This is a genomic window from Curtobacterium sp. SORGH_AS_0776, assembly GCF_031453355.1.
Lineage (GTDB): Bacteria > Actinomycetota > Actinomycetes > Actinomycetales > Microbacteriaceae > Curtobacterium.
The window spans coordinates 2,549,461-2,605,470 of record NZ_JAVIYU010000001.1 but is presented as its reverse complement, the minus strand read 5'-3'; the positions used below and the strand labels follow the sequence as shown (position 1 = coordinate 2,605,470).

At 72.3% G+C, this 56,010-nt stretch carries 56 protein-coding genes and 1 pseudogene (2 of these 57 cut by a window edge); 19 read left to right on the top strand and 38 right to left on the bottom strand.

Going from position 1 to position 56,010, the window contains the following annotated elements:
- Positions 1-86: the 5' end (the start) of an LLM class flavin-dependent oxidoreductase gene (locus tag QE359_RS12845; RefSeq protein WP_309779497.1), read on the bottom strand. Its footprint begins 976 nt before the window's first position; 86 of the gene's 1,062 nt are visible here — the first part of the coding sequence; the start codon lies at positions 84-86; the stop codon falls past the left edge of the window.
- Positions 87-222: 136 nt separating this feature from the next.
- Here QE359_RS12845 and QE359_RS12840 point away from each other — a divergent pair, with 136 nt between their 5' ends.
- Both QE359_RS12840 and QE359_RS12835 read left to right on the top strand, forming a co-directional pair.
- A complete protein-coding gene (locus tag QE359_RS12840) occupies positions 223-1,032 on the top strand; it encodes a DUF427 domain-containing protein (protein ID WP_309779496.1) in 810 nt (269 codons plus the stop codon).
- A gap of 131 nt (positions 1,033-1,163) precedes the next feature.
- A complete protein-coding gene (locus tag QE359_RS12835) occupies positions 1,164-2,744 on the top strand; it encodes a Na+/H+ antiporter (protein WP_309779495.1) in 1,581 nt (526 codons plus the stop codon).
- 71 nt (positions 2,745-2,815) lie between these two features.
- Here the strand turns inward: QE359_RS12835 and QE359_RS12830 are convergent, their stop codons facing one another.
- The 6 genes from QE359_RS12830 to QE359_RS12805 all read right to left on the bottom strand — a co-directional run bounded on the left by QE359_RS12830 (position 2,816) and on the right by QE359_RS12805 (position 8,256).
- Positions 2,816-3,355 carry a DoxX family protein gene (locus QE359_RS12830; RefSeq protein WP_261647243.1) on the bottom strand — a complete coding sequence of 180 codons (540 nt, stop codon included), beginning with the start codon at positions 3,353-3,355 and terminating at the stop codon, positions 2,816-2,818.
- Positions 3,356-3,412: 57 nt separating this feature from the next.
- Complete coding sequence (locus QE359_RS12825) at positions 3,413-4,168, bottom strand: FAD:protein FMN transferase (RefSeq protein ID WP_309779494.1); 756 nt, start codon at positions 4,166-4,168, stop codon at positions 3,413-3,415.
- The gene (locus QE359_RS12820) at positions 4,165-4,614 is read right to left on the bottom strand and encodes an FMN-binding protein (protein ID WP_309779492.1); all 450 of its coding nucleotides are present in this window, start codon (positions 4,612-4,614) and stop codon (positions 4,165-4,167) included. The genes QE359_RS12825 and QE359_RS12820 overlap by 4 nt, the downstream gene beginning before the upstream one ends.
- Positions 4,611-6,074 (bottom strand): ferredoxin reductase family protein, encoded by a 1,464-nt coding sequence (locus QE359_RS12815; RefSeq protein WP_309779490.1) that lies wholly within the window; start codon positions 6,072-6,074, stop codon positions 4,611-4,613. Before QE359_RS12815 ends, QE359_RS12820 begins: the two co-directional genes overlap by 4 nt.
- 128 nt (positions 6,075-6,202) lie before the next feature.
- A complete protein-coding gene (locus QE359_RS12810) occupies positions 6,203-7,576 on the bottom strand; it encodes an ATP-binding protein (protein WP_309779487.1) in 1,374 nt (457 codons plus the stop codon).
- The gene (locus QE359_RS12805; RefSeq protein WP_309779486.1) at positions 7,573-8,256 is read right to left on the bottom strand and encodes a response regulator transcription factor; all 684 of its coding nucleotides are present in this window, start codon (positions 8,254-8,256) and stop codon (positions 7,573-7,575) included. The genes QE359_RS12810 and QE359_RS12805 overlap by 4 nt, the downstream gene beginning before the upstream one ends.
- 185 nt (positions 8,257-8,441) lie before the next feature.
- On the opposite strand from QE359_RS12805, the gene QE359_RS12800 reads away from it, so the two are divergent.
- Positions 8,442-8,906, top strand: a complete 465-nt coding sequence (locus QE359_RS12800) for a DUF2231 domain-containing protein (protein WP_309779485.1) — start codon at positions 8,442-8,444, stop codon at positions 8,904-8,906.
- Positions 8,907-8,976: 70 nt separating this feature from the next.
- Here the strand turns inward: QE359_RS12800 and QE359_RS12795 are convergent, their stop codons facing one another.
- Both QE359_RS12795 and QE359_RS12790 read right to left on the bottom strand, forming a co-directional pair.
- Positions 8,977-9,990: a cation diffusion facilitator family transporter gene (locus QE359_RS12795; RefSeq protein WP_309779484.1), complete on the bottom strand. Its 1,014-nt coding sequence runs from the start codon at positions 9,988-9,990 to the stop codon at positions 8,977-8,979.
- Positions 9,987-10,349: a metalloregulator ArsR/SmtB family transcription factor gene (locus QE359_RS12790; RefSeq protein ID WP_309779483.1), complete on the bottom strand. Its 363-nt coding sequence runs from the start codon at positions 10,347-10,349 to the stop codon at positions 9,987-9,989. Before QE359_RS12790 ends, QE359_RS12795 begins: the two co-directional genes overlap by 4 nt.
- A 91-nt stretch (positions 10,350-10,440) precedes the next feature.
- Here QE359_RS12790 and QE359_RS12785 point away from each other — a divergent pair, with 91 nt between their 5' ends.
- Positions 10,441-11,775 carry an MFS transporter gene (locus tag QE359_RS12785; protein WP_309779482.1) on the top strand — a complete coding sequence of 445 codons (1,335 nt, stop codon included), beginning with the start codon at positions 10,441-10,443 and terminating at the stop codon, positions 11,773-11,775.
- 118 nt (positions 11,776-11,893) lie between these two features.
- On the opposite strand, the gene QE359_RS12780 is transcribed toward QE359_RS12785, so the two are convergent.
- The 3 genes from QE359_RS12780 to QE359_RS12770 are packed head-to-tail and all read right to left on the bottom strand — an operon-like array spanning position 11,894 to position 13,582.
- Positions 11,894-12,799 (bottom strand): helix-turn-helix transcriptional regulator, encoded by a 906-nt coding sequence (locus QE359_RS12780; protein WP_309779481.1) that lies wholly within the window; start codon positions 12,797-12,799, stop codon positions 11,894-11,896.
- Positions 12,796-13,170, bottom strand: a complete 375-nt coding sequence (locus tag QE359_RS12775; RefSeq protein ID WP_309779480.1) for a DUF2255 family protein — start codon at positions 13,168-13,170, stop codon at positions 12,796-12,798. Before QE359_RS12775 ends, QE359_RS12780 begins: the two co-directional genes overlap by 4 nt.
- 4 nt (positions 13,171-13,174) lie before the next feature.
- The gene (locus QE359_RS12770; RefSeq protein ID WP_309779479.1) at positions 13,175-13,582 is read right to left on the bottom strand and encodes a cupin domain-containing protein; all 408 of its coding nucleotides are present in this window, start codon (positions 13,580-13,582) and stop codon (positions 13,175-13,177) included.
- A gap of 113 nt (positions 13,583-13,695) precedes the next feature.
- Here QE359_RS12770 and QE359_RS12765 point away from each other — a divergent pair, with 113 nt between their 5' ends.
- A complete protein-coding gene (locus QE359_RS12765; RefSeq protein WP_309779478.1) occupies positions 13,696-15,750 on the top strand; it encodes a GMC oxidoreductase in 2,055 nt (684 codons plus the stop codon).
- Positions 15,751-15,768: 18 nt separating this feature from the next.
- On the opposite strand, the gene QE359_RS12760 is transcribed toward QE359_RS12765, so the two are convergent.
- The 18 genes from QE359_RS12760 to QE359_RS12675 form a co-directional block, all read right to left on the bottom strand.
- The gene (locus QE359_RS12760) at positions 15,769-16,560 is read right to left on the bottom strand and encodes a GAF and ANTAR domain-containing protein (RefSeq protein WP_309779477.1); all 792 of its coding nucleotides are present in this window, start codon (positions 16,558-16,560) and stop codon (positions 15,769-15,771) included.
- A 264-nt stretch (positions 16,561-16,824) separates the two neighbouring features.
- Positions 16,825-18,000 (bottom strand): flagellar hook protein FlgE, encoded by a 1,176-nt coding sequence (locus QE359_RS12755; protein ID WP_070418840.1) that lies wholly within the window; start codon positions 17,998-18,000, stop codon positions 16,825-16,827.
- Positions 18,001-18,043: 43 nt separating this feature from the next.
- The gene (locus tag QE359_RS12750; protein WP_092387374.1) at positions 18,044-18,478 is read right to left on the bottom strand and encodes a flagellar hook assembly protein FlgD; all 435 of its coding nucleotides are present in this window, start codon (positions 18,476-18,478) and stop codon (positions 18,044-18,046) included.
- Positions 18,479-18,518: 40 nt separating this feature from the next.
- Positions 18,519-20,201 (bottom strand): flagellar hook-length control protein FliK, encoded by a 1,683-nt coding sequence (locus tag QE359_RS12745; protein ID WP_309779476.1) that lies wholly within the window; start codon positions 20,199-20,201, stop codon positions 18,519-18,521.
- Positions 20,198-20,911, bottom strand: a complete 714-nt coding sequence (locus QE359_RS12740; RefSeq protein WP_309779475.1) for a C40 family peptidase — start codon at positions 20,909-20,911, stop codon at positions 20,198-20,200. The genes QE359_RS12745 and QE359_RS12740 overlap by 4 nt, the downstream gene beginning before the upstream one ends.
- A complete protein-coding gene (locus QE359_RS12735) occupies positions 20,908-21,339 on the bottom strand; it encodes a hypothetical protein (RefSeq protein ID WP_070418836.1) in 432 nt (143 codons plus the stop codon). Before QE359_RS12735 ends, QE359_RS12740 begins: the two co-directional genes overlap by 4 nt.
- Positions 21,339-22,691 carry a FliI/YscN family ATPase gene (locus QE359_RS12730; protein WP_309779473.1) on the bottom strand — a complete coding sequence of 451 codons (1,353 nt, stop codon included), beginning with the start codon at positions 22,689-22,691 and terminating at the stop codon, positions 21,339-21,341. The genes QE359_RS12735 and QE359_RS12730 overlap by 1 nt, the downstream gene beginning before the upstream one ends.
- The gene (locus QE359_RS12725; protein ID WP_309779472.1) at positions 22,688-23,323 is read right to left on the bottom strand and encodes a hypothetical protein; all 636 of its coding nucleotides are present in this window, start codon (positions 23,321-23,323) and stop codon (positions 22,688-22,690) included. Before QE359_RS12725 ends, QE359_RS12730 begins: the two co-directional genes overlap by 4 nt.
- Positions 23,316-24,365, bottom strand: a complete 1,050-nt coding sequence (gene fliG / locus QE359_RS12720) for a flagellar motor switch protein FliG (RefSeq protein ID WP_309779471.1) — start codon at positions 24,363-24,365, stop codon at positions 23,316-23,318. The genes QE359_RS12725 and fliG overlap by 8 nt, the downstream gene beginning before the upstream one ends.
- Entirely contained in the window at positions 24,362-26,032 is a 1,671-nt protein-coding gene (gene fliF / locus QE359_RS12715) for a flagellar basal-body MS-ring/collar protein FliF (RefSeq protein WP_309779470.1), read from the bottom strand. The genes fliG and fliF overlap by 4 nt, the downstream gene beginning before the upstream one ends.
- Positions 26,032-26,385: a flagellar hook-basal body complex protein FliE gene (gene fliE, locus QE359_RS12710; RefSeq protein ID WP_309779468.1), complete on the bottom strand. Its 354-nt coding sequence runs from the start codon at positions 26,383-26,385 to the stop codon at positions 26,032-26,034. Before fliE ends, fliF begins: the two co-directional genes overlap by 1 nt.
- Positions 26,385-26,780: a flagellar basal body rod protein FlgC gene (locus QE359_RS12705; RefSeq protein WP_070418832.1), complete on the bottom strand. Its 396-nt coding sequence runs from the start codon at positions 26,778-26,780 to the stop codon at positions 26,385-26,387. Before QE359_RS12705 ends, fliE begins: the two co-directional genes overlap by 1 nt.
- Positions 26,777-27,121 (bottom strand): flagellar basal body protein, encoded by a 345-nt coding sequence (locus QE359_RS12700; protein ID WP_070418831.1) that lies wholly within the window; start codon positions 27,119-27,121, stop codon positions 26,777-26,779. The genes QE359_RS12705 and QE359_RS12700 overlap by 4 nt, the downstream gene beginning before the upstream one ends.
- Before the next feature lie 349 nt (positions 27,122-27,470).
- Complete coding sequence (locus QE359_RS12695) at positions 27,471-27,755, bottom strand: hypothetical protein (RefSeq protein WP_309779466.1); 285 nt, start codon at positions 27,753-27,755, stop codon at positions 27,471-27,473.
- Positions 27,745-28,221 (bottom strand): flagellar export chaperone FliS, encoded by a 477-nt coding sequence (fliS, locus tag QE359_RS12690; RefSeq protein ID WP_083295338.1) that lies wholly within the window; start codon positions 28,219-28,221, stop codon positions 27,745-27,747. The genes QE359_RS12695 and fliS overlap by 11 nt, the downstream gene beginning before the upstream one ends.
- 11 nt (positions 28,222-28,232) lie before the next feature.
- Complete coding sequence (fliD, locus tag QE359_RS12685; protein WP_309779465.1) at positions 28,233-29,630, bottom strand: flagellar filament capping protein FliD; 1,398 nt, start codon at positions 29,628-29,630, stop codon at positions 28,233-28,235.
- Positions 29,631-29,720: 90 nt separating this feature from the next.
- Positions 29,721-30,560, bottom strand: coding sequence for a flagellin (locus tag QE359_RS12680; RefSeq protein ID WP_071295373.1), 840 nt, complete (start codon positions 30,558-30,560; stop codon positions 29,721-29,723).
- 129 nt (positions 30,561-30,689) lie between these two features.
- A complete protein-coding gene (locus tag QE359_RS12675; RefSeq protein ID WP_309779464.1) occupies positions 30,690-31,541 on the bottom strand; it encodes a sigma-70 family RNA polymerase sigma factor in 852 nt (283 codons plus the stop codon).
- A 395-nt stretch (positions 31,542-31,936) separates the two neighbouring features.
- Between QE359_RS12675 and QE359_RS12670 the strand changes: the two genes are divergently transcribed.
- From QE359_RS12670 to QE359_RS12650, 5 genes are all read left to right on the top strand, one after another.
- Entirely contained in the window at positions 31,937-32,422 is a 486-nt protein-coding gene (locus QE359_RS12670; RefSeq protein ID WP_070419569.1) for a flagellar protein FlgN, read from the top strand.
- Positions 32,423-32,426: 4 nt separating this feature from the next.
- Positions 32,427-33,848 (top strand): flagellar hook-associated protein FlgK, encoded by a 1,422-nt coding sequence (gene flgK, locus QE359_RS12665; protein WP_309779463.1) that lies wholly within the window; start codon positions 32,427-32,429, stop codon positions 33,846-33,848.
- A 2-nt stretch (positions 33,849-33,850) separates the two neighbouring features.
- Complete coding sequence (flgL, locus tag QE359_RS12660; RefSeq protein ID WP_309779462.1) at positions 33,851-34,732, top strand: flagellar hook-associated protein FlgL; 882 nt, start codon at positions 33,851-33,853, stop codon at positions 34,730-34,732.
- A complete protein-coding gene (gene fliW / locus QE359_RS12655) occupies positions 34,729-35,103 on the top strand; it encodes a flagellar assembly protein FliW (protein ID WP_309779461.1) in 375 nt (124 codons plus the stop codon). The genes flgL and fliW overlap by 4 nt, the downstream gene beginning before the upstream one ends.
- Before the next feature lie 259 nt (positions 35,104-35,362).
- Positions 35,363-36,286 carry a hypothetical protein gene (locus QE359_RS12650; RefSeq protein WP_309779460.1) on the top strand — a complete coding sequence of 308 codons (924 nt, stop codon included), beginning with the start codon at positions 35,363-35,365 and terminating at the stop codon, positions 36,284-36,286.
- On the opposite strand, the gene QE359_RS12645 is transcribed toward QE359_RS12650, so the two are convergent.
- Positions 36,273-36,914 carry a hypothetical protein gene (locus QE359_RS12645; protein ID WP_309779459.1) on the bottom strand — a complete coding sequence of 214 codons (642 nt, stop codon included), beginning with the start codon at positions 36,912-36,914 and terminating at the stop codon, positions 36,273-36,275. The genes QE359_RS12650 and QE359_RS12645 overlap by 14 nt on opposite strands.
- 39 nt (positions 36,915-36,953) lie before the next feature.
- On the opposite strand from QE359_RS12645, the gene QE359_RS12640 reads away from it, so the two are divergent.
- A complete protein-coding gene (locus tag QE359_RS12640; RefSeq protein ID WP_309779458.1) occupies positions 36,954-37,874 on the top strand; it encodes a hypothetical protein in 921 nt (306 codons plus the stop codon).
- Between the two features lie 96 nt (positions 37,875-37,970).
- Here QE359_RS12640 and QE359_RS12635 read toward each other — a convergent pair whose 3' ends face one another.
- The gene (locus QE359_RS12635; RefSeq protein WP_083413986.1) at positions 37,971-38,939 is read right to left on the bottom strand and encodes a beta-ketoacyl-ACP synthase 3; all 969 of its coding nucleotides are present in this window, start codon (positions 38,937-38,939) and stop codon (positions 37,971-37,973) included.
- A 120-nt stretch (positions 38,940-39,059) separates the two neighbouring features.
- Here QE359_RS12635 and QE359_RS12630 point away from each other — a divergent pair, with 120 nt between their 5' ends.
- Positions 39,060-40,031: an aldo/keto reductase gene (locus tag QE359_RS12630; RefSeq protein ID WP_071295380.1), complete on the top strand. Its 972-nt coding sequence runs from the start codon at positions 39,060-39,062 to the stop codon at positions 40,029-40,031.
- A 127-nt stretch (positions 40,032-40,158) separates the two neighbouring features.
- Here QE359_RS12630 and QE359_RS12625 read toward each other — a convergent pair.
- From QE359_RS12625 to zapE, 3 genes and pseudogenes are all read right to left on the bottom strand, one after another.
- A pseudogene (locus QE359_RS12625) lies at positions 40,159-40,506 on the bottom strand (tyrosine-protein phosphatase); the annotation flags it as partial.
- Between the two features lie 633 nt (positions 40,507-41,139).
- Complete coding sequence (locus tag QE359_RS12620) at positions 41,140-42,414, bottom strand: ammonium transporter (protein ID WP_022908048.1); 1,275 nt, start codon at positions 42,412-42,414, stop codon at positions 41,140-41,142.
- 271 nt (positions 42,415-42,685) lie between these two features.
- On the bottom strand, positions 42,686-43,729 hold the full coding sequence (gene zapE / locus QE359_RS12615; RefSeq protein WP_396127738.1) for a cell division protein ZapE: 1,044 nt from the start codon (positions 43,727-43,729) through the stop codon (positions 42,686-42,688).
- Between the two features lie 113 nt (positions 43,730-43,842).
- On the opposite strand from zapE, the gene QE359_RS12610 reads away from it, so the two are divergent.
- Both QE359_RS12610 and QE359_RS12605 read left to right on the top strand, forming a co-directional pair.
- Positions 43,843-44,748 carry a sulfurtransferase gene (locus tag QE359_RS12610; protein WP_309779454.1) on the top strand — a complete coding sequence of 302 codons (906 nt, stop codon included), beginning with the start codon at positions 43,843-43,845 and terminating at the stop codon, positions 44,746-44,748.
- A complete protein-coding gene (locus tag QE359_RS12605; protein ID WP_071295259.1) occupies positions 44,745-45,197 on the top strand; it encodes a SufE family protein in 453 nt (150 codons plus the stop codon). Before QE359_RS12610 ends, QE359_RS12605 begins: the two co-directional genes overlap by 4 nt.
- Positions 45,198-45,267: 70 nt before the next feature.
- On the opposite strand, the gene QE359_RS12600 is transcribed toward QE359_RS12605, so the two are convergent.
- Entirely contained in the window at positions 45,268-46,491 is a 1,224-nt protein-coding gene (locus tag QE359_RS12600; protein WP_309779453.1) for an alpha/beta fold hydrolase, read from the bottom strand.
- 23 nt (positions 46,492-46,514) lie between these two features.
- Between QE359_RS12600 and QE359_RS12595 the strand changes: the two genes are divergently transcribed.
- The 5 genes from QE359_RS12595 to QE359_RS12575 all read left to right on the top strand — a co-directional run bounded on the left by QE359_RS12595 (position 46,515) and on the right by QE359_RS12575 (position 52,345).
- Positions 46,515-47,099, top strand: coding sequence for a DUF3000 domain-containing protein (locus tag QE359_RS12595; protein ID WP_396127737.1), 585 nt, complete (start codon positions 46,515-46,517; stop codon positions 47,097-47,099).
- Complete coding sequence (locus tag QE359_RS12590; protein ID WP_396127736.1) at positions 47,092-48,417, top strand: HRDC domain-containing protein; 1,326 nt, start codon at positions 47,092-47,094, stop codon at positions 48,415-48,417. Before QE359_RS12595 ends, QE359_RS12590 begins: the two co-directional genes overlap by 8 nt.
- Positions 48,418-48,543: 126 nt before the next feature.
- Entirely contained in the window at positions 48,544-49,755 is a 1,212-nt protein-coding gene (locus QE359_RS12585) for a thiolase family protein (protein ID WP_309779452.1), read from the top strand.
- A 2-nt stretch (positions 49,756-49,757) separates the two neighbouring features.
- Entirely contained in the window at positions 49,758-51,896 is a 2,139-nt protein-coding gene (locus QE359_RS12580) for a 3-hydroxyacyl-CoA dehydrogenase NAD-binding domain-containing protein (RefSeq protein WP_309780428.1), read from the top strand.
- A gap of 92 nt (positions 51,897-51,988) precedes the next feature.
- Positions 51,989-52,345: a hypothetical protein gene (locus QE359_RS12575; RefSeq protein ID WP_309779451.1), complete on the top strand. Its 357-nt coding sequence runs from the start codon at positions 51,989-51,991 to the stop codon at positions 52,343-52,345.
- Positions 52,346-52,529: 184 nt separating this feature from the next.
- On the opposite strand, the gene dxs is transcribed toward QE359_RS12575, so the two are convergent.
- Complete coding sequence (gene dxs, locus QE359_RS12570; protein ID WP_092387420.1) at positions 52,530-54,476, bottom strand: 1-deoxy-D-xylulose-5-phosphate synthase; 1,947 nt, start codon at positions 54,474-54,476, stop codon at positions 52,530-52,532.
- A gap of 109 nt (positions 54,477-54,585) precedes the next feature.
- Positions 54,586-56,010, bottom strand: the 3' portion of a protein-coding gene (gene acnA, locus QE359_RS12565; protein ID WP_309779450.1) for an aconitate hydratase AcnA. The gene runs 1,392 nt beyond the window's last position; only the last 1,425 of its 2,817 coding nucleotides appear in the window; its start codon lies beyond the right edge, outside the window; the stop codon is at positions 54,586-54,588.

Sequence of the window (56,010 nt, the reverse complement as noted above, 5' to 3'; positions counted from 1 at the left end):
GCCGGCGGCGCTTCCGTCCCGTGCGAGAACACCGCGATCCGCAGTGGCACCGAGGCCACTCGGGCGGCCCGTTCGACGTGCGTCATGGAACACTCCCTCGTCAGTGGAGTGATGCAAACACGCACCACCGACGGTCCACGAGCGGCGACGTAACGGAGCGTTGCACGACGTCACACAACGTAGGAGTGCGCACGGACCGCGTCCGAGGGGCATGATCGCCCCGTGCCGCAGCCCGCCGAATCCGACACCCTCCGCCGTCGTCACCCCGCCCTTCCGGACCACCTCACGTGGGAGCCGAGCAGCCGCTGGGTCCGCGCGGTCGTCGACGGCCTGACGGTCGTGGACACCCGTGCGCCGATCCTCGTGTGGGAGGCCGGCCACAAGGTCCCCGAGTACGGGATCCCACGAGCCGACGTCCGCACCGACCTCCTGTCGCCGGCGGACGACGCACCCGCACCGGGTCGGTCCTGGCGCCCGGTCCGACCGGCTCGACGCTGGTACCACCTCCGGCTCCCCGACCGGGTCGTCCCGCACGTCGCCTGGTCGTGGGACGACGACGGCCTCGACGGGTGGCTCGGCGTCACGTGGACCCCCGGGGTCCTGGACGCCTGGTACGAGGAGGACGAGCGCGTCATCACCCACCCCCGTGACCCGCACAACCGGGTGGACGCACTGCCGAGCAGCCGGCACGTGGTGGTCCGCGACGGCGACCGGGTGCTCGCCGACTCCCGTTCGCCCGTCGCCGTGTACGAGACCGGCCTGCCCACGCGCTGGTACCTGCCCCGCGAGGACGTCCGGTTCGACGAGCTCGTCGCCACCGACACCGTCAGCGAGTGCCCGTACAAGGGCCACGCCACCGCGTACTGGGGAGTCCGGCGCGCGGACGGCATCGTCGAGGACGTCGCGTGGTCCTACCCGGACCCCTTCCCCGCGGTCGCCGCCGTGCGCGACCGCGTCGCGTTCTGGGGTGAGCGGGTGGTCGTCGAGGTGGACGGCGTCCGCGCGTCGTCCGCGGTGGACCTGCGCGTCTGACGGACGGGAGGCACGGGTCGGGCCCGACCCGCGCCTCCCGTCCGGCACTGGTCGCGACCACCGCCCGGCGCGCGTGTGCGCTGTCAGCGCCCACCGCGTTGACTGGGGTGTCGGTCGATCGAGGAGTGCGTGTGCTGGGACCTGAACTGGTGGTCGTGCTCGGCCTCGCCATCGCCCTGACGGCGGGCATCGCCGACCGCATCCGGGTCGCCCCGCCGGTGCTGCTGCTCGTCTTCGGCGCGCTGCTCGCCCTCGTGCCCGAGTTCGCCGACGTGCAGCTCCCCGCCGACGCCGTCCTCCTGCTCTTCCTGCCGGCGCTGCTGTACTGGGAGAGCCTGACGACGTCCCTGCGCGAGATCCGGAAGAACCTGCGCGGCATCGTCCTGATGGGCACGCTGCTCGTCGTGGTCACGGCCGGGGCGATCGCCGTCCTGCTCCACCTGCTCGGCATGCCGTGGGGTCCGGCCTGGGTGCTCGGTGCCGCCGTGGCCCCGACGGACGCCACGGCCGTCGGGGTGCTCACGAAGATGCTGCCGCGACGGAACGTCACGGTGCTGCGTGCCGAGAGCCTCGTCAACGACGGCACCACGCTCGTGGTCTACGGCATCGCCGTCGCGGTCACGGTCGGCACGCAGGAGCTCACGTTCTGGGGTGTCTCGGGCATGCTCGCGCTGTCCTACCTCGGCGGCGTGGCAGCCGGGCTGGTCGCGGCGTGGCTCGGCACGCAGGTGCTCCGGCGCGTCGACACGGTCGTCCTCGAGAACCTGGTGACGCTCCTCGTGCCGTTCGTCGCGTTCCTCGGTGCCGAGGCGATCGGGGCCTCCGGCGTCCTCGCGGTCGTGGCCGCCGGCATCGTGGTGAGCCAGGTCGGTCCGAAGCTCGACCGCGCCGAGACCCGTCAGCAGGTCCGCGCGTTCTGGTCCTTCCTGACGTTCCTGCTGAACGGCGCGCTGTTCGTGCTCGTCGGCATCGAGGCGATGGTCGCCGCCCGTGCGCTGGAGCCCGCCGAGCTCCTGCGCGCCACCGGCGTGATCGCCGCGGTGTCGATCGCCCTCGTGCTCGTGCGGTTCGCGTTCCTCAACGCTGCCGGCGGCACGGTGTGGCTCGTCACCCGACGGTCCGGCGGAGCACCGCGCGAGGGCCACCGGGACCGGCTCGTCAGCGGTTTCGCCGGGTTCCGCGGGGCGGTGTCGCTCGCGATGGCCGTCGCAGTGCCCCGGACCTTCGAGTCCGGCGCGGCCTTCCCCGACCGGGACCTCATCGTCTTCGTCACCGCCGGGGTCGTCGTCGTCACGATCGTCGGGCAGGCCCTGGTGCTGCCGGCCGTCCTCCGCCGGGCCGCGCTGCCCGAGGACGAGTCGGTCGGTGAGGAGCGCCGCTACGCCGAGCGCACCGCGATCGAGGAGGCGCTCGACGCACTCCCCCGCCTGGCCCGCTCGACCGGCGCCGACCGTGCGACCGTGGAGCGGGTGCGGAAGGACTACGAGGCGCACCTCGACGTCATCCAGGCTCGCGAGGAAGAGGACGACGACCACCCGGCGCTGCAACGGCACGACACCGCGGTCGCCCTCGAGCTCGCCCTGGTCCGGCACAAGGCCGCGACGCTCCTGCGGTTGCGGGACGCCGACGAGATCGACGACCTCGTGCTGCGGCAGGTGCGGTCGGGGTACGACGCGGAGGAGGCGCGGCTGAACGGGGTCACCACGACGTGACGGTGCGGCTCGCGGATGTCCGGACGGGAGGCGCGGTGCCGGCTGGCACCGCGCCTCCCGTCCGTCACGTCCTACGACTCGTCGGCAGCCGCCGGTTCCGAGGCGAGCGCCTTCCGACGCTGCGCGACCTGGACCGCGATCGCCACCGGGACCGCCGCGAGGGCGAGTCCCCGCAGCCACGGACGGTCGAAGACGTGGCCGGACGCGTGGTCGAGGGACACCGGACCGGGGCCGCCGAGGGCGAACATCGCCGCCGAGAAACCGAGGAACGCCGGGAACTCGAACCCACCGTCGGCGTTGAAGAAGCCGTTCGGGGTGTGCACGCTCGAGGCGACACCCATGGTCGTCGCGGCGCCCGCACCGGCGATCGGGGTGGCCAGGCCGAGCGCGAGGGCGGCACCGGAGCCGGCCTCGCCGATCCCGGCCAGGACGGCGTTGCGGCGGCCGGGTCGGAAGCCCATCTGGTGCATGCCCTGGGCGGTTCCATCGATGCCGCCGCCGCCGAACGCACCGAAGAGCTTCTGGGAGCCGTGCGACACGAGGACGGCGCCGAGGGCGATGCGGAGCAGGGTCTTGGCGGTGACGGAAGCGGTCGTGGTGCGTGAGCTCATGCGTTCTCCCGGTGCGTGGTCGGTGGTGTGGTGCGCCAGACGGTACGCCGCGCGCCGTCACGCCGGTGACGGGTTCGCCACCGAGCGGACGAACGTGGACGCGCCGGGGGTGGCCCAGACCGTCCCGTCGGCGGCGAACGCGAGCACGTCCACGCCCGCGTCGCTCGTGAGTCGGCGCAGGTCGTCCTCGTCGCCGGCGACGACCGCGGTCGCGAGGACGTCCGCCGTGACGATGTCGTCGGCGATGACCGTCGCCTGGACGAACGTCGGGGTCGCCCGGCGCCAGATGTGCTCGCCGCGCTCGGCGGTGCCGGAGGTGGCGACCGCACGACGAGGTGCCGCGAGCCGGACGACGCCGACGACGGTGTCCCGGTGGGCCGGGTCGACGACGCCGACGCTCCAGGGGTCGTCGCCGCGGTGGTGTCCGCGGACGAGCACGTCGCCGCCGGCGTTGACCATCCAGTCGCCGCCGCCGCTCGCGGCGTCGAGGACGGCTCCGGCGTCGCGGATCGCGAGCGCCTTCACGACGCCGGAGAGGTCGATCACGCCGTCCGGGCGGTGCGGGGTGAACGCTCCCCCGGTGCGCTCCCGCCAGTCGAGCGCGAGCGCGTACACGTCCCGCACCTCGGACGGGGTGTCCGCGAGCCGGACCGAACCGTCGGCGACGCGGCTGAGGACCGACGACGGGTCGTACAGGCTGTAGCGGTGGTCGTAGCCGGCGAAGACGGCGCGCACCTCGGATGCGGCCTCCGGGGTGGCACCCCGGAGGCTCACGACGGTGCCCATCGTCTCGAAGGTGGTGACGCCCCTCACAGCCCGGCCTTGTCGATCGCGGACTGGAGGGACGTCGTGTAGCCCTCACTGGTGAAGGTCGCGCCGCTGACGGACTGGATCTGCGCGGACTGCGCCTGCAGCGCCTCCTGGCGGAGGATCGGGGCCGCCTGCTGACTGATCTGCACCGACCGCCCGTCGCTGTTCGTCAGCTGCAGCGCGGTGACGTCGGTGATCGTCCCCTTCGCGACGGTGATCTGGACCTGCACCGGGCCGTACCGGGTCTGCGTCGTGTCGCCGGTGAAGGTGCCGGTGGCGGAGGACCCGCCGGTGGTGCCGGTGCCGGTGCTGCTGCCCGTGGTGCCGGAACCCGACGTCGTGCTCTGCTGTGCCGGTGCGGTGACCGCGGGCTGGCCGCCGAGCTGCCACCCGACGACCAGGACCGCGATGGACGAGACGACCCCGCCGGCGATGACGCGTGCTCTCATGACTCGAACCGTTCCTGGTGGATCTGGTGCTCGGGGACGCCCGCGAGCCGTGCTTCGCGGACGACCAGGTCGGACCAGGCACGCGGCCCGCAGACGTACAGGTCGGACTGGAGCAGGTTCGGGAACACGGACCGGAGGGAGACCCCGCGCCGGACGTCCTCCTCGGTCATCCAGCTCTCGCGGGAGCGGGACCGGTGGCCCACCATCGTGTAGAGACGGCTTCCCGTCGCCTCGGCGAGATCGGCGGTCTCGTGCCACAGGTACTGCTGGTCGGCGTCGGTCCCGCGGAGCAGCACGGTGGCCTCACCCGGACGGAGGTCGGTGTCCTCCAGCAGCGACCGCACGGGGGTGATGCCGATCCCGGAGGCGACGAGCGCGAGGTACGGCGCGGTCCGAGCTCGGCTGGTGAACAGGCCGTAGGGGCCCTCGAGCGAGACGAACGCACCCGGGGTGATCCGGCCGAGTCGCGCGGAGCCGGCGCCGAGGTCGCGCACCGTGATCCGGGCACGATCGCGGCCGGGGACGGCGGAGAACGACACCGGGTGGGCGTGCCACCACGTCCGGGCGGTCCAGAAGCGCCACACCCCGTACTGCCCGCCCTCGGTCCCGAGGCGGTCGAGATCCCGTCCGGCGAGGTGGATCGACACGACACCCGGTGCGATGGGCTCGACGCCGACGACACGGATGCGGTGGCGGAAGGTCACGACGAGGGGCAGCGCGAACCGGTACAGGGCGATCAGGCCGAGGGCGAGGACGTAGAGCGCGATCCAGTAGACCCGCTGCCACGTGCCCTGCGCGAGGACGCTGCCGACGCTGAGCATGTGCGGCAGCGCGACGAGCACCGCGGCGTAGCTGAGGAGGTGGATGACGTGCCAGGCCTCGTACGGCAGGCGGCGGCGGACCGCGACGAGGGAGGACACCACCACGGCGACGAAGAGTCCGAGTCCGAGGTAGGCCAGCGGCATGTCCGGCGTGGAGAAGAGCGCGATCGTCTCGGCGATCGGCCCGGTGCCCGCCGAGGCGCCGTACCCCAGGGTCAGGAGCGCTCCGTGCGCGAGCAGCAGGTACAGCACGGGCTTCCCGAGCGACCGGTGCACCGCGATGGCGTTGTCCTGGCCGAAGGTCCGGTCGATGAGCGGCACGCGCGCGGCGAGCACGAGCATGACGAGCACGAGGTCGGTCGCGACGAGGCCCGCGACGATCCCGGCGTCGGTGAGCCAGCCGCCGATGCCGACGACCGTGTGCGATCCGGGCGACACGAGCCAGAGCATGACGGCCACCGCTGCTGAGACCCAGGCGAGGATCCCGAGCAGGTCGGTGACGGCGTTGCGGCGGCGTCCGGCTCGGCGGCGACGACGGGCCGCGACCTCGAGGGGTTCGGCCGGTGGCAGCGTGCCACGGACGGCGCCGTCGCCGGAGTGTCTCGGCGTCGGGCGGGTGGGGCGAGCGGTGTCGATCATCGGCTCGTTCCTCTCCAGCGTGTGATCGGGTGGCTCACAGCATCGGCATCGGAGCTATGGAGGAACCCGGAACGGGACGTGCGCTTCGTTCGAGACTTCGAGTGATCGACGGCGGCGTCGGATCGGCGTCAGGCCGCGGGCAGCCGGACGGTCGCGACCGCGCCGCGGTGATCGGGGTGCTCGCCGTTCCGGAGCGACGCCGACCCGCCGGCGCGCTCGGCGATCCCACGGACGAGCGCCAGACCGAGTCCGCTGCCGCCGAGCACCGCGCGCCGCGCACTGTCCGCCCGGGCGAACCGCTCGAAGGCCTGGGGCAGGAAGTCCTCGGGGACACCGCGACCGTCGTCGACGACGCTCAGTTCGAGCGCGTGCGAGGCGTCCTGGGCGAGCGTCACCCGGATCACGCCGCCGTCGTCCCCGGCGGCGATCGCGTTCGCGACCAGGTTGTCCACGATCCGGGCGAACGCGGCGGGCTCGAGGGCGTACCGCTCGTCGGGAGCGTCGAGTGCCGCCGTGAAGTCGATGTCCCGGTCGACGGCACCGCCGAGTGCTCGCGCGCGGTCGATCGAGCCCATCAGCTCCGTCACGAGCGCGGCCGCCGGGGTCGACGGTGCGGGACCGGACTCGTCGAGCCGGCTGAGCTCGAGCATCGTGTTCGCGAGTGCCACGAGCCGTGCGGCGTCGCCCTCGGCAGCGCGCAGCTCCCGTTCGAGGGCCTCGGCATCGCCCGACGAGCGGTGTGCGAGCTCGAGCCGAGCGGTCAGGGCGGCGAGCGGTGTCCGGAGTTCGTGACTGGCGTCGGACACCATCCGCCGCTCCCGCTCGGCGTTCTCACGCTGCCGGTCGATGAATGCGTTGAGCGTCCGGGCGAGGGCGGCGAGCTCGTCGTCCGAGGTCCCGACCGGCAGGTGGCCGCCCGCGATCCCGGCGCTCAGGTCCTCGGCGGTCCGCCGCATCCGCCCCACGGGTCGGAGTGCCAGCGTCGAGAGCAACCAGGCCGTCGCCGCGAACGCCACGAGCGCCAGGACCGTCCCGACGACGAGCGAGCGGTCCACGCGCTCGAGTGTCTCCTGCCCAGCACGGCCGTCGTGGGCCGCCCACACGACCGCGGAGCCGTCGTCGTTCGTGACCGGCACCCCGACGACGGTGACGAGCCGGTGCCCGGTGTGCAGGCGGAGCGTGACCTCGTCCTCGGGGACACCGGACGGCAGCGACGCCCGGACGTCGCGCGGCAGCGAGTCGACGAGCCAGGTGCCGGAAGCGGTCCGGATCCCGACCAGGACGTCCTCGGCGGGGCGGTCCGGCGCCTCGTCCGGGTTGTGACGCAGGTCGGAGACGAACGGCGCGGCGTCCCCGGCGGCGAGCGACTCGTCGGTCGCGATCGTCGCCCGCTCGATCTGCACGTGCAGCACGACCGCGATCCCGGAGAGGACCACGGCGCCCACGACGAGGCTGCCGAGCGTGATGCGCGCGCTGATCGAGAGTCGGCGGAGGACCCTCATACCGTCGGCACGACCTCGAGCGCGTAGCCGACGCCGCGCACGGTGCGGATCGCGACGTCGGCATCCGCCGCCTGCAGCTTCTTGCGGACGTAGCTCACGTACTGGTCGACGATCGTCGGGTCGAAGTGCTCGGCGCTCCCCCAGACCTCCTCGAGGACCTCGGCGCGGGTCCGCGCTGCCGGCGAGCCCTGGATGAGGAACCGCAGCAGCGAGAACTCCTTGACGCTCAGCGGCAGGTCGCGGCCGCGCACGGCGGCACGGACAGCGACGGTGTCGAGTCGGACCGAGCCGGCCTCGACGACCGTCGCGGTCCCCGCCGCGCGACGGCGCAGGTGGGCTCGGATGCGGGCGTTGAGCTCGGCGATCGCGAACGGCTTCGTGAGGTAGTCGTCGGCTCCGGAGTCGAGCCCGAAGACCCGGTCGTCCACCGCGTCGCGCGCCGTGACGAGCACGACCGGGAAGTCCTCGCCCATCTCGCGCAGCCGACGGCAGACCTCGAACCCGGACATCTCCGGGAGCATGACGTCGATCGCGGCCGCGTCGAACAACTGCGCCCGCGCCTGGACGAGCGCGGCGACCCCGTCGGACACGACCGTCACGGCGTGCCCCTCGCCGACGAGCCCGCGTTCGACGAGTGCGCCCATCTCGGGATCGTCCTCGACCACCAGGATGTTCGCCACGTCACACCACCCCGCTCGTCCCGAGGAGCGATTCGAAGACGAACGTCGCCGTGCTGGTCATGCCCCCAGCGAACCAGGTCCGGGCGCTTCCGTTCGTGTGAGGTTTCGAACGATGCCGGCGCCCGGAACCGCTTGGCTGGAGCCACAGTGCCGGCGCCGATCGGCGCACGATGTGGAAGGCCGACATGGACTGGCAGTTCGGCGGGTTACCGCTCCACCCCCTCTTCGTCCACCTCACCTCCGTCGCGGTCCCGGTCGCGGCCCTGACCGCGATCGCCGTCGCCGTGTGGCCGAGAGCACGACGGTGGCTCGCGGTCGGAGCGCCGATCATCGGGCTCGTCGCGCTGGTGTCCGTCCCGCTCGCGACGTCCTCCGGCGAGTGGCTGGAGCACCACGAGCAGGAGACCGCGTTGCTCGAACGGCACACCGAGCTCGCCGACGGGATGCTCCCGTGGTCGATCGCGGTGTTCGCGCTCCTGACGCTCTGGTGGGGCTGGCACCGGTTCGGGACCGCCCGGGTGACGAACAGCGGCGTGGTGCGGGCCGTCGGGATCATCGGGCCGGTGCTGCTCGTGGTGGTCGCCGTCGTCTCGATCGTCGAGGTCGTCGTCATCGGCCACGCCGGAGCAGAGTCCGTCTGGAAGGGGTAGGCGCCACCCCGCGTCGGACGGGAGGCGCGGCGCGGGCCCGCACCGCGCCTCCCGTCCGACCGTGCGCCGGTCAGTACGTGTGGTCGCCGGTGCCGGTGGCCGCCGCGGGGGTCACCGTGAACCGGTCGACGTTGCGCATCGCGTCGCGGAGGTGCTCCTCGGCGTGCTCCGCGAGGTGCGTGGCGGCGTGCAGGTCGGTGGCCGCGACCTCGACCGTCGCGGATCCCGTGAGCCGGTGCCCGGTCCAGCGGATCCGGACGTCACGAACGGCGAGCACCCCGTCGGCGTGCTCGAGCGCGTGTTCCGCCCGGCCGACCAGCGCGGGATCGACCGCGTCCATGAGTCGCGCCCCGATCGACCGCACCGTTCCCCAGAGCAGCAGCAGGATCGAGATCGAGATGAGGAGACCGATGATCGGATCGGCGAGCGGGAAGCCGAGCATCACGCCGATAGCACCGAGGACCACCGACAGCGACGTGAAGCCGTCGAGCCGGGCGTGCACGCCGTCGGCCACGAGCGCCGCCGAACCGATGCGCTGACCGACGCGGATGCGGTAGATCGCCACGATCTCGTTGCCGGCGAACCCGATGAGCCCGGCGGCGACGAGCAGCCAGGGCGCCTCCACCGGCTGCGGGTGGACGAATCGGTCGATCGCCTGCCACCCCGCGACGACGGCGGAGAGCGCGACGACGAAGACGATGAACATGCCGGCGAGGTCCTCGGCGCGACCGTACCCGTAGGTCATCCGGCGGGTCGCGAGGCGGCGGCCGAGGACGAAGGCGATCCACAGCGGCACGGCGGTCAGCGCGTCCGCGAAGTTGTGGATGGTGTCCGCGAGCAGGGCGATCGAGCCGGTGAACGCGACGATCACGGCCTGCAGGACCGTCGTGGCGAGCAGGACGAACAGGCTGATCTTGAGCGCGCGGACGCCGGCGGCACTGGCTTCCATCGCGTCGTCGATCGAGTCGGCGCTGTCGTGCGTGTGCGGGACGAAGAGGTGCTGGAGGAAGCTCCGCACCCCACCGTGCGGATGCGAGTGGTCGTGCCCGTGGTCGTGCGGGTGCGTGTGGTCGTGGCCGCTCATGCCCGTCCCGGCTCCCCGCGGTGGTGCGGTGGCGCGCCGACCACGTGTTCCGCCTGCTTGACCGCGTCGATGACGAGCTCGGACGCGTGCTCGTCCGTGAGCCGGTAGAACACCGTCGTGCCCTCGCGCCGCGTCGAGACCATCCGGGCGAGCCGCAGCTTCGCGAGGTGTTGCGAGACCGCTGCCGGAGTCTTGTCCACGACGTCCGCCAGGTGGTTCACGGACATCTCCTCGGCGCTCCGCAGCGCGAGGATGATCTTCACCCGGGTCGCGTCCGCGAGCATCGCGAACACCTCGACCGCGAGCCCGACGTACTCCGACTCCGGATCGAGTCCGCATGGTTGCTTGTCTACGTGCACACGCAGATACTAATGCACTGGTGCGTCACCGTCACCCGGGGTACCCGCTCAGGGCATCCCACCCGGCCGCCCGGCGCGCGACCATCGAACCGTGACCACCTCGGCGCCCCGTGTCGCGCTCCTCCTGGCCTCCCTCGGGTTCTTCCTCATCACGCTCGACATCCTGATCGTGAACGTCGCGCTGACGTCGATCGGCCGGGAGCTCGGCGGCAGCACCTCGGGCCGGCAGTGGGTCATCGACTCGTACACGCTGCTCTTCGCGTCCCTGCTGCTGTTCGCCGGCAACCTGTCCGACCGCATCGGTGCGAAGCGTGCCATCGGGTGGGGCATCGCCGGGTTCCTGCTTGCCTCCGTCGCCTGCGCGATCGCTCCGACGCTCGGCACCCTGATCGGAGCGCGCGCCGTCCAGGGCGCTGCGGCAGCGGTCATGCTGCCGGCGTCGATGGCGCTCGTCCGCGAGGGGTTCCCGGACGCCCGCGAACGCGCCCACGCCCTCGGCATCTGGGCGGTCGGCGGCGCGGTGGCCGGAGCGGTCGGGCCGGTCCTCGGCGGCGCCCTGACCACGGTCGACTGGCGGCTCGTGTTCGCGATCAACCTCCCGGTCTGCTCGGTCATGCTCGGCATGCTGCTGCGGGTGGCGCCCTCGCCCCGTCGCCCGAGCCGGTTCGACCCCGTGGGCCAGGTGCTGGCGCTGCTCACCCTCGCCGGACTCGTCTTCGGCCTCATCGAGGGCGGCGCGTACGGCTTCGGCACCGGGTACGTCGTCGCCGCACTCGTGGCCGCCGCTGCATCGCTCGTCGGGTTCCTCGTCGTCCAGGCCCGGGGTCGCTCCCCGATGATGCCGCTCGACCTGTTCCGGTCGAGCGGCATGCGGATCGCGCTCGGAGTCGGGTTCGCGTTCATGGTCGGCAACTTCGGCAGCGTCTTCGTGCTGAGCCTGTACCTGCAGCAGCACCTCGGGCTGTCGCCGCTGCTCGCCGGACTCGTGTTCCTGCCGTCCGCGGCGTGCAGCATCGTCGGCAACGTCGTCAGCGGCACCCTCGCCAACCGCTTCGGCGCCCGCGTCCCGGTCGTCGCCGGACTCACCACGATGGTCCTGGGTCTCGTCGTGGTGATCGTGTCCGCACCGTTCGACTCGTGGGTCGCCGTCGCCGTCTGCGCGGTCCTGACCGGCGCGGGCGGATCGGTCGCGATGCCGCCGGCGACGTCCGTCGTCCTCGCCAGCGTCCCCCCGGAACGCTCGGGGACCGCGAGCGCCGTCTTCAACACCTTCCGCCAGGTCGGCGGCGCGGTGGCCATCGCCGTGTTCGGCGCCCTCCTCGCCGACCGGGCGCACTTCGTGACCGGCACCCAAGTCAGCTTCGTCGTCGCGGGAGCCGTCATCCTCGTCGCCGCGGTCGCGGCCACCCGCATCCGCACCACGTGACGGTCGGTCCGGTCGGGCGGGAGGCGACCAGTGACGGACGGGAGGCGCGGTGCCGGCTGGCACCGCGCCTCCCGTCCGCTGGGTGGTCGCGTCGCGACCCGGTGTCAGCGAGCCGTCGTCACGCGCGTCCGTCCGCCGCAGCGGGGTCGGCGGCGTGCGCCGCGTCCCGGCGCTCGGTGGCGTCGAGGGATCCGAGCAGGCGGAGCGCATCCGACGTCGGCGAGCCCGGTTCGGCCGTGTAGAGCAGGAAGCTCAGCGCCGGGTCGCTCATCAGGCGGGAGCCCTCGAACAGCAGGTCGAGTGCGCCGACGACCGGGTGCACGAAGTGCTTCTCGCCGGTGCCGTGCCGGCGGACGTCGTGCGCGCCCCACTTCGTCCGGAACTCGGGGCTGCGCGTGGAGAGCTCGCCGACGAGGTCCTGCAGCTCCCGGTCGTGCGGGTCGTGCCCCGCGGCTGCCCGGAGGATCGCCACGCTCTGGTCGGCGGCGAGGTCCCAGTCCGGGTAGAACGCGTCCGACCACTCGCGGTCGAGGAACGCTGCGCGGGCGAGGTTCGGGCGCTCGGCCTTCCGGAAGAGGTCGGCGTAGAGTGCCCGTCCGAGCGCGTTCGCGCCGAGCACGTCGAGGCGGTCGTTGCGGATGAACGCCGGTCCCCCCGTGAAGGCGTCGAGCGCGTACTGCAGGCCGGGGCGCAGCGTCTTCGGCGTCGTGGACCGGCGGCGGGCGGCCCGCACCGGCGAGGCGTTCGCGGCTCGGGCGAGGTCGAACAGGTGGTCGCGTTCGGCGTCGTCGAGGAGCAGCGCACCGGCGATCGCGTGCAGGACGCCCTCGGACACCCCGGAGAGACTGCCGCGCTCGAGCCGGGAGTAGTACTCGACGCTCACGTCGGCGAGCATCGCCACCTCGCCGCGGCGCAGGCCCGCGACCCGCCGGTTCGCTCCTGCGGGCAGGCCGACCTGCTCGGGGCGGACGCGGGCGCGCCGGCTGACGAGGAAGTCCCTGACGTCGTCGCGGTTCGTGCTCATGGACGGGGACTGATCCGGACGGTCGCCGAGGTCGGTCCGTCCTGCAGCATCGGGGGCAGGTACGGGCTGCCGGCGTACTTCGCCTCGTAGGCGGCGTCGATACGGCTGTTCAGGTCGGGGCCGACGGCCTCGAAGGCGACCTCGTGCTCGGCCCCGGCGGCGCGGATCCTGCCGGCACCCTGCTCGACAGCGGCGCGGTACCACCGGGAGCGTCGCCCGTTGTAGGCGCGGGCGTACAGCCCGCCGTCGACGACCACGGACCAGATCCACGTCGGCGTGCCGTACGTCGTGCTGTCCCCCCGGAACGGGCTGACGTGGAGGTCGTCGCTCGCGGCGATCGCGGCGATGGTGTCCTCGTCCCAGTTCGTCATCGGGTCACCGGCCCGCGAGGTCGTCGTCGGAGACGTGCTCGAGCCAGGTGGTCGTGGTCGACGGGTCGTCGGCGCTCTCGAGCATCGCGAAGTGCTCCATGAAGGTGCCCTCGGCGGAGGCGTGGAAGTGCTCCTCGCCCGGTGAGACGTACACGGTGTCACCGGGATGCGCGGTCACCACCTTCCCGTCGCGGGTCCCGAAGCGCGCCACGCCCTGGGTGACGCGGAGGAACTGGCCGCGGGCGTGGGAGTGCCAGGCGGTGCGGGCACCGGGGGCGAACTTCACGAGCGCGAGTGTCGCGCGCTGGTCGCCGTCCTGCGGGGTGACGATCGGGTCGACCCACACGTCGCCGGCGAACTGCGCCGGCGGGTTCTTGGCGGTGGGCTGCTTCGGCAGGATCTCCTGCGGCATGGGTTCGTCCTCTCTCGGCGGGTGGTCGTGTGCCCGCTGCGTCCGACGGTACGACCGATGGCGGTCGGGAGGGATGTCCTGACAGGGTGACCCTGTCGGTCTAGCGTTGCGGCATGGGCAGTGACGCACCACGGACGACCGATCGCGGCGACTCCACATCGACGCAGTTCCTCCGCCGCAACCGCGTCCGACTGCAGTCCCTCGTCGACCGGGTCGTGCCCGCCGACGAGTACCCGTCGGCGTCCGAGGCCGGCGCGCTGGAGTTCCTGGCGTCGGTCCTCGACGAGCGTCCGGACTGGCTCGACCGGCTCCGTGCGGTCGTGGACGGCCACGACCAGGACGACGACCCCGACTGGGCGTGGTTCGCAGGGATCGTCGCCGCCGGCTACTACGCCGACGCGGGCAACGGCGGCAACGTCGGCGAACGCTCGTGGGACATGGTCGGCTGGCAGCCCGGGCCGCCGGCGGGGTGGAGCGTCCCGGTACCGGTACCCACGGCGCAGCCGGTGGTGGTGCGCCCGTCCGAGTTGGCCGAGCGGTACGACGCGATCGTCATCGGTTCGGGCGCCGGCGGGGGTGTCGCGGCGTGCGGGCTCGCCGAGTCCGGGCGCCGCGTCCTCGTGGTCGAGGCCGGGTCCTGGCCTGGCACCGCCGACCTCGCGCAGGACCACATCCGCAATCCCCGGTCGACGTGGGGGCTCGCACCGCGATCGGGTCCCGTCGACCTCGGCAACCCGCGCGTGATCGCCTCGCAGGAGGGAGACCGGGTCGCGCGGCCGTCCGACTGGGACTGGCACAACAACGCCTTCACGGCGGGCGGTGGCACGAGGGTCTACGGAGCGCAGGCGTGGCGGTTCGCCCCGAGGGACTTCACCATGGCCACCGACCACGGCGTGCCGGACGGCAGCGCCCTGGCGGACTGGCCGATCGGCTACGCGGACCTCGAGCCCTGGTACGAGCGGGTGGAGTGGGAGCTCGGCGTGAGCGGCGACGGCGACGGTCCGTGGGCCGGTCCCCGCACACGGGCGCTCCCGATGCCGGCGGTGGCGGCGGGACCCGCGAGGGAGCGGTTGGCGCGGGCCGCGACCGAGCTCGGCTGGTCGACGGTGCACGTCCCGCTGCTCGTCAACTCGGTCCCCTTCCTCGGGCGGGGAGCGTGCGAGCAGTGCGGGATGTGCGTCGGGTTCGCCTGCCCGGTCGACGCGAAGAACGGCAGCCAGAACACGATGCTCCCCCGGGCCTTCGCCACCGGGAACGCGTCCGTCCTCCTCGAGACCCGGGCCGCGCGGATCCGGACGGACCGGTCCGGCCGCGTCGTCGGGGTGACGCTCGTCGGGACGGTCGACGGCGTGGACTGGCGTTCGGACGTCGACGCGGCGGAGGTCGTCGTCGCGGCGGGAGCGGTGGAGTCCGCCCGGCTCCTCCTCAACAGCCGCAGCGAGCAGGAGCCGAACGGGCTCGGCAACGGCCAGGACCAGGTCGGACGGCACCTGCAGGGGCACCGGTACGGCGGCGCGATGGGCATCTTCGACGACGTCGTCGAGGACGGCCTCGGGCCCGGGCCCTCCATCGCCACGACCGACTTCCGGCACGGCGTCCCCGGGCAGATCGGCGGCGGGATCATCGCGGACGAGTTCGTCGCGACGCCCTCGAACACCTACGCGTACCTCACCGGCTTCGGGCTCGTCCCCCGTGCGGGCATCGACAGCAAGCACGGGATGCGCGACCTCGCCCGCCGGAGCATGCGGCTGATGGGGCCGATCCAGGAGGTCACGTCCGCCGACTCCCGCGTCCGCGTCGACCCCGCCGTCACCGACCGGTGGGGCGTCCCCGTCGCCCGGTTCAGCGGTGGCCCGCACCCGGAGGACACCCGAGCCCGCGACCACACCAGTGCGCGGAGCGGGGACTGGCTCCGGGCCGCGGGTGCGACGCGGGTCGCCGAGATGCACGGGGAACTGACCGGGACGAGTGGTGGCCAGCACCAGGCCGGGACCCTCCGCATGGGCGACGACCCGCGCACGTCGGTCGTCGATCCGTTCGGCCGGGTGTGGGGACACGACAACCTGCGCGTCGCCGACGGGTCGGTGCACGTCACGAACGGCGGGGTGAACCCGGTGCTGACGATCTTCGCGACGGCGATGCGGACGATCGACGACATGGTCCGGTGAGGTCGGGCGCCGCGGACGCTACCCGCGCCGGTGGGTGCGGGGGTCCGGCGGGTCCGGCGGGTCCGTCGGCTCCGGCGGGTCCGGCGGCTCCGTCGGCTGACCGAGGACGGTCCGACCGGCGAGGACGGCCAGCGCGACCTCGGTGACCGGGAGCCGGTTCCGCCGCGCGTGGTCGCGCAGCAGCGAGAACGCGGTCGCCGGGTCCACGCCGTTCCGGTTGGCGAGCCACCCCTTCGCCTGTTCGATGACCGTCCGGCTCTCGAGGGCCGCCTGCAGTTGCGCCTGCGTCGTCACGGCGTCGTCGATGGTCCGCTGCTGCACGACCGAGATCGCGGCGATGTCCGCCAGTGCCCGCGCGGCGACGACGTCGTCCTCGTTGAACGTGCCCGTGGACTCGCCGAACAGGTTGAGCGACCCGATGACCGTCGCCCGGAGCCGCAGCGGGATCGAGTGGACGGCGCGGTACCCGGCATCCGCAGCGGCCCGGGAGAAGTGCGGCCATCGAGACTCGGCGGCCAGGACGTCAGGGATCGAGACGACGGTCCCCGTCCGAGCGGCTTCGAGGCAGGGTCCGTCGCCGACCTCGAGCTGCAGGAGTTCGAGCAGTCCGCTGTGGTGCCCCACCGAGGCGGCGATGTGCAACCGGTCGTCCGACCCGAACAGCATCAGCCCGGCGGCCTGCACGTCGAACAGGGCCGCCGACTCGTCCACGAGGAGCTGCAGGCGGCCCGCGAGGTCCCGTGGACCGGTGGCACCGCCGACCAGTTCGATGATCGTGTCGAGCAGTCGTCGTTCGCGGTCGACACCCAAGGAGTCACTCCAGATTCGGTGATCAGAAGTGGCCGGTCGTGCGCTGCTCCAGCGGCCGGAGACCGCGTGGTCCCACCGTACGGCCCGCACATGCGAGCGGCCCGGGCGTCCGACGTGCCTGACCGGCGCACGACGGAAGGCACCGCGAACCGCGGTTCCCCGTGGTTCGCGGTGCCTTCCGTTGTGCGCAAGCACCCCGCACCGCGGGGCGCCGCCGCGCGCGGCCGCGGGGCGGCCGCGGGGCGGCCGCGGGGCGGCCCCGCGCTACCGCTTCAGGTTCGTCAGCTCCTGCAGCACCTCGTCCGAGGTCGTGATGATGCGCGCGTTCGCCTGGAACCCGCGCTGCGCCACGATGAGGTTCGTGAACTCCTGCGACAGGTCGACGTTCGACATCTCGAGCGTGCCCGACGCGAGCTGCCCGACACCGGGCGACCCCGGAGCGCCGACCGTGGCGTTGCCGGAGTTGGCCGTGGCGCGGTAGCCCGACGCCCCGGTCTTCTCGAGGCCGGCCGGGTTCGCGAACGTCGCGAGGGCGATCCGACCGATGGCGAGCGACGCACCGTTCGAGAACGTCCCGACGACCGTGCCGTCCTTCGAGATCGAGTAGCCCTGGAGCGACCCGGCCTCGTGGCCGTTCTGCGACGAGATCGACGCGGTGTTGAGCGAGGCGAAGCCCGTGAGCTGCCGCATGTCGACGGCGATGCCCCCGACGGCGAGCGTGCCACCGGCCGTGAGCTTGCCGTCGGTCCCGAACGTGAGCGACGTCGTCGCCTGGGTGCCCTGGCCGTCGGTCGCGGTGACGTCCCAGCCGGCGGCGGTGCGCTCGTAGGCGATCGACATGGTGTGCTTCGCACCGGACGCGTCGTAGACGGTGGCGTCGCGGGTGATGACCGCGCCCACGGCGGTCTCGGACGGCAGGTTGCCGGTCACACCAGCGGTGGAGGTGCGGACGGCGGGCGCGGCGGCGTCGAGCGGCAGGACGATGTCCGACAGGGCACCGTTCTCGTTCACGACGCCGTTCGTGGCCGGGTAGCCCTGCACGATCTTCCCGTCGGCGCTGACGAGGCGGCCGTCGGCGTCGAAGTCGAACGCACCGGCGCGGCTGTACACGGTGTCGTTGCCGAGTCGCGTGACGAAGAACCCGTCGCCCGAGATCATCAGGTCGGTGGCCTTGCCCGTGGCCTGGGCGGAGCCCTGCGCGAAGTTCGTGGAGACGCCGGCGACCTGCACGCCGAGGCCGATCTGGGCGGGGTTCGTGCCGCCGATGCCGGTCTGCGGTCCGCCGGCACCCTGGGTCATCTGCGACAGGGTGTCCTGGAAGACCGTCGACGACGACTTGAAGCCGACCGTGTTGACGTTGGCGATGTTGTTTCCCGTGACGTCCAGCATCTGCTGGTGCGAACGGAGGCCGGAGATCCCGGAGTAGAGCGAGCGGAGCATGGTGCGTCCTTTCGTGGAGGTACCGAAGAAGAAGAGGAGGGGGTCAGGAGGTCGTCTTGATGCCGGAGATCACGTCGAGGTTGACCTCCTTCCCGTTCACCGTCACGGTCGGCACGCTCTGGGCGTACGACACCGCGGTCGCCGTCCCCGTGATCGACGTGCCGGACGTGGCGTCGGTGTAGCTGACCTGCTTCCCGACGAGGTTGGCGGCGGCGATCCGCATCTGCAGCGAGAAGTTCTCGTTCGCCGTCGTGGTCTGGTTGGTGATCTGCTCCATCATCGCGAGCTGCGTCTGCTGGCTGATCATCTGGTTCGTGTCCATCGGCGAGGACGGGTCCTGGTTCTGCAGCTGCGTGACGAGGAGCTTCATGAACACCTCGGAGTCCATCGTCTGCGACCGCGAGCTGGTCTGGTTCGCGGCGAGGGCCGCGGCCTGGGCGGCCTGGTCCACGGTGCCGGTGATGCCGTCGATCGGCATGGTCGTTCCCTTCGGTTCTGCCTGTGCTGGCGGTGGACGCTCAGGCGAGGACGTCGAGTCCGACGGTGCGGACGGTGGGCGTGTGGGCGGTGCCGGGTGCGCGCGGGGTGCGCCGCGCCTCCTGGCCGGTGTCGACGCGTGGACCCGTCTGGGCGGGCCGTTCGTCGTGCCCGGAGCGGGTGTCCGGGTGGTTCTGCGAGGACAGGTCGAGCGTGGTCGACAGTCCGGAGCCGGCGGCGTCGCGGCGGAGGTCCGGCATGACCTGCCGGACCGCGTCGCGCCCCGCGTCGGAGGCGGCGAAGAGCTCGACGTGCATCCCGTGCGCGGTGACGTGCGCGCGGACGGTGACCGGGCCGAGCGTGTCCGGCGTCACCTGGACGGTGACGACGTGCTCCCCCGGGCCGGCCTGTGCGAGCGTGAACACCGGTCGGGCCAGCTGCTGCGCGAGCGGGGCCGGGGCGTTTGCGGTGGCTGCGCCGGACGTCGGGGTGGCCGGCGCGGCGGGCGCCGTCGGCGCGGTGGTCGGGACCGCGACGGCGCTCTCGCCGCCGCGCGGCGTGGTGACGGCCTGGAGGCGCGGATCGCCCTGGTCGGGCGCGCCGCTGTCCGCCTCGTGGCCGGTCTGGGCACTGCTGCCCGGTGCTCCGGCGGCCGGGACGGTGGCGGTGGCCGTTGCCGTGGCGACGACGGGCTGCCCGGCGTCGGCGGGGTCGGCGCCGGTGCCGGTCGTGGCGACTCGGGTGCTCTGGGCGCTCTGGCTGGCCTGGGTGCTCTGGGCGACCGGCGTGCTCGCTGCTGCCGGGGCCGTCGGTGCGGCCGTTGTCCCCGGGGCGGCGGACGCCGGCGTTGCTGCCGTCCGGTCGGCCTGGAGCGAGGGTCCCGCCGGGAGGGCCGGACCGGGCGCACCGAGCGGGGCGGCCGGGGTCGTCGCCGCGGCAGCTGTCGTCCCGGCCGGGGCTCCGGCGGCGGCCGTCGCTGCGGTGCCGCCGAGCGACCCGGCCGCAGGGCTCGTGGCAGCGGTCGCCGCGGTCGGGTGTGCGCTGCTCGCGGCGTCGGCGTGCATCGTCGGGTCGGCGGGGTCCGGCATCGGGGTCGCCCCGCTGCCCGGCACGGGTGCGTCGAGCGACGCCACGGACGAGCCGGCTCCTGCGGGCGCGGTCGTGAGCGGCTGCGCTGTCGCCTCCGACGGGGCGGCGGTGGTCGGCGCGGCGGGGACCTGCTGGACCAGGGCAGCGACGATCGACGCGGTGTCGACGGTCGGCGCCGTCCCCGTCGCGGCGGGACCGGCGGCGGTGCCGTCGCTGGAGCTGCCGACGGCGGAGGTACCGTCGGCGGAGGTACCGTCGGCGGAGGTGTCGTCGGCGGAGCGAGCCGCGGCGGCACGGGTCGCACCGTCCGTCGGGCCGTCCGTCGTCATCGCTTCCGTCCCCGAGCGGCGGTCCCGTCCTACCGAGGCAGAGGCCGAGGCCGTGTGCTGCGCACCGCGGTCCGCTCCGGGCGCCGAGGTGCGGCGGTCGTGGGACGGACCCGTCGGTGTGCGTCGGTCCCGGGCGTCGGCAGCCGAGGCAGCCGACGTGGAGGACCCGGTGGCCCCGGCCGGACCCGCGTTCCCCGCGGCGGCCATCGCGGCGCCGAACGAGTCCGCGGACGCCGGCGCACCCGACGAGGACGCGGCCCGCGCCGGTGCCGGGGTGGCAGCGGACGTGGTGATGGTCAGGCTCATGCTGCGCTCCCCGCGTTCATGAGGGACAGCAGCGCCGCCGTCTGCAGGTCCGTCGCACCCGAGGCCGCGGTCGTCGCCGTCGTGGCGGACGCCTGCGCGGGCACGATGCGTCGGATCGTGGCGATGTCCGAGTCCTTGTACCAGTTGTCGACGATCCGGACGTCCTTGCCTGGTCGCGGCGCGTGCAGGACCTTGCCGTCGCCGACGTAGATGACGACGTGTCCCTCGCCCTTCGGGATGATGAGGTCGCCGGGCTGCGCGTCCTTGAGGGACCCCACCTCGACGCCCATCTTCGCCTGGTCCGGCACGACCCGGGGCATGGTCACCCCGAGGTCCTTGAACACCGTCTGCACCAGCCCCGAGCAGTCCATGCCGTTCGTGGTGGTGCCGCCGAAGACGTACGGCACGCCGAGGTACTTCTTCGCGTCCGCGACGACGTCGGCACCCGTGGCGCCGCTGCCCGTCGCGAGGGTCCCGGCGCCGGCGTCGACGGACGTGGCGACGGCCGCGGGCGTCACGGCCGAGGTCGTGCCGGTACCGGTCGTGCCGGTCCCGCTCCCGGTCGCGGTCGCCAGGGCGTCGGCGAACGCGGTCGACGAGGCGGCGCCCGACGCGGCCGAGGTGGCCGCCGTGGCGGTCGTCCCGCTGCGCAGGGCATCGATCTGGGTCCGGATCTCGGAGATCCGGGAGAGCACGGCGTCCACGCTCATCGGGCACCACCTTCCGCGCGGCTGCGTGCCGCGATCTCGTCGAGGGCGTTCTGTTCGGTGCGGAGGTCCTCGGCGGCCTGCTGCTCGTCGTGCTGGACCTCGAGCTTCTCGAGCCCGAGGGCGGACCGGCGGGCGGCGTTGTACTCGTCCTGTGCCCGGTCGGCGTCGGCGCGGCGGGTCCGGGCGACGGCGTCGAGCTCCTCGAGCATCCCGCGGGTGGCGGCACGGGCCGCGGCGACCGCGCTGAGGGTCGCGGCGTCCTGGATCGGCTGCGACCCCTCGGTGTCGGCGAGGTTCCGACGTGCCGCGATCCGGGCGTCGGCAGCGTCGCGCACCCGCTCGTTGGCGGTCGCGAGGGCGGCGGCGGCACGGTCCTGTTCGGCGTGCCGGAGCCGGAGGAGCCCGGCGAGCGGGAACCGGCGGGCCATCAGGCACCACCCCCGGCGCCGAGCGTGCCGACGAGGGCGTCGAGGGAGCGCCACGACGCAGCCGCGGTCGCACGCTCGTCCATGCCCTGCCGCAGGAAGCCGTCGATCGCGTCCTGGTGGTCGACGGCAGCGTCCACCAAGGGGTTCGTCCCGCGCTGGTACGCCCCGACGTCGAGCAGGTCCTGCGCCGCCTTGCGCGCGGCCATGACCTTCCGCAGGGCCGTCGCCGCACCGCGCTGCCCGGGCGTGGTGACCTTCGAGGCCACGCGCGACACCGAGCCGAGCGCGTCGACCGACGGGAAGTGCCCGGTGATCGCCAGCCTCCGGTCGAGGACGACGTGCCCGTCGAGGATGCTCCGGGCGGCGTCGGCGATCGGTTCGTTGTGGTCGTCGCCGTCGACGAGGACCGTGTACAGCCCCGTGACGCTGCCGACCCGGTCGGTCCCGGCGCGTTCGAGCAGCCCGGCGAGGACGGAGAACGTCGACGGCGGGTAACCCCGGGTGGCCGGCGGCTCCCCCACGGACAGCCCGATCTCGCGCTGCGCCATCGCGACGCGGGTGAGCGAGTCCATCATCAGCACGACGTCCTGGCCGGCGTCGCGGAAGGACTCGGCGATGCGGGTGGCGACGAACGCGGCACGCAGGCGCATGAGCGCCGGCTCGTCCGACGTGGACACGACGACGATCGAGCGGGCGAGGCCCTCCGGACCGAGGTCGTCCTCGAGGAACTCGCGCACCTCGCGTCCGCGCTCACCGACGAGGGCGATGACGTTGACGGCGGCGTCACTCCCCCGGGCGATCATCGACAGCAGCGAGGACTTGCCGACGCCGGAGCCCGCGAACAGGCCCATGCGCTGCCCGCGCCCGACCGTGGTGAGGGTGTCGAGCACGCGGACGCCGAGCTGCATCGGGGTGTCGATGCGCGTCCGGGCCATGGCGTTCGGCGTCTCGTGGTCGAGCGGCACCCACGCGACCGGCTCGCCACCGGCGCCGACGAGCGGACCGCGGTCGTCGATCGGGCGACCGAGTCCGTCGAGCACGCGTCCGAACAGTCCCGCACCGGTGGGCACGAGCACCGGTCGCCCGGTCGGCCGTGCGGGCGTGCCGGCGGTCACACCGGTCAGGCGCCCGAGCGGCATGCACCGGACGCCGGTGACGTCGGTCGCGACGACCTCGACGAGGGTCTGCGGCGCGCCCTCGGCACCGACGGCGACGACCTCGCCGACGTGCGCGTCGAGTCCGGCGATCGTGAGGCCGAGTCCGACCGCGCTCGTGACGACACCGACCCGCTGCGGAGCGGCCTGTCGGAGTGCCTCGTCGAGCCCACGGGGGCGGAGGAGCGTCGTGGTCACGGGGTCACCCCCAGCGCCGTGCGGGCACGGTCCAGCGCGGTGGCGATCCGCGCGTCGAGCAGCCCGTCGGGCAGGTCGACGACGGCGTCCCCGTCGTGCAGCGACGGGTCGGCGACGACCGGGACCGGCAGGTCGAGCTCGGCGACGCGCGCGGCGTCCGCGACGCTCAGCCGGACGGCCACGGCGACGGTGCGGTCGATGGACGCGAGCGCCCGCTCGACGGTCGCCTGCGCACCGGGGACGACCCGCGCCTCCCGTCCGTCATCGGCGGTGTCCGCGGTTCGGGAGGCGCGGATCGCGTACCCGACGACGGCTTCCGCCAGGTCGACGGCCGCGACCGCGACCGACTGCTCGGCCTGGTCGAGGACCGGTGCGACGTGCGACAGCATCGCGTTCGTCGCGGCGTCGAGGACCGCGATGCGGCGCGCGGTGTCGGCCTGCATCGAGGCGGTGCGGGCCGCGTGCTCGGACTCGAGCCGGGCACGGAGCGCGTCGGTCTCGGCCTGCGCCTGCCGGAGCCCCGCGGCGTACCCGGCGGCGTGTCCGCGCACGTCGGCGCTGGCGGCGCGCGCGTTCCCGGACGGGTCCCCGATGACGGGGAACGCGACGCGCTGGACCACGGACTCAGTCAACGAGCTCGTCCTCCTCGGCGCGGTGGACCGTGATGACGCCCTGCGCCTCGAGTTCGCGGACACCGCGGACCACCTCGGCGCGGGCCTCCTCGACCTGCGAGACCCGGACCGGGCCCATGGCCTGCAGCTCGTCGTCGAGGAGCTCGCGGTTGCGCTCCGAGACGTTCGCCCGGATCGTCTCGACGACCGGCGCGGCGGCACCCTTCATGGCGGTCGCGAGGAGCTTCGAGTCGATCCCGCGCAGGACCTGCTGGATGTCGCGGGACTCGAGCTTGACGATGTCCTCGAACGTGAGCATCCGGGAGCGGATGTCCTCGGCGAGCTCGGGGTCGCGCTCCTCGAGCCCGTCGAGCACGGCCTTCTCGGTGGCGACGTCGGAACGGTTGATGATGTCGACGAGCGGGGCGATGCCGCCGACGACCTCGACGCTCTCGCGCGGCGACACGACGGCACCGGCGCGCTGGCGGAGGACGCCGGCGACGATCCCGACGGCTTCCGGGGTCGCGCTCCCCATGGTCGCGAACGCTTGGGCGACGTCGGTGCGGGCGCGCTCGTCCACCCCGGCGAGCACGGCGCTGGCCTGGGCGGGCTTCAGGTGTGCGAGCACGAGGGCGATGGTCTGCGGGAGCTCGCCCTCGAGGAGCGTGACGACCTGGCCGGGCTCGGCGTCGTCGAGGAAGTCGAACGACTGCCCGGCGAGGTTCGAGGCCAGGCGGTCCATGACGCCGGCGGCGCGTTCGGCACCGAAGGACGCCTCGAGCAGCCCGAGCGCGGTCTCCTTGCCGCCGCGCTTCTGCGTGCGGCCGCTCAGCGTCATCCGGTGGAACTCGGTCAGGGTCTTGTCGACGACGGTGTCCTCGACGCGGCGCATCCGGACGATCTCGGCGGAGATCTCCTCGGCCTCGATCTCGGTGAACTGCTTCATCACCTCGGCGGCGCGCTCGGTCTCCATCTGCATGAGGATGAGCGCGACCTTCTGCGCACCGGTCAGCGCACGGTCGCCAGCGCCGGTCCCGCCGGCGCTCGGCACCAGGGCGCTCACACCGGTGCCCGGTCGTCGAGGAGCCCGCGGAGGAGCTCGGCCGTGCGCTTCGGGTCCCGCTCGGCGAGGGCGGAGATGTCCTGGCGACGACGCTCCGCGCTGATCTCCTCGGTGGTGAGGACCTCGGTGGGGGCGTCGTCGTGCGGGACCGTGGGCAGCGCGACGGTCGGGGCGTCCCCGGCCTGCAGGGTGCTCCGGTCCGCGGCGCCGTCGACGGCGAGCGGGAGCTGGAAGGTCTCGCCGGAGAAGGCGTCGAGCTCGCCGAGGTCGACCGCCTCGCGCTCCTGCTTCCGGCTGCGGCGGGCGAGGAAGACGATGATCGCGATGAGGGCGAGCAGCGCGCCGACGACGATGCCGGCGGTGCGGATCGACGACCACAGTGCCTCCTGCTGGTCCGCCTTCTGCTGGGCCTCGAGCGCCTTCGTCGCCTTGTCGGCGGCGCTGGTGTCGAAGTCCATCATCGCCACGCGGACCTGGTCGCCACGGGTCTGGTCGACACCGGCGGCCGCGGCCACGAGGTCGTTGATGCTCTGCAGGTTCGCGTTCTGCACCGCGGCGGCCTTGGAGTTCAGCGCGACCGAGATCGTCTGACGGGAGAGCCCACCGGCCGGCAGCTGCGTGGTCTCGGTGGTGTGGTCGACGGCGTTGTTCTTCGTCGCGGACTCGTTCTTGTACCCGTCGTCGGCGCCGCTCGTGGCGGTGCCGTTCGGCACGGCGATGTTGTCCGGGCCGAGGACGCCGGTCGCCCCGGCGCCGCCGGCACCGGAGCCCGCGCCGTACTGCTCGGTGGTGGACGACTCGTTGAGGGCGACCGGGCCGGTCGTCGGCGTCGTGTAGGACTCCGACGTGCGGGTGCCCGAGTTCTGGTTCATCGTGGCGGACACCACGACGCTGGCGTTCCCGGTGCCGAGGGTCGTGTCGAGCAGGTCCTGGATCTTCTTGCTCGTCGAGGCGTCGTAGTCGGCCGCCTGGTCCGCGCCGCTGCCGGTCGCGCCGGTGCCGACGGCGGAGAGCGTCTGGCCCTTCGCGTCGACGACGGAGACGTCGGTCGGCTGCATGCCCTCGACGGCGGCGCTCGTCAGGTGCACGATCGCCTGGACCTGGTCGGTGCTCAGCTCGCTGCCGTTCTTCGTGGCGATGAACACCGACGCGGTCGGGTCCTTCTCCTCGGAGACGAACACGGTCTTCTCGGGGATCGCGAGCTGCACGGTGGCGGTCTGCACGCCGTCCATCGCGCCGATGGTCTTCGCGAGCTCGCCCTCCATCGCGCGCTTGTACGTGACGTCCTGCTGGAACTCGGAGCTCGTCACGCCCATCTTGTCGAGCAGCGAGTAGCCGCCCTCGTTCGATGCGGGCAGCCCGTTCGATGCGGCCTTGAGCCGCTCCGAGTACACCGACCCCTGCGGGACGAGGATCGTGGCACCGCCGTCGGTGAGCTGGAACGGCACACCGTCGGTGGTGAGCTGGTCGGTGACGCTCGCCGCGTCGGCCGCCGCCAGTCCGGTGAACAGCGGGGCGTAGGACGCCTTGCCGAGCCAGCTCGCGAGCGCGATGCCGCCGAGCACGAGCGCGGCGATGACGAGGATCGCGATGGTCCGCTGGGCGGCGCTGAAGCCCTTGACGTAGGCGGCGAGACGACCGAGGAGGTCCTTGACGGCGACGGGCATCAGGCCTGCATCCTCATGATCTCGTTGAAGGCGTCGACGCCCTTGTTGCGGACGGCGGAGACGAGCTCGAGCGTGACCTGGGCGCGGGTGGCGGCGATGGTCGCGTCGTGGATGTCGTCGAGGTTGCCGGTGACGGCCTTGAGCGCGAGCGTCTTCGAGTCGCTCTGCAGCTGCTGGAGCCCGTCGACCGCGTTCCCGAGCGACGCGGCGAACCCGCTGCCGTCGGCCGTCGCGCCGGCGGCCGCGACTCCGCTCGTCGCGCTCGTGCCGACGTCGCTGGACGTGCCGCTCAGGCTCGTCATCGCGTTCGTCATCGCGTTGGTGGTCACACCGTTCACGGCGTCGATGGGCATCAGTTCTTCCCGATCTGCAGGGCCGCCTCGTAGGCGGTCTTCGCGCGGTCGACCACGGCGGCGTTCGCCTGGTAGCCCCGCTGGGCCATGATGAGGTCCGCCATCTGCGTGCCGAGGTCGATGTCCGGCATGCGGACGTAGCCCTCCGCGTTCGCGAGCGGGTTGTCCGGGTCGTACGTGACCCGGCCGGCGGCGCTGCCGAACGCGGCGCCCTTGACGTAGGCGCCGGAGACGCCGTTGCCCTCCTGGACCTCGACGTAGCGGGCCTGGAAGGCGGAGTCGTCCATCGACTTCACCGTGTTGACGTTCGCGATGTTGTCCGACACGGCGTCGAGCCACTTGCGGTGCACCGTCATGCCGGTGCTCGCGATGCCGATCGCGTCGAACGTGGTCACGAGGTGGTCCGCATCGCCGCGCGGACACTGGTGAGCTCGGAGTTCATCGCCTGCGTGGCGAACTGGTACCGGAGCACGGTGTCGATGTTCGAGAGCGTCTCCTCGTCGAGGTTGACGTTGTTGCCGTTCGTGTTCGTCGGCTCGAGGCTCCGCGCGACGGTCGGGGTCGTTCCGCCGTCCCCGTCGACGATCGACTTCGCCAGGGCGTCCTCGAACTGGACCTTCTCGGCGTGGTAGTTCGGAGTGTTGATGTTCGCGATGTTGTTCGCGATGACCTTCTGTCGCATCGACAGGCCGTCGAGCGCACTCTGCAGTGCGACGCTCGTCACGGAATCGAACACTGGTGGACCGTCCCCTCGCTGACGACGTCCCCTGGTGACGTCGCCTGATGGCGGTGGCCGATCCGTGGCCGAACTGGTGAGCGATCCGTGCTCAGGGGGCGCTGTCGGCCGCGCCGCGGGGCGCGTTAGGGGTCGCCCCGAACGGGGGGCGGGGGCGGCGGGCGGCGCGGTCGGGTCGACTCGGTACGACAACGTCGATGTCGTACGACGTCGGGAGTGTCGATCGTTGCACGCGCGCAATGTCGCGGCCGCGCGGGAGCGACAACGTCGATGTCGTACGACATCGACAATGTCGTTCCGTCTCACCGCCAGCCCGCGCCGCGGCCCCGCGCCCGCGCCCGGCCCCGCGTCAGGCGGACGCGTCGAGGTACACCGAACCGCGCGGCTCCCGCGTCGCGTCCACCGCCCGGAGCGCCCCGAGGTGGTCGAGCGTCGCCCGACGGTCCCCCTCGAGCGCAGCGATCCGGTCCCGCTGCGCGGCGAGCAGCCGGGAGGCACGCCCCACCAGCTCCCGCGGCACCGGTCCCAGCCCGGTCGGCTCGGACCACCGCACGTCGCCGCCCGCCGTCAGGTCGGCTTCGAGCACCTCGAGCACGGCCTCCCACGCGGCACGGCGTTCCGCGTCAGGCGACACCGAGTGCCCCGCCGGTCGGGTGCTGCACCGCGGTCGCCGCCGGGATCGACGCGGCGGCCTCGTGCCACGACTGCCGCAGCGGCTCGAGGATCCGGATGCAGTCGCGGGTGGCCTGGACGTCCCGGTGCACGTTCGCGGTGATGAGCGACGTCGACGCGTAGTTGTAGATCGCCAGCAGTCCCTCGCCGCCGTCCCACACGTCGATCTTCAGCGTCGAGGACAGCTCGCCGACGATGGCCTGCGCGTGCAGGAGCTGCTCGCGGGCCGCGTCCCAGTCGGCGGTCGTCTGTGCGGCCTCGGCGCGGTGCAGGTCGAGGAGCAGCCGGTCGTAGAGCATCGTGACGAGCTGCGCCGGCGTCGCCGAGAGCACGGCTTCGTTCGTGTACTGGGCACGGCGCTGGTCCGTGACGGTGCGGGGCTGCGCGGCCTGTCGGAAGGCGGCGGACTGGAGGTCGAAGGCGTTCATCGGTGTTCCTGTCAGCTCGTCGTCGACGCCAGCTGGCTCGCGAGCCAGCTGGACTGGGACTGGAGCTTGCTGAGGCTGGTCTCGAGGCTCGCGTACATCGTCTGCAACGCTGCGCGACGCGAGGTGAGCCGGTCGGTCCAGCTGTCGATCTGGGTGTTGAGGTCCTTCGCGACGGCCTGCTGTCCGGTGATCGCGGTGGTGATGGACCCGTCGTACTTGTCGGAGGCCGAGGTGGCAGCGGCGCCGACGTTCGCCGCGACGCCCGAGAGCATCGCCTGCGTGCCCTCCGGATCGGTCGCGAGGGCCTTCTGGAAGACGTCGGCGTCGAAGGTGAAGTCGCCGTCCTTCGTGATCGAGATCCCGATCGACGACGGGGACTTGCCGCCCACCGGCGCGGACATCGTGCTCGCGAGCCGCTGGACGACGTCACGCGTGGTGCCGTCGCCCGAGAGCACGCCGGCCGTCGTCGTGGTGGTGCCGGTCGTCGGGCTGGTCGTGCTCGTGACGGCGGTGTTCGAGCTGTAGTACGCGGCCACGGCGTTCATCGCATCGACGAGGCCGGACGCGACGGTCTGCGCCTTCGTGGTGTCCTGCGCGATGGTCAGCGTCACCGGGTCGGTGGTGGGCTGCGTCACCGTGACGCTGACCCCGGGGACGAGGTCGGTGAAGGTGTTCGTCGTGCTCGTCACCGTCTGCGCCGCCGCGGTACCGGCCCACAGGGTCACGCTGGCGTCCTTCGCCTGCGTGACGACAGCGGCACCGACCTGGGTGAGGACGTTCGTCGCGGTGCCGGCGGTGACCTCGTCGGCCGTGCCGCGGTACACCTCGAACGCTCCGGCGGCCCCGGTCTTCGCCGAGGTGAGCTGCAGGCGGTAGAGCTTCGTGCCGTCGGCGTCGGTCCCGGCAGCGACCCGCGTCGCCGTGACACCGGCGCCCGACTTGTTGATCGCGGACACGGTGTCGTCGAGGGACCCGGAGGCCGGTGTGACGGTCGTCTTCGTGCCGTCGGCGCCGACGAGCGTGATCGGCTCGGCTGCGGAGGACCACGTCGCCATCGCCGCGGTGACGCCGACCTGGGCCGACGCGGTGGACCCGACCGTGAAGCTCAGCGACCCGGCGCTGGCGTTCGCCCCGGTGACCGCGGTGACGCCCGGCGACGAACTCGTGGCCGTGAAGAGGTCGAGCGAGGTCGCCTTCGACGCGTCCTTCGCCTTCGTCGCGAGGGTCTGCACGAGCCCGTTGATCGTCTGCAGTGACGAGATGAACGAGTTGGTGCTGGTGAGCTTGTTCTTGAGGAGCGTCTGCGGGACCCCCTCGACGCTCATCAGCGAGTTGATGAGGTCGGTGGTCTTGAGACCGCTGACGAGACCGTCGATCGCGAGACTGCTCGCCGATGACACGGACGACATCGATGGCTCCTGCCGCTACGAGGGGAAAGGGTGCGGGTGACGCCGCCGCCCGGGGTACCTGAACGATCCCGGACGGCGGCGTCAGCGCTGCTAGCGCAGGAGCGAGAGCACACCCTGCGTGCTCTGGTTCGCCTGCGCGAGCATCGAGGTGCCGGCCTGGCTGAGGATGTTGTCGCGCGTGTACTTGACCATCTCCTCCGCCATGTCGACGTCGGTGATGCGCGAACCGGCAGCGGTGAGGTTCTCCTTGGCCACGTTCGTCACGTTGATGGCGTGGTCGAAGCGGTTCTGGATGGCACCGATGTTCGAACGTGCCGTCGACACGCTCTTGATCTGCGCGTCGATCGTGGTGATCGCGGTCTGCGCACCGGTGGCGGTCGTGAAGTCGAGACCGGTGACGGCGGTCGCCACGGTCGAGACGTTCGCGCCCGACAGGTCGACGTCGATCTGGCTCGCCGCGTCGCCGTTGGCGCCGACCTGGAACTTCAGGACGCCTGCGGTGCCGGCGGAGCCGTCGAGCAGGTTGATGCCGTTGAAGTTGGTCGACTGGGAGATGCGGGTGAGCTCCTTGGACAGCTCGCCGACCTCGGTGGAGATCGCCGTGCGGGAGTCCGCGTTGTTCGAGTCGTTGCCGGCCTGCACGGCGAGGTCGCGCATGCGCTGGAGGATCGAGTGGGTCTCGGTGAGGCCACCTTCAGCGGTCTGCACGACGGAGATGCCGTCCTGTGCGTTACGGGCGGCGACCGTGAGGCCACCGACCTGGGACTTCAGCCCCTCGGAGATCGACAGACCGGCCGCGTCGTCAGCAGCACGGTTGATGCGGAGACCCGACGAGAGCTTCTCGAGGGACTTCGACAGGTCGTTCTGCGTCGAGTTCAGGTTCCGGTACGTGTTGAGTGCCGAGAGGTTGGTGTTGATGGACATACCCATGGTGGTTTCCTCCGTGAAATCTGGGTCGTACGTCTGCCCGTCCGTGGGCTGACAGGGGTGACTCTCGACCGGTTGGCCGGAGCCGTTAGGGAATCGGCGGAATTCGTCGTGCGACGAGGCCGCCGAGGGCTAGCTCACCGCGACGACGGGGGCGGTCGTGGCCGTCGTGGCGTCCTGCACGGCCCGCGCCACGCCGGCTGCGGCGTTCGCGGCGACCCGTGCCAGGTACGCACTGCGGCGCGCGGCGGTGGTCTTCGAGGCCGGCTCCACGGTGACGCCGTCGTCCCCGTAGTGCGCGGCGAGTCCGTCGCGGAGCAGGCGCATCGCCTCGGAGCGCTGCTGCGACACGGCGGAGTGGGTGATCCCGAGCTCGGCGGCGACCTCGGTCACCGACCGGTCGCCGAAGTACACGTTCTCGACCACGAAGCGCATCCGCTCCGGCAGCGCCTCGACGGCGGCACGGAGGTAGCGGCGCTTCTCGGCCTCGAGCAGGTCCTCACCCGGCAGCGGCAGGTCCGCGGCGAGGGTGTCGTGCACGGTCTCGTCGATCGGCGAGACGGTCCGGGCCGCGTCGCTCATGGCGTCGGCGGCGGTCTGGCGGTCGACGCCCATCGCGTCCGCGATCTCCTGCACGCCGACGCTCCGCCCGAGCCGGGCCGACAGCGCCTCCTGCGTCGCCAGGGTCTCGCGGATCCGCTTCCGGGTGCCGCGGGATGCCCAATCGGCGGAGCGCATGTCGTCGGCGATCGCCCCGGTGATGCGGGTGCGGGCGTACGCGCCGAAGGGGACGCCGAGGTCGGGGTCGAAGGCCTCGGCCGCAGCGACGAGGGCCAGCGACCCGACGGCGGCGAGGTCGTCACGGTCGAGGTGCGTGGCACGCGCCCGCACGTCGGCGACGATGTAGCCCACGAGCGGGAGGTGCTCCACGATCATCGCGTTGCGGTCGTTCCGGTCCATGCTGATCCCCTGGTCGCCTGACATGCCTGACCCGTCCGTGGGCGCGGCAGACACCGGCCTCGGATGGCCGGTGCGTACGCCGAAGACCCACCCGGGTCCCTCCGGGTGGTGCACCGTGCGCCCCTGCGACGCGGTGCGGGGTGTCCCCCGCGGTGCGATTCGAATGTATCGGCTGGCAAAGCCCTGAGGAGGGGCACAACCGTCCCCAAAGCGGGGGTGAGGGGGCGTTCTCCCGGTCGGCATTTGGGGGGACCCCGGCTCGGGAACGCGCGTTCTTGTCCCCCGATGGGGTGCTTGCCAGGAGGCGCGGCTCGTGTCCGGCAGACGCACTCGCCCGGTCGGTGCTTACGCCCGGCACCCGCGACCCGATAGGTCCCGGTGTCCGCAGGATGACCGACACACCCCACCGGGAGGAGCTGATGAGCGTGAACGAACTGTCCGCCGTGCTCTGGCGCGAACGCGAACTGCTCGAGCTGCTCACCTTCAAGCTCGAGGAGGAACAGCTGCTCCTCGCGGCCGGTCGCTCCCGCTGGGTCTCGCACGCCAGCCGCGAGGTCGAGCAGGTCCTCGAGCGCCTCCGCAGCACCGGTCTCGAGCGCGCCGCGTCGAGTGCCGAGGTCGCCGAGGAGTGGGGCGTCGCCGCCGACGCTCCCCTGCGCGAGGTCGTCGCCGCTGCGCCGAACGGCCCCTGGGGCGAGATCCTCGCCGCCCACCTCACCGCGATGGTGGAGCTCACCACGCAGATCGGGGCGCTCCGCGACGAGAACGACCGCTTCCTCCGTGCCGCCGCGCAGGCGACCGAGGAGACGCTCGCCGGGTCCGTCACCGGTGCCGCCACCTACGACGCCAGTGGTACCTCGGGTACGGGTACGGACGGCGCACGACTCTTCGAGGGGACCCTGTAGCACCGTGGTCAGCACCTTCGGCTCCCTCGCCACCGCCTTTTCCGGCCTCGCCGCGGCCCGCGCCGGCATCGACGTCACCGGGCAGAACATCGCCAACGCCGGCACCGCCGGGTACACCCGCCAGCGCGTCTCGCAGTCCTCGATCCCCGCCGCCCAGACCGGGTTCATGCGCGGGACCGCAGCGCTCGCGGGCCAGGGCGTGTCCGTCGACGGCATCGCCCGCCTGGCGTCCCTCACGCTCGACGCCGGCGTGCGGGTGGCTTCCGGCTCCTCGGCCTACGCCGACGCCCGCGCCACCGCACTCGCCACGCTCGAGAACGGGCTGAACGAACCCGGTGACGACGGGCTCGCCAGCAAGCTCGACGCGTTCTGGTCCTCGTGGAGCGAGCTCTCCAGCCACCCCGACGACCCCGGTGCCGCCAGCGCCGTCATCGGCGCCGCGAAGACCGTCGCCAGCGCGCTCGCCAGCGGCTCGAAGGCGATCGACGCACAGTGGACGAGCGTCCGCGGCACCGTCGACGGCCAGGTGCAGCAGCTCAACGACGCCGCGTCCCAGGTTGCCGACCTGAACGGCCGGATCCGCACCGCGCTGGCGTCCGGCGGGAACGCGAACGAGCTGCTGGACCAGCGCGACCAGCTCACCCAGCAGATCGCCTCGCTGGCCGGCGGCACCGTCCGGCAGAACACCGACGGCACCGTCGACGTCCTCATCGGCGGCAACGCGATCGTGCAGGGCACCGATGCCCGCTCCGTGGCGCTCGGCGGCGGGCAGCGCATGGCCGACGGCGCCGCGGTCACCCTCACCTGGACCTCGGGCACGGCCGGCGCGGTCGCCCTGTCCGGCGGCTCGATCGGCGGGAACCTCTCACTGCTCGCCCCGGCGACGGCGAACGGCACCGGCGGAGCCCTCGCCGAGGCGTCCGCGTCGTACGACCAGGTCGCGACGAAGCTCGCCACCGCGGTCAACGCCGTGCACGCCACGGGGACGACCCCGACCGGTGCCACCGGGACCCCGTTCTTCTCCCTCACGGCCGACGTCCCGGCTGCCCAGGGCCTCTCGGTCGTCCCGACCGACGGCAGCGGCCTGGCGACGCGGAACGCGGCGGGGGAACTCGACGACTCGTTCACCGACGCGCTCTCGCGACTCGGCGCGGCCTTCGACGGTGCCGACCGCTCCTGGGCGACGTTCGTGGCGGGGGTGGGCAGCGCCTCCAGGTCCGCCGCGTCGGAATCGACGCTCACCGGACTCGCGCTGACCAACGCGCGCACACAGCAGCAGTCGAGTGCCGGTGTGGACCTCGACGAGGAGAACGTCAACCTGCTGAGCTACCAGCACGCGTACCAGGGCGCCGCGCGGGTCCTGACCGCCGTCGACGAGATGCTCGACACCATCATCAACCGCGTCGGACTCGTCGGGAGGGGCTGACCGTGATCACCCGTGTGACCACCCAGATGTCGATGACGGCCGCGAGCGCCAGGCTGCAGGCCGGCGCCGCGAAGCTCGCGCAGCTCACCGACCAGGCGACGACGCTGAAGAACATCCAGCGGCCGTCCGACGATCCCGTCGGGACCGCCTCGTCGATGCAGGTGCGCAAGGAGCAGGCGGCCGCCGCGCAGTACACGCGCAACGCGAACGACGCGGCCGGCTGGCTCGCCACGACCGACAGCGCCCTGTCGAGCGTGTACTCCGTGCTCAACAACGTGCGAGACCTCACCGTGCAGGCGGCGAACAGCGGCACCATGAGCGACACCGACCGCGACGCGTTCATCACGCAGTTCCAGTCCCTCAAGTCCGAGCTCGAGTCCCGGGCGAACACGACCTACGGCACGCGATCGGTGTTCGCCGGATCGTCCACCGCTGCCACCGCGTACGACCCGGCGACCGGGTGGGCGTCCTCCGGCACCGACGTCACCCGACGCATCGGCGACGGCACAACCGTGCGGGTCGACACCGCCGGCACCGCGGTGTTCGGCTCGGGGAACTCGTCCGTCTTCGCCGTGATCGACTCGATCGTCGGCGACCTGCAGAACGGCGTGAACGTGAACCCCCGCATCAACGACGTCGACGCCGCGATCAGCACCGTGCGCGGCATCCAGGCCGACGTCGGCGTCCGGCACGCCGCGGCCCTCTCCGCGCAGGACTCCCTGAAGAGCGCGACCGTCTCGCTCGAAAACCGGCGCGCCGGCATCGAGGACAAGGACCTCGCGAAGGCCGTCCTCGACCTGCAGGTGCAGCAGACCAACTACCAGGCAGCCCTCGCCGTCACCGCGAAGGTCCTGCAGCCGACCCTGATGGACTACCTCCGATGAGCATCGACCTGACCTTCGCCGTCCCGCCCTTCGGCCTGGCGCCCGCCCCCGTCTTCACGCTGACGCCCGTGGACGGCGCCGACGGCCTGTTCACCCTCGTCGGGGGTTCCTCGCGCTTGTTCGTGCTCGACGCCGCGGTGCACCTGCCGTCGTACGCGCCGGAGCTCACGGACGAGCAGGCTGCCGGGCTCGGGCTGACCGCGCCCGAGGACGCGATGCTGCTCGTCGTCGCGAATCCGGGCGGCGCCGACGGCGGGACCACGGTGAACCTGCTCGCGCCGATCGTCGTGAACGCCCGGACGTCGGTCGGGGCGCAGCTCATCCTCGAGGAGCAGGACCTGCCGCTGCGCGCGGAGCTCGCCGCGCGCTGAGCGCTGGCGGCGGCGGCCCGGGTTCCGCGCGTGCTCGACATCGCGCGAGTCGATCGACGCGTGCTTCGTCGGAACCTGCACACGCATGAGATGCACGTGCATGGAGCGACATCACGCCTGACGATCGACGAGTGTCTTGTCGGTCGATGTACACGCACGGATCACCCTCTGTCCTCCACAGGCGGGTCGATGACCGGAGGTGTCCACGGATCCGGCGGCACGGGCGCCCGGGGACCGACGCGGGCGCGACCCTGGTGCGGTGAGCAGAGCAGACGACATCGAGATCATCCGCACGACCGGGCTCCCGAGCGCGGAACGGCGGCACCTTGAACGAGCCGTCCTCCGTGGGCAGCTGGTCCGGATCCGGCCCGGCGTGCTCGTGCAGCAGGGTGCGCTGGACGATCTCCTGCCCGAGCATCGGCACCACGTGCTCGTGCGGGCCTCGATCCACCGCGCACGCCCGAGCGACCTGGTCTCGCACGAGTCCGCGTGCGCCGTGCTCGGACTGCCGTTCGTGGGGCCGTGGCCACCGAAGGTGCACGTGTGCGATCCGACCTCACCGAACACCCGCGTCACGGCGTGGTTCGTCAGACACGGTTCCGAACACCGACCGCCGTTGGGTCACACCCGCGCGGACGAGATCGCCGCGACCGATGCGGCACGGACGGCGGTGGACCTGGCAGCATCACGAGCGCTGATCCACTCGCTCCCCGTCATCGACCACGTGCTCGGCCGCGGCCTCGCGACCGCGACGGACCTCGAGCGCGAGGCGGGTTCGCTGCACAAGGGGCGGACCAAGGCGGGGGTCGCGATCGGTATGGGGTCGGGGCTGTCGGGGTCGCCGGCGGAGTCGGTGTGCCGGGTCCGGTTCCGGCAGCTCGGCGTCCCGCAGCCCGTGCAGCAGCACACGTTCCGACGGCCCGGGGAACGCACGGCGATCGTCGACTTCTGGTTCCCCGACGCCGGCGTGGTGGTCGAGGTGGACGGCCGGGGGAAGTACGAGGACCCGGCGATGCTGGGCGGCTCAACCACCGCCGACGCCCACTGGCAGGAGAAGCAGCGCGAGGACTTCGTGCGCTCCTTCCCCGAGGTCCGCGCCGTCGTCCGGCTGACCTGGGCGGACCTGATGGATCCCGAGCGGGTCCGGGCGAAGCTCCGACGGGCGGGGATCACGTGCCGGTGAACCGCGGAGCGTCCGGGTGGTGGGCCCGCTGGCGCTCGACATCGGAGACCGCGGCACGGCCGACGACCACGTCGCCCGCTCCGAGGCGGACGCCGTGGATCCGCCCCGTACCTTTGACCACCGCGCCGCGCCGGTCGGGGTCCGGGTCGTGGCGGTCGGCCCCGGCGCCGAGGACGACGTCACGGACCGCAACCGTCCCGATCACCTGCGCGCCGGCACCGATCGTCGCCGGTCCCTCGACGAGACAGCCACCCGACAGCCGTGCACCCGCGCCGATCTCCACGTCGGCACTCCCGGAACCGGACGAGGCCGCACCGACCGCGACGACCGTGACCGGACCGGGCCCGAGCTCCGCCCGACCGATCTCGACGCGCGCCCCGTCCGCGAGGACCGTCACCGGCCCCGGCCCCAACCGCGTCCCCGCGCGGACGACGACCGCCCCGGTCCCCCGGCTCTCGAGGACGGCGCCCGGGTACACCACGACGCCCGGCTCGATGACCACCGAACGACCGACCAGCACGGACGCCGGGTCCAGGATCAGCACGTCCGGTGCCAGTGCCGCGACCTCGTCCGGCGTCAGGAATCCGGCAGCGCGCCGTGCTGCATCGAGTGCGCGTGCAGGGGTCATCCGACGAGCCTCCCATGCGTCCGGCGTACCGTCGTCTCCATGGCCCGAGAGCAGAAGGACCAGGCGATCGTGCCCTTGCCGGCAGCGCCTGTGGCCTCCACCCCCACCGACCCGAACGCGCACACCCCCGAGCAGACCCAGCCGGCCGGCTGGGTCAAGATGCTCGACCGGGTACTGAGCGTGCAACGCCCCGTCGTGGTGGCCCACGTGCGGGCACTCCGCCGTCGGCACCCCGACTCGACCCCGGCCGAGATCATCCAGATCCTCGAGCGACAGTACCTCGCGGCGGTGACCACGGGCGGTGCGGCCGTCGGCGCGAGCGCGGTGATCCCGGGCGTCGGCATGGCGGCAGCCCTCGGGTTGAGCGGCGCCGAGACCGTGGGCTTCCTCGAGACCACGGCCCTGTTCGCGCAGTCCGTGACCGAGGTGCACGGCATCGCGCTCGACGACCCCGAGCGCGCCCGCATGCTCGTGATGGCGATGATCCTCGGCTCGCCGGGCACCCAGCTCATCAACCAGCTCGCGGGCCAGATCGCCGGTGGACAGGTCCGCACCGCGTTCTGGGGCGAGATGGTGACGTCGTCCCTCCCGAAGCAGGTCGTGAACGGCATCGGCGGACAGGTGCGCGACCAGTTCATCAAGCGCTTCGCCGCCCGGCAGGGCACGACGATCGTCGGTCGGGCCCTCCCGTTCGGGATCGGCGCGGCGGTCGGTGGCCTTGGGAACCACGCGCTCGGGCGGAAGGTGATCCAGGCCTCGCGGACGGGGTTCGGGCTGCCCCCGGCGCAGTTCCCGATCGTGCTGGAACCGAAGTCGGCCAAGGAACCGAAGCCGGCCAAGGACTCGAAGGCGCTCAGGGAACCCAAGCAGGCCAAGGCGCCGAAGGAACGGCGGGCGATCGGGCGTCGGAAAGGCCGCGAGGACCTCTGGGCCGACACCCCGGACCGCACCGGCGACTGACGGTCGCACCCGCCGGCCGGACGCGACCGGCAGATAGACGGGAGGCGCGGTGCCAGCCGGCACCGCGCCTCCCGTCCGTCCCAGCGGAAACCCGCCTCAGCGCCCCCGCACCGGCGTCGTCACCACCTGCCCAGCGTGCGCGAACCCACCGCCGAACCCGAAGAGCAGCGCCGGCACCCCCTCGGGGAGGTCCCCTCGGGCCCACGCCTTCGACAGCCCGAGTGGCACGCTCGCCGCCGACGTGTTCCCCGACTCGACGACGTCCCGCACCACGAACTTCGACTCCCCGCCGAGGGCGTGCACGAGCGGCTCGATGATCCGCAGGTTCGCCTGGTGGAACGCGAACACCCCGATGTCGTCCATCGTGAGCCCCGCAGCGGCGACGGCTGCCCGGGCGTGGTCGGCGGCCTCGGTGATGGCCCAGCGGTAGATGGAGCGACCCTCCTGGCTGAAGCGCTCGGGGTCGCCGGAGACGAGCACGGCCTCCTCGAGGTGCGGCACGCTCCCCCACGACACCGGGCCGATCTGGGCCTCGTCGGACACACCCAGCACGGCGGCACCGGCACCGTCTCCGACGAGCACGCACGTGGATCGGTCGGTCCAGTCGACGATGCCGGACAGCACCTCCGAGCCGACGACGACCGCGATGTCCGTCGACCCGACCCGGATCGCCTGGTCGGCCAGCGCGACGCCGTACTCGAAGCCGCTGCAGGCGGTGTTGATGTCGATGGGTGCGGCGGCGGGCGACAGGCCGAGTGCCGCGGCGACCCGACCGGCGGTGTAGGGCGCCCGGTCGCGGTGGGTGGTGGACGCGACGATGACCAGTCCCACGTCGGAGGGCGCGACGCCGGCGTCGGCGAGGGCGTTCCGCGCTGCCTCGATCGCCATGGAGGTCACGGTGTCCGACGGTCCGGCGATGTGCCGGGTCTCGATCCCGGTCCTCGTGCGGATCCACTCGTCGTTCGTGTCGACCATGGTCGAGAGCTCGTCGTTGGTCAGGACGCGTGCTGGCTGGTGGTGGCCGAACCCGAGGATCCGGCTGCCACGGAGTGCTGGGGTGTTCACGAGACCGCACGCTACTCCCCTGCCCGACCCGCTCATGCCCGACGCGGCATGGAGCGCACCCTCCGAGGCGGGTACCCACAGGGCCTGCCTGCGGGGAGCGGGACCGCGTAGACCTGGACCATGGACTACACACACCTCGGCCGCACAGGGTTGTCGGTCTCACGAGCCGTGCTCGGGACCATGAACTTCGGCCCGGAGACCAGCGAGGACGACTCGCACGCCATCATGGACCGGGCCCACGAGCTCGGCGTCAACTTCTTCGACACCGCCAACGGCTACGGCGGCTCGGTGGGCAAGGGTGCCACCGAGGAGATCATCGGCCGCTGGTTCGCCAAGGGGGGCGGGCGGCGCGAGAAGACCGTCCTCGCGACGAAGGTCTACGGCGACATGATCGACTGGCCGAACGGCGGGAAGCTCAGCGCGTACAACATCCGCCAGGCCCTCGACGCGAGCCTGCAGCGCCTCCAGACGGACCACATCGACCTCTACCAGTTCCACCACGTCGACCGCGCGACCCCGTGGGACGAGATCTGGCAGGCGATCGACGTCGCCGTGCAGCAGGGCAAGGTGCTCTACGTCGGCTCGTCGAACTTCGCCGGGTGGCACATCGCCCAGGCCCAGGAGGCCGCCGCGCGCCGGAACACCCTCGGCCTCGTCAGCGAGCAGTCGATCTACAACCTCGTCGTCCGCGACATCGAGCGCGAGGTCCTCCCGGCCGCTCGTGAGTACGGCCTCGGCGTGATCCCGTGGTCGCCGCTGCAGGGCGGCCTCCTCGGTGGCGTCATCGAGAAGACCGAGAACGGCTCGCGTCGCCTCTCGGGCCGCAGTGCCGAGTACGTCGAGGGCCACCGCGACCAGCTCACCGCGTACGAGTCCTTCGCGAAGGAGCTCGGGCACACCCCGGGCGAGCTCGCCCTGGCGTGGCTCCTGCACCAGCCCGGCGTCACGGCACCGATCACCGGCCCGCGCACCATGGAGCAGTGGGAGTCCGCGGTCCGAGCGGTCGACATCCGCCTCGACCAGCGTGCGCTCGACCGGCTCGACGAGATCTTCCCGGGGCACAAGACCTCGCCGGAGGACTACGCCTGGTGACGCGCTGACGCCACCACGTCGCTGACGCGACCCATGACGGGAGGCTCGGTCCGGGTCCGACCCGCACCGCGCCTCCCGCCGGTCCGCACGTCCAGAGCCGGACCCGCGTCGCGCGCGCAGCCACCGGTCAGAGCGCGGCGATCTCCTCGTCCCGCAGCCCGATGCTGCGGAGGTACCCGTCCACCGAGCCCCACCGCCGCTCGACGCGCTCGATGACCGTCGTCATGATCTCCGGGACGCAGCGGTGGCCGATCGCCGTCGCCACGGGGTCCGTGCTCGCGGCGCGCTCGGCGGCGAAGCGCTCGACGAGCCCGGCGGCGCTGGCCGCGTAGTCGGCACCGACGGCGTCGAGGTCGGCACCCCAGTGCCGGGCGAGCAGCGCGCTCACGATGCCGGTCCGGTCCTTGCCGGCGGCGCAGCAGACGAGCACGTCGCCGTCCGCGGTGGCGATCATCCGCAGCGCCGCGGCGATGCCGGAGTGGTGCCGGTCTGAGCCAGTCGGTGTACTGGTCCTCGAGGTCGACGGCCTCGGCGGCGGATTCGATCGCCGAGGCCGGGTCGAAGAGCGGCACGGATCGGTAGGCGGGCGTGGCGGCGAGCGGGTGCGGCACCGCGTCCGTCTCGTCCACGCGGCGCAGGTCGACCACGGCGGCGAGGCCCGCCGGGTACGCGGCGGGGGCGACCGGGTCGGTGTTCGCCCGGTACACCGTGCGCCGGCGGCCGTGCTGGAGGCCGGGTCCCCCGACCTCGCGGAGGTTCGTGAGCGTGTTCGACGTCGTCGTCATCGCTCCACTCTGCCGGACGCGGGGCGTCGGGCGCGCCGCCGGCCGCGCGCCCGGCGTCGCGCCGCGCGCCCGGCGGCCGTTGCCGTCCCGGTACGACATCGTCGATGTCGTACGACCGCGGAGTCGTCGTTCGTTGCGCCCGCGGGCTGTTGCGGTCGCGGGCGTACGACACCGTCGATGTCGTACGACGTCGACAATGTCGCACGAAGTCCCCAAGCCGCGCGCCGCGCGCGCCGCCGCGCCACCCGCGCCCGCCCCCGCCCACGACGACGGGCCCCGCGCTGCTGTGTGCGCGGGGCCCGTCGTGACGGTGTGGCAGCGAGCTACCGGACGGAGACCGGGGTCTCGTCACGCTCCTCGTAGAGGACGTAGCCCTCTTCGCCGTGGACCGCGGTGTCGATGCCGGCGACCTCGTCCTCGGTCTTCACACGGAAGCCCATCGTCTTCTCGATGATCCAGCCGATGACGAAGGCGAGGACGAACGAGTAGACACCGACGGCGCCGGCAGCGGCGGCCTGCTTGCCGAGCTGCGCGAACGAGCCCGAGTAGATCAGGCCGGTGTCGTTGGCGAAGAAGCCGAGGTACAGCGTGCCGAAGATGCCGCCGACCAGGTGCACGCCGACGACGTCGAGCGAGTCGTCGAAGCCGAGGCGGTACTTCCAGTCGATCGCGAAGCAGCAGACGATGCCCGCGAGGAAGCCGAGCAGGATGCCCCAGCCCGGGGTGAGCGCGGCGCACGCCGGGGTGATGGCGACGAGACCGGTGACGGCGCCCGAGGCGGCACCGACCGAGGTGGCCTTGCCGTCCTTGAGCTTCTCGACGAGCAGCCAACCGAGGATCGCGGCGGCCGGGGCGGCGAGGGTGTTGACCCAGGCGATCGCGGCGATGCCGTCCGCGGCGCCCTCGGATCCGGCGTTGAAGCCGAACCAGCCGAACCACAGGATCGCGGCACCGAGGAGCACGAAGGGCGGGTTGTGCGGCTTGTGCGCACCCTTGGCGAAGCCGACGCGCTTGCCGAGGACCAGCGCGAGGGCGAGACCCGCGGCACCGGCATTGATGTGGACCGCGGTGCCACCGGCGAAGTCGATGACTCCCCAGACCGGAGCCCAGCCCGAGGTGAGGTTGAACACCCACGAGGCGACCGGGAAGTAGACGACCGTGACCCAGACGCCCGCGAAGACCATCCACGCGCCGAACTTGGCACGGTCGGCGATCGCACCGGAGATGAGGGCGACCGTGATGATCGCGAAGGTCGCCTGGAAGCCGACGAAGGCCATCGTCGGGTAGGCGACGTCGTCAGCGCTGGAGCGGGCCTGCTCGAACGCCTGGCCGAGGCCGATCAGGTTCCAGTCGATGCTGAAGAACCCGACGACGCCGGAGACGGCCGTGTGGTCACCGGTGTTCGCGAACGCGATCGCGTAGCCGTAGAGGACCCAGAGCACCGCCACGAGTGCGATGGCTCCGAAGGACATCATCATCATGCTGATGACGGACTTGGCCTTCACCAGACCGCCGTAGAAGAACGCCAGGCCCGGTGTCATGAACAGCACGAGTGCCGCCATGATCAGCAGGAAGCCGGTTTGGCCCTGATCAAGCATTGTTCACCTCTCGATTGCACCAGCGGCTCTTGGTCCGCGTCGGGTGTCACCGAGTCTGGCGAGGCGAGGTTTCACGAGGGAGCACGAAGTGTTTCGCGGATGTAACGCGACGGCCCGGTGTGTAAACGTCGTGTTTCGTCCCCCGGGCAGTCCCCTGGACGGGGGCCACGAGTTCTCCCGGTCCGTCCGGACGGTGTCCGACAGCCGTCGCGGAACGGGGCCTGGAGGCGCGGCGCAGCGGGGCAGCGCCCGCTCGCGACCGGCAGGCGGCTCAGTCCACGGCGCGGGTCAGCGCCACGACGCGGCTCGCCGCACGCAGGTACTTCTTGCGGTACCCACCGTCGAGCATCGACTCGGGGTACACCCGGTCGAGCGGGGTGCCCGAGGCCACGATCCGGACCTGCGCGTCGTACAGCCGGTCCACCAGCGCGACCCACCGGAGCGCATCGGTCTGGTCGGTGAAGGGCTGCACGTCGGTGAGGCCGACGGCGTCGAGGTCCTCGACCATCGCGACGTACTTCGACGGGTGCACGGACGCGAGGTGCCCGACCACCGCACGGAAGTCGTCGAGCGTGACGCGTCCGCTGGGGAGTCCCGCGGCAACGTCGGCCACCACGCCCGCCGACTCGTCGACCGCACGCCGGCGGAAGTCGAGCCCGTCGATGCGCATGGTGTCGAACCGGTCGGACATCGCCTGGATCTCGCGCAGGAAGTCCTGCGCAGCGAAGCGCCCCTCGCCGAGGGCACCCGGCGGCGTGTTCGAGGTGGCGGCGAACCGCGTGCCGGTCTCGGTGAGCTCCTTGATGAGGCGCGTCATCACCATCGTGTCACCGGGGTCGTCGAGCTCGAACTCGTCGATGCACACCAGCGCCGTCCCGCGCAGCAGGTCGACCGTCCCCTGGAACCCGAGGGCCCCGACGAGCGCCGTGTACTCGATGAAGGTGCCGAACGTCTTCCGACCAGTGGCGGCGTGGTAGGCGGCGGCGAGCAGGTGGGTCTTGCCGACGCCGAACCCGCCGTCGAGGTAGACGCCGGACTTCGCGGTCGACTCCGCCACGGGCTTCCGGCGACCGAACAGCCCCCGGCGAGGCTGGTCGGCGGGACCGGCGGCGACGAAGGCCTCCACCGCGTCGCGGACCGCCGCCTGCGACGGGTACTCCGCGTCGGGTCGGTAGGAGGCGAACGACGCGTCGGCGAACTGGGGCGGCGGGACCAGCGACGCAGCCATCTGCTGCGGGGTCACCTGCGGGTCGCGGTCGACGAGGTGTTCAGGCGCGGTGTTCGCTGACAATCGGGGCAGTCCTTCGGGAAGCATGTCGTGGGGTGTCACGTTGCGTCAGGAGCACGGCACGCCCGCGTACCGTTGCCCACAGGCACCGACGACCGATCCTAGTCCGGTGCCGGATGACCACCTGGAGGTAGCCCACCATGACCGCACCGGTCGACACGTCCGAGAAGTTCACCGCCTACGCCCACCCGGAGCGGCTCGTCTCCACCGAGTGGCTGCAGGAGCAGTTGGACGCCGGCACCCCGGACCTGGTCGTCGTCGAGTCCGACGAGGACGTCCTGCTCTACGAGACGGGCCACGTCCCCGGTGCCGTGAAGATCGACTGGCACACCGACCTCAACGACCCGGTGCTCCGCGACTACATCGACGGCGAGGCCTTCGCCGAACTGCTCGGCAGCAAGGGCATCGGCCGCGAGACCACCGTCGTCATCTACGGCGACAAGAACAACTGGTGGGCCGCATACGCCCTCTGGGTCTTCTCGCTGTTCGGCCACGAGGACGTCCGTCTCCTCGACGGCGGCCGGGCGAAGTGGATCGCCGAGGACCGTGCGCTCACGACCGACCAGACCGTGGTGACGCCGGTCGAGTACCCCGTCGTCGACCGGATCGACACCGAGATCCGCGCCTACAAGGACGACGTGCTCGCCCACCTCGGCAAGCCGCTGATCGACGTCCGCAGCGCCCCGGAGTACGCCGGCGACCGCACCACCGCGCCGGACTACCCGGAGGAGGGCGCCCTCCGCGCCGGCCACGTCCCCACCGCCGTGAACATCCCGTGGGCCACCGCCGCAGCACCGGACGGCACCTTCAAGACCCGCGAGGAGCTCGACGCGATCTACCGCGACGGCGCCGGCATCGGCGACGCGGACGAGGTCATCGCCTACTGCCGCATCGGCGAGCGGTCGAGCCACACCTGGTTCGTCCTGCAGCACCTGCTCGGGTACGAGAACGTCCGCAACTACGACGGCTCGTGGACCGAGTGGGGCAGCGCGGTCCGCGTCCCGATCGCCGTCGGCACCGAACCGGGTACGATCACCGACCGATGACCGACGCACTCCCCCAGTCCCTCGCCGAGATCCGCGACGACTTCCTCGAACTCTCCCAGCAGGACCGCCTGCAGCTGCTCCTCGAGTTCTCGAACGAGCTCCCGGCGCTTCCAGAGCGCCTGCAGGGGCACGAGGACGAGCTCGAACGCGTCGAGGAGTGCCAGTCCCCCGTCTTCATCACGGTCACCGTGGGCGCGGACGGCGACGCGCCCGGCATCGTCCGGATGCACGCCACGGCGCCGCGCGAGGCACCGACCACGCGGGGCTTCGCGTCGATCCTCGCGCAGGGGCTGTCCGGCCTGACCGCCGAGCAGGTGCTCGCCGTGCCGGCGGACTACCCGCTGACGATCGGGCTGAGCGAGGCGGTCAGCCCGCTGCGGATCCGCGGCATGGTCGGGATGCTGGGCCGGGTGCAGCGGCAGGTGCAGGCGCAGGCCGCGGTCGCGTAGACGTCACCACACACGGACTGGAGGCGCGGTGCCAGCTGGCACCGCGCCTCCCGTCCGTCTGTGGATGCGTCTACCGCGCGTTGGCCGCGCCGTCTCGCTGGACCACCTCGGTCAGCCACGCGAGGATGCGGGCGTCGAACCAGTCGGCGTCGTGGTTCCAGAGCTTGGTGTGCCGGGCGGTCGTCTGCACCTCGAGCCGCACGATGTCGGGCCGGGCCTCGGCGAGGGCGTGCGACGCGGACGACGGGACGAACCCGTCGTCGTCGCTGTGCATGAGCAGGATCGGCACGTGCAGCTCGTCGGCCCGCGCGACCATGTCGAGCTGCCGTAGGTCGACCGGCTGCCGCAGGCCCGTGAGCCGGTGCAGGACCGGGGTGCGGAGGAGGCGCTGCGCGACCTTCCGGACGGGCCGCGGCAGGCGGAGCAGCTGGCTCTGCGACTTGAGCACTGCGTGCCAGTCGACCACGGGCGACTCGAGCACGACACCGTCCACGAGGTCCGCGAACGCCGACCGGACCAGGGTCTGCAGCACGACCGCGCCGCCCATCGACCAGCCCATCAGGACGACGCTCGACGCGCCCTGCCCGGCGAGCCAGCGGAGGACCGCGTCGATGTCCTCCCACTCGGTGCTGCCGAGGCCGTAACGGCCGTCGACGCTCCGCGGGGCGACGCCGTCGTTGCGCCAGCTCGCCAGCACCACGGAGTACCCCGCCGCCCGGAAGACCGGCACCGCGCGGATCGTCTCGGCGCGGGTCACCCCACGACCGTGCACGAGGACGGCCCACGGCGCGTCCGGGTCGTCGGCGCGGACCACCCAGGCGGGTGCGGGGCCGTTCGGGGTGGGGACGTCGATGTCCTCGACCGGGACGTCGAGCTCCCCCGGGGTCAGGTAGAACCAGCCGCCCCACCGACCCCGGCGGGCCGCGGTGGGGTCACCGGCGTCGATCGCGATGATGCGGCGGGTGACGGTCGTGTCGGTCGTGCCGAGCACCTCGCCGACGCGCATGTGGCCGGTGCCCGCGCCGAACCAGAGGCTGTAGCGGCCCTGCAGTTCGGTGTCCGCGGTGCGCTCGAGCGTCACCGTCCGCCGCACGGTGTCCACGGCGTGGATCGGGACGCGTTCGGTGCGCTTGCGGTCGGGGGTGACCACCGCTCGGGCCACCGCCGCGACGAACCCGCCGATCACCGCGGTGGTGACGGCGGCCGCTGCGATGCCCGCTCCCAGTGCGACGAACCCGGCCGATCGTGCGGTCTCCTGGACGACGTCCTCGGCGGGTCGCGCGGATCGGGACATGGTCCGGAGCCTAGTCTGCATTCGTGTCCGAAACCCGAGAGCCCGACGCCTTCGCGCGGCTCCGTGCGTTCGTGGCGTCCGGCGGCGCGCGCGCCGAGACGACCGTCACCGAGATCCCCTCGCCGTCGCGCATCGCCCCGTTCTCGATCGCCCTGGCGGCGGACGTCTCGGGTGCGGCGCACGGCATCGACTCCGACCTCGGGACGGGCCGGTTCATCGCCCTGCACGACCCGGACGAGCCCGAGGGCTGGGGCGGGTCGTTCCGCATCGTGACCTTCGCCCAGGCACCGCTCGAACCCGAGATCGGTGTCGACGAGTTCGTCGCCGACGTGACGTGGAGCTGGCTCGTCGACGGCCTCGCCGCGCACGGTGCGACCTACGACCACGCCTCGGGCACGGCGACCAAGATCATCTCCCGCGGCTACGGCGACCTCGCGGCGCAGGGCGACGGGGCGCAGCTCGAACTGCGCGCCTCGTGGACCCCGCGCGGGGACGACCTCACCGCACATGTCGAGGCGTGGGAGGAGATCGTGGCGATGCTCGCCGGTCTCCCGCCCGCGTCGGACGGCGTGACCCTGTTGGCCCCGAGGAGGCTCGCACGTGACTGACCCCGCATCTCCGGCCGGGGCGTCGCCCGCTGTCCCGTCGTCGGCTGCTCCGTCGGCGTCGCCGGCTGTTCCGCCGTCGGCTGCTCCGTCCGCGGCGTCGCCGGCGTTCGAGGCGTCGCACGACGCGGTCCACGTGATCGCCTCGCGCGAGGAGTACCTCGACGCCGTCGCCGCCATCGCGGCGGGCCACGGCCCGGTCGCCGTCGACGCCGAGCGCGCGAGCGGCTACCGGTACTCGCAGCGGGCGTACCTCATCCAGGTGTTCCGTCGCGGTGCCGGGGCGTTCCTCTTCGACCCGATCCCGATCGGCGACTTCTCCGAGCTCCAGGACGCGATCGTCGACGAGGAGTGGCTCTTCCACGCCGCGTCGCAGGACCTCCCCTGCCTGCAGGAGGTCGGCCTCGTCCCGACCCGCATCTTCGACACCGAGCTCGGTGCCCGCATCGCAGGCTTCCCCCGGGTCGGCCTCGGTGCCGTCGTGGAACAGCTGCTCGGGATCACGCTCGCGAAGGCCCACTCCGCCGCGGACTGGTCGACCCGGCCGCTCCCGCAGTCGTGGTTGGTCTACGCGGCGCTCGACGTCGAGCTGCTCCCCGACCTCCGTGACGCGCTCGCGGCGAAGCTCGACGAGGCGGGCAAGTCCCGCATCGCCGAAGAGGAGTTCGCCGCCGTCCTGACACGGGCGCCGAAGCCGCCGAAGGCCGAGCCGTGGCGCCGCCTGTCCGGTATGCACGCCCTCCGTGGCTCCAGGGCACTCGCGATCGCCCGGTCGCTCTGGACGGCACGCGACGCCTACGCCCGCGAAGCCGACATCGCGCCGGGTCGTACCATCCCGGACTCGGCGATCGTCGCGGCCGCGGCGGCGAACCCGGCCTCGAAGGGCGAGCTGAGCGGGGTGAAGGCCTTCACGGGTCGTGCCAGCCGGTCCGAGCTCGACCGCTGGTGGGCCGCCGTCGAGGAGGGTCGCACGACCGAGGACCTCCCCCGCCTCCGATCCGCCGGCGAGCCCGCCCTGCCGCCGCCCCGAGCCTGGGCCGACCGCAACCCGGCAGCCGACCGCCGGTACAAGGCCGCACGGGCCGCCGTGGTGCAGCGCGCGGAGGAGCTCGACCTGCCCGTCGAGAACCTGCTCACGCCGGACACCCTCCGCACCGTCTCGTGGGAGCCGCCGACCCCGATCGCCACCGAGACCGTCGGTGCCGTACTCGCCGCGCACGACGCCCGCCCCTGGCAGGTCGAGGAGACGGCGTCGATCATCGCGCACGCCTTTGTCGCTGCTGCACAGGAGCCTGCTGCCGAGAGCAACACCGAGTCGTAGGAACGCCCCAACGGGCATGCGTCCGCACAGGCTCGGGGCATAGCGTCGCTGGTGCACGCCGGGTCGGACCCGGCCGGGCGGGGCGGGACGCGCCCAGCCTGATCAACGAGGATCTGGAGGCCCAGATTGCCAAAGGCAGCAGACGTCGTCTTCGTCGACGGAGTTCGGACACCGTTCGGACGAGCCGGGGAGAAGGGGGTGTTCTGGAAGACCCGCGCGGATGACCTCGCGGTGCACGCGATGCGCGGACTCCTCGACAGGAACGCCTCGTTGGACGGGGCCGCGGTGGACGACGTCGCCGTGGCGGCCACCACGCAGCAGGGCGACCAGGGGCTCACCCTCGGCCGGACGGTCGGGATGCTCGCCGGACTCCCGAAGACCGTCCCCGGGTACGCGATCGACCGCATGTGCGCCGGTGCCATGACGAGCGTGACCACCCTCGCCGGCGCCATCGCGTTCGGCGCGGCCGACGTCGCCATCGCCGGCGGTGTCGAGCACATGGGGCGCCACCCGATGGGCTTCAACTCCGACCCGAACCCGCGCTTCATCGCCGAGCGCATGGTCAACGGCGACGCGCTCGTGATGGGCAAGACCGCCGAGCGCCTGCACGACCGCTTCCCCGCGATCACCAAGGACCGCACGGACGCCTACGCCGTCCAGTCCCAGCAGCGCTACGCCGCCGCGTGGGCCGCGGGCAAGCTCCAGCCGGACCTGGTGCCGGTCGAGGTCAACACCGGCGAGGGCTGGGACATCGTCTCCAGTGACGAGCCGCCCCGCCCCGGCACCACGCTCGAGGCCCTCGCAGCCCTGAAGACGCCGTTCCGCTCGCACGGACGCATCACCGCCGGCAACGCGGCAGGCCTGAACGACGGTGCCACCATGAGCCTCATCGCCTCGGCCGACGCGGCGAAGCAGCACGGGCTGCCGACGAAGATGCGCATGGTCTCGTTCGCGTTCGCGGGCGTCGACCCCGAGGTGATGGGCATCGGGCCGGTGCCCGCGACCGACAAGGCCCTGGCGAAGGCCGGGCTGACGATCGACGACATCGGGCTGTTCGAGATCAACGAGGCGTTCGCCGTCCAGGTGCTCGCCTTCCTCGACAACTACGGCATCGCCCAGGACTCGACGAACGTGAACGCCTGGGGCGGCGCGATCGCCGTCGGACACCCGCTCGCCTCGAGCGGCGTCCGCCTGATGACCCAGCTCGCGGCCCAGTTCGCGGAGCGCCCGGACGTCCGGTACGGCATCACGACGATGTGCATCGGGCTCGGCCAGGGCGGCACCGTCATCTGGGAGAACCCGAACTTCAGCAAGTCCGCGGCACGGAAGGCGGCGTGACCATGACCATCGTCGACAACGACCAGCTCCTCGCCCTCAGCGAGGACGAGGTGGTCACGCACTCGTACCTGAAGCACGTCGCGCTGCCGTCCGGTGGCACGCTCGCGCTGATCACGCTCGACAACGGCAAGGACTACAAGCGGCCGTCGACCCTCGGGCCACGCACACTGCACGAGCTCTCCGGGGTCCTCGACACCCTGCGGACCGAAGCGTCCGCCGGGACGATCCAGGCCGTGGCGATCACCGGCAAGGAGTACTGCTTCGCCGCCGGCGCCGACCTCTCGCAGGCTGCCTCGGTGCCGTCGCGGGACGTCGCCCACGACCTGGCCGCCCTCGGGCACGCGACGCTCCGGAAGCTCTCCGACCTCGGCGTCCCCTCGTTCGCGCTCATCAACGGGATCGCGCTCGGCGGTGGCCTCGAGATCGGGCTGCACTGCACGTACCGGGCGTTCTCGTCGGCCGCGCAGGGCATCGGGCTCCCCGAGGTCTTCCTCGGCATCATCCCCGGGTGGGGCGGCGCGACGCTGCTCCCCCGCCTGATCGGCCCCGAGAAGGCGCTCCGCGTCATCGTCGAGAACCCGCTCAAGAACAACCGCCTGATGGACGGGCCGGCCGCGGTCGAGCTCGGCATCGGCGACGCGCTCATCCCCTCGGTCACCTTCCTGCCGTCCGCGGTGGCGTGGATCGACGGCGTCGTGTCCGGTCGCACCAAGGTCGTGCGGAAGAACGAGCCCGGCATGATCGAGAAGGCTGCGTGGGGCACCGTCGTCAAGGTCGCCCGCAGCCAGGTCGCGTCGAAGATCGGCACGGTCCCGAAGTCGCCGTTCCGGGCGCTCGACCTCGTCGCCGCGGCGAAGTCCGGGTCGCTCGAGGAGCGGTTCGCCGACGAGGACGATGCCCTGGCCGACCTCATCTCGGGCGACCAGTTCGCCGCGTCGATGTACGCGTTCGACCTCGTGCAGAAGCGCGCGAAGAAGCCGGTGGGCGCCCCCGCGGACGTCTCGCCGCGCCCCGTCACGAAGGTCGGCGTCCTGGGCGCCGGCCTGATGGCGTCCCAGTTCGCGCTGCTCTTCGCCCGACGACTCGGCGTCCCGGTCGTCATCACCGACGTCGACCAGTCGCGCGTCGACGCCGGCGTGGAGCGCATCCGCGGCGAGGTGGACAAGCTCCTCGACAAGGGCCGCGTCTCCCCCGACGACGCGAACCGCATCAAGGCGCTCGTGTCCGGGTCGGTGTCCTACGACGCGTTCGCGGACGCCGACTGGGTCATCGAGGCCGTCTTCGAGGAGATGAGCGTCAAGCAGGAGGTCTTCCGGAAGATCGAACAGGTGATCGCTCCGGACGCGATCCTCGCCACGAACACCTCGTCGCTGTCGGTGTCCGAGATGGGCTCCGTGCTGTCCGATCCGTCGCGACTCGTCGGGTTCCACTTCTTCAACCCCGTCGCCGTGATGCCGCTGCTCGAGGTCGTGCGCACCGCCTCGACCTCCGACGAGACCCTCGCCACGGCCCTCGCCGTCGCGAAGACGCTCAAGAAGACCGCGATCATCACGGCCGACCAGCCGGGCTTCGTCGTGAACCGGGTGCTCGCCCGGGTCCTCGGCGAGGCGATGCGCGGCGTCGAGGAGGGCACGTCGTTCGACGTCGTCGCCCAGGGCGCTGCGCCGCTCGGCCTGCCGATGTCGCCGTTCGAGCTGCTCGAGCTCGTCGGGCTGCCGGTCGGCGCGCATGTGCTCGACTCGCACCACGCCGCCTGGCCGGAGCGCTTCTACCCGGGGGACGGCCTGAAGAAGATCGCCGAGTTCGGACACATCCTGACCCGCGACAAGAAGGGCACGGCGACCGGGTACGACCCCGCCGCCGTGAAGCTCGTCGCACCGTCGAAGAAGGACGCGAAGCCGGTCGACGCTGCCGAGATGCAGCGCCGCTTCGAGGACGCCCTCGCCGACGAGCTGCACCGCATGCTCGAGGACGAGGTCGTCCAGCACGTCGAGGAGATCGACCTCGGGCTCATCCTCGGCGCGGGCTACCCGTTCCAGGCCGGTGGCATCAGCCCGTACCTCGACCGTTCCGGTGCGTCCGAGCGGGTCTTCGGCGGGGCGTTCCACGAGCCGCTGATCGTCGGGCCGGCCTCGCGCTGACCCCGGCGTCGAACCACGAAACCGACGTCGAACCAGGCCATGCGCCCGGTTCGACGTCGGTTTAGTGGTTCCACCCGGCGTAGCGTGCAACCATGGCACAGGAGTGGTGGGCACCGAGGACGACCGGGTACCCCGGCGTCGTCGTGCCCGTGCCGCTCGACGAGGTCCCGGAGCTGCTCGACCGCGCCGTGCACGCCGTCCCGGGAGCAGCGGCTATGGAGATCCGTCCGGACGGAGCCGTCATAGGCCGCCGGACCTCGTTCGCCCTCCGCGCCGCGAACATCGTCATGACGTTCTCACGCGAGGGGCCGACGTCCTCGCGCGTGGAGATCATCCGCGAGGGCCGTGACGGCCTGTCGTACGGCCAGGTCCTCTGGGTGACGCCGATGGCCCGCGCGATCCTGCGCGAGCTCGTGTCCGCGGCCGCCGAGCCGCCCGCGCGGCACTGACCCCGCCCCGGCGCCGGGCTTCGTATCGAACCACGGATCCGACATCGAACTCGTCGATCCGCCCGGTTCGACGTCGCATTCGTGGTTCGACCCGCCGCGCCGCCGGGCCGGGCCGCGCCGCGCCGGGCCGCGCCGGGCCGGGCCGCGCTGCCGGGCCACGACCGGCGCGCCGCGCCCGCGCCGCTCAGCGGTCGGCGGACTCCCGGGAGCGCGACGCCGCCCGCGCCGGCTTCGCCTGCGGCAGCTTCGTCCCGACGACCTGGTCGATGACGTCCCGGGCGATCGCCTGCGCGGTGAGCCCCACGTCCTCGAGGATCTGGGACCGCGACGCGTGGTCGATGAACGCGTCCGGCAGCCCGAGCTCGTTCACCCCGGTGTCGACACCCGCAGCGCGCAGGTCCTGCCGCAGCCGCGTCCCGACGCCACCGACCCGCACCCCGTCCTCGAGCGTGATCACGAGCCGATGGTCACGCGACAGGTCGATGAGCGACGCGGGGATCGGCACCACCCACCGTGGGTCGACGACCGTCACGCCGATGCCCTGGGACTCGAGCAGCGCCGCCGCGTCGAGTGCCACCGGCACCATCGAGCCCACGGCGACGAACAGGACGTCGGGCTCCTGGTCGGACGACGGCGACCGCAGCACGTCCACCCCGTCCGGGAGTCGACGCTCCGCGACGATGTCCGGCCCGACCTGTCCCTTCGACCAGCGCAGCACGGTCGGTGCGTCGTCGACGGCGACGGCCTCGCGGAACTCCTCGCGCAGGGTCGCGGCGTCACGGGGTGCGGCGATCCGGATCCCGGGGACCACCTGCAGCAAGGCGAGGTCCCACATACCGTGGTGCGACGGCCCGTCCGGTCCGGTGATGCCCGCGCGGTCGAGCACGAAGGTCACGCCGGCCTTGTGCAGCGCGACGTCCATGAGCACCTGGTCGAACGCCCGGTTCAGGAACGTCGCGTACAGCGCCACGACGGGGTGCAGGCCGCCGAACGCGAGTCCGGCCGCGGTCGTCACGGCGTGCTGCTCGGCGATCCCGACGTCGATCACGCGCGAGGGGTGCTGTTCCTGGAAGAGGTGCAGCCCGGTCGGACGGAGCATCGCCGCGGTGATCGCCACGATCTTCTCGTCCGACGCGCCGACCTCGGCCAGCGTCGAGGCGAACACCGAGGTCCACGACGGCCCCGACGACACGTCGAGCGACTCGCCGGTCTCCGGGTCGATGTGCCCGACCGCGTGGAACTGGTCGGCCTGGTCGCGCAGCGCGGGCTCGAACCCGTGCCCCTTCTCGGTGATGGCGTGCACGATCGTCGGCGCGCCGTACGCCTTCGCCTGGCGGAGTGCGGCCTCCATCGCCCGCTGGTCGTGCCCGTTCACCGGCCCGATGTACTTGATGTCGAGGTTCGAGTAGAGCGCCTCGTTGTTCGTGAACCGCGAGAGGAACCCGTGCAGCCCGCCGCGCATCCCGCGGTAGAGCGCCCGCCCGGGAGCGCCGAACCGCGCCGCCGCGGCCTGGGACTTCTCGAACAGCGCCCGGTACTCGCGGCGCGTGCGCACCGAGCTGAGGAACCGCGCCATGCCACCGATGGTCGGCGCGTACGAGCGCCCGTTGTCGTTGACGACGATGACGAGTCGACGGTCGTTGCCGTCGGAGATGTTGTTGAGGGCCTCCCACGTCATCCCGCCGGTGAGCGCACCGTCGCCGACGACCGCGACGACGGTCCGGTCGGCCTGGCCGGTCTGCACGAAGGCGCGGGAGATGCCGTCCGCCCAGGACAGCGACGAGGACGCGTGCGAGGACTCCACGATGTCGTGCTCCGACTCGCTCCGCTGCGGGTACCCGGCGAGGCCGCCCCGCTCGCGCAGTCGCGAGAAGTCCTGCCGCCCGGTGACGAGCTTGTGCACGTACGACTGGTGCCCGGTGTCGAAGACGAACGGGTCGTGCGGCGAGTCGAACACCCGGTGCATCGCCAGCGTGAGCTCGACGACGCCGAGGTTCGGGCCGAGGTGGCCGCCGGTCTTCGCGACCTCGGCGACGAGGAAGCGTCGGATCTCGGCGGCGAGGTCCGTCATCTGCGCGTCGGAGAGACGCTTCAGGTCGCGCGGCGACGTGATGCTCGAGAGCAGACTCACGGGCGCTCCTTTCGTGGGGCTGTCGGCCCACTCTATGCGCGTGACCCGACAACGGACGGGAGGCGCGGTGCCAGCTGGCACCGCGCCTCCTGTCCGTCGGACGGGTGCGTCAGACGAGCGACCGCAGCACGTACTGCAGGATGCCGCCGTTGCGGTAGTAGTCCGCCTCACCCGGGGTGTCGATGCGGACGACCGCGTCGAACTCGATCGTCTCCTTGCCGGCGGGCGAGTGCTCGCTCGGCGTGGCCGTGACGTGCACCGTCTTGGGCGTACGGCCCTCGTTCAGCTCGGTCAGGCCGGAGATCGAGACGACCTCGGTGCCGTCGAGCCCGAGGGACTCGACCGACTCGCCGGCGGGGAACTGCAGCGGCACGACGCCCATGCCGATGAGGTTCGAGCGGTGGATGCGCTCGAAGCTCTCGGTGATGACCGCGCGGACGCCGAGCAGGTTCGTGCCCTTCGCCGCCCAGTCGCGGGACGAACCGGAGCCGTACTCCTTGCCACCGAAGATGACGAGCGGGATGCCCTGCTCCTGGTAGTGCTGCGAGGCGTCGTAGATGAACGACTGCGCACCGTCCGGCGTCGTGAAGTCGCGGGTGTAGCCGCCCTCCACGCCGTCGAGGAGCTGGTTGCGGAGGCGGATGTTCGCGAACGTGCCGCGGATCATGACCTCGTGGTTGCCGCGACGCGAGCCGTAGGAGTTGAAGTCCTTGCGGTCGACGCCGTGCTCGGCGAGGTACTTGCCCGCCGGGCTGTCGGCCTTGATCGACCCGGCCGGCGAGATGTGGTCGGTCGTGACCGAGTCGCCGAGCTTCGCGAGCACCCGGGCGCCGGAGATGTCCGACACCGCGTCGGGCTGCATGGTCATTCCCTCGAAGTACGGGGGCTTCCGCACGTAGGTCGACTCGGTGTCCCACTCGAACGTGTCGCCCGTCGGGGTCGGCAGGTTCTTCCAGCGGTCGTCGCCCTCGAACACGGAGCCGTACTCGTGGGTGAACATCTCGGTGTCGATCGACGCGTCGATGACCTGCTGGACCTCGACCGCGTCGGGCCAGATGTCCTGCAGGAAGACGTCCTTGCCGTCCTGGTCCTGCCCGAGGGCGTCCTTGTCGAAGTCGAAGTGCATCGACCCGGCGAGGGCGTACGCGATGACCAGCGGCGGGGAGGCCAGGTAGTTCATCTTCACGTCGGGGTTGATGCGCCCCTCGAAGTTGCGGTTGCCCGAGAGCACCGCGGTGACGGCGAGGTCGTTGTCCTGCACGGCCTGCGAGATCTCTTCCGGCAGCGGGCCCGAGTTGCCGATGCAGGTGGTGCAGCCGTAGCCGACCGTGTAGAAGCCGAGCTGCTCGAGGTAGGTCGTGAGACCGGCCTTCTCGTAGTAGTCCGTCACGACCTTCGACCCCGGCGCGAGCGTGGTCTTGACCCACGGCTTCGCGGTGAGGCCCTTCTTCGCGGCGTTCCGGGCGAGGATGCCGGCGGCCATCATGACCGACGGGTTCGACGTGTTCGTGCACGACGTGATCGCGGCGATCGC

Excerpts from the sequence above, each read along its gene's own strand:
- QE359_RS12830 (WP_261647243.1), bottom strand. The coding sequence starts at position 3,355 with ATGAGCTCACGCACCACGACCGCTTCCGTCACCGCCAAGACCCTGCTC.
- QE359_RS12820 (WP_309779492.1), bottom strand. The coding sequence starts at position 4,614 with ATGAGAGCACGCGTCATCGCCGGCGGGGTCGTCTCGTCCATCGCGGTC.
- QE359_RS12815 (WP_309779490.1), bottom strand. The coding sequence starts at position 6,074 with ATGATCGACACCGCTCGCCCCACCCGCCCGACGCCGAGACACTCCGGC.
- QE359_RS12810 (WP_309779487.1), bottom strand. The coding sequence starts at position 7,576 with ATGAGGGTCCTCCGCCGACTCTCGATCAGCGCGCGCATCACGCTCGGC.
- QE359_RS12800 (WP_309779485.1), top strand. The coding sequence starts at position 8,442 with ATGGACTGGCAGTTCGGCGGGTTACCGCTCCACCCCCTCTTCGTCCAC.
- QE359_RS12795 (WP_309779484.1), bottom strand. The coding sequence starts at position 9,990 with ATGAGCGGCCACGACCACACGCACCCGCACGACCACGGGCACGACCAC.
- QE359_RS12780 (WP_309779481.1), bottom strand. The coding sequence starts at position 12,799 with ATGAGCACGAACCGCGACGACGTCAGGGACTTCCTCGTCAGCCGGCGC.
- QE359_RS12775 (WP_309779480.1), bottom strand. The coding sequence starts at position 13,170 with ATGACGAACTGGGACGAGGACACCATCGCCGCGATCGCCGCGAGCGAC.
- QE359_RS12770 (WP_309779479.1), bottom strand. The coding sequence starts at position 13,582 with ATGCCGCAGGAGATCCTGCCGAAGCAGCCCACCGCCAAGAACCCGCCG.
- QE359_RS12765 (WP_309779478.1), top strand. The coding sequence starts at position 13,696 with ATGGGCAGTGACGCACCACGGACGACCGATCGCGGCGACTCCACATCG.
- QE359_RS12755 (WP_070418840.1), bottom strand. The coding sequence starts at position 18,000 with ATGCTCCGCTCGCTCTACTCCGGGATCTCCGGCCTCCGTTCGCACCAG.
- QE359_RS12750 (WP_092387374.1), bottom strand. The coding sequence starts at position 18,478 with ATGCCGATCGACGGCATCACCGGCACCGTGGACCAGGCCGCCCAGGCC.
- QE359_RS12745 (WP_309779476.1), bottom strand. The coding sequence starts at position 20,201 with ATGAGCCTGACCATCACCACGTCCGCTGCCACCCCGGCACCGGCGCGG.
- QE359_RS12740 (WP_309779475.1), bottom strand. The coding sequence starts at position 20,911 with ATGAGCGTGGACGCCGTGCTCTCCCGGATCTCCGAGATCCGGACCCAG.
- QE359_RS12735 (WP_070418836.1), bottom strand. The coding sequence starts at position 21,339 with ATGGCCCGCCGGTTCCCGCTCGCCGGGCTCCTCCGGCTCCGGCACGCC.
- fliF (WP_309779470.1), bottom strand. The coding sequence starts at position 26,032 with ATGCCCGTCGCCGTCAAGGACCTCCTCGGTCGTCTCGCCGCCTACGTC.
- fliE (WP_309779468.1), bottom strand. The coding sequence starts at position 26,385 with ATGCCCATCGACGCCGTGAACGGTGTGACCACCAACGCGATGACGAAC.
- fliS (WP_083295338.1), bottom strand. The coding sequence starts at position 28,221 with ATGAACGCCTTCGACCTCCAGTCCGCCGCCTTCCGACAGGCCGCGCAG.
- fliD (WP_309779465.1), bottom strand. The coding sequence starts at position 29,630 with ATGTCGTCCGTGTCATCGGCGAGCAGTCTCGCGATCGACGGTCTCGTC.
- QE359_RS12680 (WP_071295373.1), bottom strand. The coding sequence starts at position 30,560 with ATGGGTATGTCCATCAACACCAACCTCTCGGCACTCAACACGTACCGG.
- QE359_RS12675 (WP_309779464.1), bottom strand. The coding sequence starts at position 31,541 with ATGTCAGGCGACCAGGGGATCAGCATGGACCGGAACGACCGCAACGCG.
- QE359_RS12670 (WP_070419569.1), top strand. The coding sequence starts at position 31,937 with ATGAGCGTGAACGAACTGTCCGCCGTGCTCTGGCGCGAACGCGAACTG.
- fliW (WP_309779461.1), top strand. The coding sequence starts at position 34,729 with ATGAGCATCGACCTGACCTTCGCCGTCCCGCCCTTCGGCCTGGCGCCC.
- QE359_RS12645 (WP_309779459.1), bottom strand. The coding sequence starts at position 36,914 with ATGACCCCTGCACGCGCACTCGATGCAGCACGGCGCGCTGCCGGATTC.
- QE359_RS12640 (WP_309779458.1), top strand. The coding sequence starts at position 36,954 with ATGGCCCGAGAGCAGAAGGACCAGGCGATCGTGCCCTTGCCGGCAGCG.
- QE359_RS12630 (WP_071295380.1), top strand. The coding sequence starts at position 39,060 with ATGGACTACACACACCTCGGCCGCACAGGGTTGTCGGTCTCACGAGCC.
- QE359_RS12620 (WP_022908048.1), bottom strand. The coding sequence starts at position 42,414 with ATGCTTGATCAGGGCCAAACCGGCTTCCTGCTGATCATGGCGGCACTC.
- zapE (WP_396127738.1), bottom strand. The coding sequence starts at position 43,729 with ATGCTTCCCGAAGGACTGCCCCGATTGTCAGCGAACACCGCGCCTGAA.
- QE359_RS12610 (WP_309779454.1), top strand. The coding sequence starts at position 43,843 with ATGACCGCACCGGTCGACACGTCCGAGAAGTTCACCGCCTACGCCCAC.
- QE359_RS12605 (WP_071295259.1), top strand. The coding sequence starts at position 44,745 with ATGACCGACGCACTCCCCCAGTCCCTCGCCGAGATCCGCGACGACTTC.
- QE359_RS12600 (WP_309779453.1), bottom strand. The coding sequence starts at position 46,491 with ATGTCCCGATCCGCGCGACCCGCCGAGGACGTCGTCCAGGAGACCGCA.
- QE359_RS12580 (WP_309780428.1), top strand. The coding sequence starts at position 49,758 with ATGACCATCGTCGACAACGACCAGCTCCTCGCCCTCAGCGAGGACGAG.
- QE359_RS12575 (WP_309779451.1), top strand. The coding sequence starts at position 51,989 with ATGGCACAGGAGTGGTGGGCACCGAGGACGACCGGGTACCCCGGCGTC.